Annotated in this window: 52 protein-coding genes and 2 pseudogenes (1 of these 54 running past the window's edge); 25 read left to right on the top strand and 29 right to left on the bottom strand. The window is 67.7% G+C overall.

The window, feature by feature from the left end:
- Both JX613_RS13285 and JX613_RS13280 read right to left on the bottom strand, forming a co-directional pair.
- Positions 1 to 738 carry the 5' portion of an MFS transporter gene (locus JX613_RS13285; RefSeq protein ID WP_207101940.1) on the bottom strand. Its footprint begins 648 nt before the window's first position, so the window shows 738 of its 1,386 coding nt (coding positions 1-738); it begins with the start codon at positions 736 to 738; the stop codon falls past the left edge of the window.
- Between the two features lie 138 nt (positions 739 to 876).
- Positions 877 to 2,562, bottom strand: coding sequence for an FAD-dependent oxidoreductase (locus JX613_RS13280; RefSeq protein WP_207101939.1), 1,686 nt, complete (start codon positions 2,560 to 2,562; stop codon positions 877 to 879).
- A gap of 112 nt (positions 2,563 to 2,674) precedes the next feature.
- Between JX613_RS13280 and JX613_RS13275 the strand changes: the two genes are divergently transcribed.
- The gene (locus JX613_RS13275) at positions 2,675 to 3,583 is read left to right on the top strand and encodes an NAD-dependent epimerase/dehydratase family protein (RefSeq protein WP_207101938.1); all 909 of its coding nucleotides are present in this window, start codon (positions 2,675 to 2,677) and stop codon (positions 3,581 to 3,583) included.
- Positions 3,584 to 3,650: 67 nt separating this feature from the next.
- Here the strand turns inward: JX613_RS13275 and JX613_RS13270 are convergent, their stop codons facing one another.
- From JX613_RS13270 to JX613_RS13245, 6 genes are all read right to left on the bottom strand, one after another.
- Positions 3,651 to 4,373, bottom strand: a complete 723-nt coding sequence (locus tag JX613_RS13270; protein ID WP_207101937.1) for an ABC transporter ATP-binding protein — start codon at positions 4,371 to 4,373, stop codon at positions 3,651 to 3,653.
- 3 nt (positions 4,374 to 4,376) lie between these two features.
- Positions 4,377 to 5,129: an ABC transporter ATP-binding protein gene (locus JX613_RS13265; RefSeq protein ID WP_336512304.1), complete on the bottom strand. Its 753-nt coding sequence runs from the start codon at positions 5,127 to 5,129 to the stop codon at positions 4,377 to 4,379.
- Positions 5,126 to 6,100 carry a branched-chain amino acid ABC transporter permease gene (locus JX613_RS13260; protein ID WP_207101936.1) on the bottom strand — a complete coding sequence of 325 codons (975 nt, stop codon included), beginning with the start codon at positions 6,098 to 6,100 and terminating at the stop codon, positions 5,126 to 5,128. The genes JX613_RS13265 and JX613_RS13260 overlap by 4 nt, the downstream gene beginning before the upstream one ends.
- Complete coding sequence (locus JX613_RS13255) at positions 6,097 to 6,972, bottom strand: branched-chain amino acid ABC transporter permease (protein ID WP_207101935.1); 876 nt, start codon at positions 6,970 to 6,972, stop codon at positions 6,097 to 6,099. Before JX613_RS13255 ends, JX613_RS13260 begins: the two co-directional genes overlap by 4 nt.
- A 99-nt stretch (positions 6,973 to 7,071) precedes the next feature.
- A complete protein-coding gene (locus JX613_RS13250) occupies positions 7,072 to 8,199 on the bottom strand; it encodes an ABC transporter substrate-binding protein (protein ID WP_237168559.1) in 1,128 nt (375 codons plus the stop codon).
- A 145-nt stretch (positions 8,200 to 8,344) separates the two neighbouring features.
- A complete protein-coding gene (locus JX613_RS13245) occupies positions 8,345 to 9,157 on the bottom strand; it encodes a shikimate dehydrogenase family protein (protein ID WP_237168558.1) in 813 nt (270 codons plus the stop codon).
- Between the two features lie 218 nt (positions 9,158 to 9,375).
- Here JX613_RS13245 and JX613_RS13240 point away from each other — a divergent pair, with 218 nt between their 5' ends.
- Genes JX613_RS13240 through JX613_RS13220 form a run of 5 tightly spaced genes read left to right on the top strand, consistent with a single transcriptional unit; the run spans position 9,376 to position 14,505 of the window.
- On the top strand, positions 9,376 to 10,473 hold the full coding sequence (locus JX613_RS13240) for a Gfo/Idh/MocA family protein (protein ID WP_207101934.1): 1,098 nt from the start codon (positions 9,376 to 9,378) through the stop codon (positions 10,471 to 10,473).
- Positions 10,470 to 11,303: an IclR family transcriptional regulator gene (locus tag JX613_RS13235; RefSeq protein WP_207101933.1), complete on the top strand. Its 834-nt coding sequence runs from the start codon at positions 10,470 to 10,472 to the stop codon at positions 11,301 to 11,303. Before JX613_RS13240 ends, JX613_RS13235 begins: the two co-directional genes overlap by 4 nt.
- A 34-nt stretch (positions 11,304 to 11,337) precedes the next feature.
- Complete coding sequence (locus JX613_RS13230) at positions 11,338 to 13,068, top strand: FAD-dependent oxidoreductase (RefSeq protein WP_207101932.1); 1,731 nt, start codon at positions 11,338 to 11,340, stop codon at positions 13,066 to 13,068.
- Positions 13,065 to 13,676, top strand: a complete 612-nt coding sequence (locus JX613_RS13225) for an NIPSNAP family protein (RefSeq protein WP_207101931.1) — start codon at positions 13,065 to 13,067, stop codon at positions 13,674 to 13,676. The genes JX613_RS13230 and JX613_RS13225 overlap by 4 nt, the downstream gene beginning before the upstream one ends.
- 7 nt (positions 13,677 to 13,683) lie before the next feature.
- Entirely contained in the window at positions 13,684 to 14,505 is an 822-nt protein-coding gene (locus tag JX613_RS13220) for a sugar phosphate isomerase/epimerase family protein (protein ID WP_207101930.1), read from the top strand.
- Positions 14,506 to 14,793: 288 nt separating this feature from the next.
- Here the strand turns inward: JX613_RS13220 and JX613_RS13215 are convergent, their stop codons facing one another.
- The 8 genes from JX613_RS13215 to JX613_RS13180 all read right to left on the bottom strand — a co-directional run bounded on the left by JX613_RS13215 (position 14,794) and on the right by JX613_RS13180 (position 20,973).
- On the bottom strand, positions 14,794 to 15,555 hold the full coding sequence (locus JX613_RS13215; protein WP_272874536.1) for an amino acid ABC transporter ATP-binding protein: 762 nt from the start codon (positions 15,553 to 15,555) through the stop codon (positions 14,794 to 14,796).
- 12 nt (positions 15,556 to 15,567) lie between these two features.
- Positions 15,568 to 16,212 carry an amino acid ABC transporter permease gene (locus tag JX613_RS13210; protein WP_207101929.1) on the bottom strand — a complete coding sequence of 215 codons (645 nt, stop codon included), beginning with the start codon at positions 16,210 to 16,212 and terminating at the stop codon, positions 15,568 to 15,570.
- A gap of 10 nt (positions 16,213 to 16,222) precedes the next feature.
- A complete protein-coding gene (locus JX613_RS13205; RefSeq protein WP_207101928.1) occupies positions 16,223 to 16,885 on the bottom strand; it encodes an amino acid ABC transporter permease in 663 nt (220 codons plus the stop codon).
- A 27-nt stretch (positions 16,886 to 16,912) separates the two neighbouring features.
- Positions 16,913 to 17,734: an aldo/keto reductase gene (locus tag JX613_RS13200; protein WP_207101927.1), complete on the bottom strand. Its 822-nt coding sequence runs from the start codon at positions 17,732 to 17,734 to the stop codon at positions 16,913 to 16,915.
- 1 nt (position 17,735) lies between these two features.
- A complete protein-coding gene (locus tag JX613_RS13195) occupies positions 17,736 to 18,563 on the bottom strand; it encodes a sugar phosphate isomerase/epimerase family protein (protein WP_207101926.1) in 828 nt (275 codons plus the stop codon).
- A complete protein-coding gene (locus JX613_RS13190; RefSeq protein ID WP_207101925.1) occupies positions 18,560 to 19,627 on the bottom strand; it encodes a Gfo/Idh/MocA family protein in 1,068 nt (355 codons plus the stop codon). The genes JX613_RS13195 and JX613_RS13190 overlap by 4 nt, the downstream gene beginning before the upstream one ends.
- Complete coding sequence (gene aroQ, locus JX613_RS13185) at positions 19,624 to 20,058, bottom strand: type II 3-dehydroquinate dehydratase (RefSeq protein ID WP_207101924.1); 435 nt, start codon at positions 20,056 to 20,058, stop codon at positions 19,624 to 19,626. The genes JX613_RS13190 and aroQ overlap by 4 nt, the downstream gene beginning before the upstream one ends.
- Positions 20,059 to 20,142: 84 nt before the next feature.
- Positions 20,143 to 20,973, bottom strand: coding sequence for a transporter substrate-binding domain-containing protein (locus tag JX613_RS13180; RefSeq protein ID WP_207101923.1), 831 nt, complete (start codon positions 20,971 to 20,973; stop codon positions 20,143 to 20,145).
- Positions 20,974 to 21,151: 178 nt separating this feature from the next.
- Here JX613_RS13180 and JX613_RS13175 point away from each other — a divergent pair, with 178 nt between their 5' ends.
- Entirely contained in the window at positions 21,152 to 21,814 is a 663-nt protein-coding gene (locus tag JX613_RS13175) for a TetR/AcrR family transcriptional regulator (protein WP_207101922.1), read from the top strand.
- Here JX613_RS13175 and JX613_RS13170 read toward each other — a convergent pair.
- Together JX613_RS13170 and JX613_RS13165 are read right to left on the bottom strand one after the other, a co-directional pair.
- A complete protein-coding gene (locus JX613_RS13170) occupies positions 21,777 to 22,715 on the bottom strand; it encodes an NAD-dependent epimerase/dehydratase family protein (RefSeq protein WP_207101921.1) in 939 nt (312 codons plus the stop codon). The two genes, JX613_RS13175 and JX613_RS13170, sit on opposite strands and share 38 nt — an antisense overlap.
- The gene (locus tag JX613_RS13165) at positions 22,712 to 23,410 is read right to left on the bottom strand and encodes a hypothetical protein (protein ID WP_207101920.1); all 699 of its coding nucleotides are present in this window, start codon (positions 23,408 to 23,410) and stop codon (positions 22,712 to 22,714) included. The genes JX613_RS13170 and JX613_RS13165 overlap by 4 nt, the downstream gene beginning before the upstream one ends.
- Before the next feature lie 126 nt (positions 23,411 to 23,536).
- Between JX613_RS13165 and JX613_RS13160 the strand changes: the two genes are divergently transcribed.
- Positions 23,537 to 24,277 (top strand): SDR family NAD(P)-dependent oxidoreductase, encoded by a 741-nt coding sequence (locus JX613_RS13160; RefSeq protein ID WP_207101919.1) that lies wholly within the window; start codon positions 23,537 to 23,539, stop codon positions 24,275 to 24,277.
- Between the two features lie 11 nt (positions 24,278 to 24,288).
- A complete protein-coding gene (locus JX613_RS13155; RefSeq protein ID WP_207101918.1) occupies positions 24,289 to 25,107 on the top strand; it encodes a sugar phosphate isomerase/epimerase family protein in 819 nt (272 codons plus the stop codon).
- Here the strand turns inward: JX613_RS13155 and JX613_RS13150 are convergent, their stop codons facing one another.
- Together JX613_RS13150 and JX613_RS13145 are read right to left on the bottom strand one after the other, a co-directional pair.
- Positions 25,108 to 25,812, bottom strand: coding sequence for a GntR family transcriptional regulator (locus JX613_RS13150; protein WP_207101917.1), 705 nt, complete (start codon positions 25,810 to 25,812; stop codon positions 25,108 to 25,110).
- A gap of 266 nt (positions 25,813 to 26,078) precedes the next feature.
- Positions 26,079 to 27,155 carry an ABC transporter substrate-binding protein gene (locus JX613_RS13145; RefSeq protein ID WP_207101916.1) on the bottom strand — a complete coding sequence of 359 codons (1,077 nt, stop codon included), beginning with the start codon at positions 27,153 to 27,155 and terminating at the stop codon, positions 26,079 to 26,081.
- A gap of 338 nt (positions 27,156 to 27,493) precedes the next feature.
- On the opposite strand from JX613_RS13145, the gene JX613_RS20310 reads away from it, so the two are divergent.
- Both JX613_RS20310 and gdhA read left to right on the top strand, forming a co-directional pair.
- Positions 27,494 to 27,787: an AmiS/UreI family transporter gene (locus JX613_RS20310; RefSeq protein WP_336512303.1), complete on the top strand. Its 294-nt coding sequence runs from the start codon at positions 27,494 to 27,496 to the stop codon at positions 27,785 to 27,787.
- A 98-nt stretch (positions 27,788 to 27,885) separates the two neighbouring features.
- Positions 27,886 to 29,247 carry an NADP-specific glutamate dehydrogenase gene (gene gdhA, locus JX613_RS13135; RefSeq protein ID WP_207101915.1) on the top strand — a complete coding sequence of 454 codons (1,362 nt, stop codon included), beginning with the start codon at positions 27,886 to 27,888 and terminating at the stop codon, positions 29,245 to 29,247.
- 198 nt (positions 29,248 to 29,445) lie between these two features.
- Here the strand turns inward: gdhA and JX613_RS13130 are convergent, their stop codons facing one another.
- The gene (locus JX613_RS13130; RefSeq protein ID WP_207101914.1) at positions 29,446 to 30,684 is read right to left on the bottom strand and encodes an aminopeptidase P family protein; all 1,239 of its coding nucleotides are present in this window, start codon (positions 30,682 to 30,684) and stop codon (positions 29,446 to 29,448) included.
- 105 nt (positions 30,685 to 30,789) lie between these two features.
- On the opposite strand from JX613_RS13130, the gene JX613_RS13125 reads away from it, so the two are divergent.
- Together JX613_RS13125 and JX613_RS13120 are read left to right on the top strand one after the other, a co-directional pair.
- Entirely contained in the window at positions 30,790 to 31,689 is a 900-nt protein-coding gene (locus JX613_RS13125) for a LysR family transcriptional regulator (RefSeq protein WP_207101913.1), read from the top strand.
- A gap of 639 nt (positions 31,690 to 32,328) precedes the next feature.
- Positions 32,329 to 34,998 carry a Hint domain-containing protein gene (locus JX613_RS13120; protein WP_207101912.1) on the top strand — a complete coding sequence of 890 codons (2,670 nt, stop codon included), beginning with the start codon at positions 32,329 to 32,331 and terminating at the stop codon, positions 34,996 to 34,998.
- A gap of 180 nt (positions 34,999 to 35,178) precedes the next feature.
- Here the strand turns inward: JX613_RS13120 and JX613_RS13115 are convergent, their stop codons facing one another.
- The 5 genes from JX613_RS13115 to cobU form a co-directional block, all read right to left on the bottom strand.
- Entirely contained in the window at positions 35,179 to 35,502 is a 324-nt protein-coding gene (locus JX613_RS13115; protein ID WP_237168560.1) for an META domain-containing protein, read from the bottom strand.
- Between the two features lie 109 nt (positions 35,503 to 35,611).
- Positions 35,612 to 35,905: a hypothetical protein gene (locus JX613_RS13110; RefSeq protein ID WP_207101910.1), complete on the bottom strand. Its 294-nt coding sequence runs from the start codon at positions 35,903 to 35,905 to the stop codon at positions 35,612 to 35,614.
- A 21-nt stretch (positions 35,906 to 35,926) separates the two neighbouring features.
- Complete coding sequence (locus JX613_RS13105) at positions 35,927 to 36,664, bottom strand: adenosylcobinamide-GDP ribazoletransferase (protein ID WP_207101909.1); 738 nt, start codon at positions 36,662 to 36,664, stop codon at positions 35,927 to 35,929.
- Complete coding sequence (gene cobT, locus JX613_RS13100; RefSeq protein WP_207101908.1) at positions 36,661 to 37,668, bottom strand: nicotinate-nucleotide--dimethylbenzimidazole phosphoribosyltransferase; 1,008 nt, start codon at positions 37,666 to 37,668, stop codon at positions 36,661 to 36,663. Before cobT ends, JX613_RS13105 begins: the two co-directional genes overlap by 4 nt.
- Positions 37,665 to 38,168, bottom strand: coding sequence for a bifunctional adenosylcobinamide kinase/adenosylcobinamide-phosphate guanylyltransferase (gene cobU / locus JX613_RS13095; protein ID WP_207101907.1), 504 nt, complete (start codon positions 38,166 to 38,168; stop codon positions 37,665 to 37,667). The genes cobT and cobU overlap by 4 nt, the downstream gene beginning before the upstream one ends.
- Before the next feature lie 68 nt (positions 38,169 to 38,236).
- Here cobU and JX613_RS13090 point away from each other — a divergent pair, with 68 nt between their 5' ends.
- Positions 38,237 to 38,812, top strand: coding sequence for a histidine phosphatase family protein (locus tag JX613_RS13090; protein ID WP_207101906.1), 576 nt, complete (start codon positions 38,237 to 38,239; stop codon positions 38,810 to 38,812).
- A gap of 21 nt (positions 38,813 to 38,833) precedes the next feature.
- On the opposite strand, the gene JX613_RS13085 is transcribed toward JX613_RS13090, so the two are convergent.
- Positions 38,834 to 39,658 (bottom strand): sugar phosphate isomerase/epimerase family protein, encoded by an 825-nt coding sequence (locus JX613_RS13085; RefSeq protein WP_207101905.1) that lies wholly within the window; start codon positions 39,656 to 39,658, stop codon positions 38,834 to 38,836.
- A gap of 158 nt (positions 39,659 to 39,816) precedes the next feature.
- On the opposite strand from JX613_RS13085, the gene JX613_RS13080 reads away from it, so the two are divergent.
- Entirely contained in the window at positions 39,817 to 40,893 is a 1,077-nt protein-coding gene (locus JX613_RS13080; protein WP_207101904.1) for a siderophore-interacting protein, read from the top strand.
- Positions 40,894 to 40,911: 18 nt separating this feature from the next.
- Here JX613_RS13080 and JX613_RS13075 read toward each other — a convergent pair whose 3' ends face one another.
- A complete protein-coding gene (locus JX613_RS13075; protein ID WP_207101903.1) occupies positions 40,912 to 42,138 on the bottom strand; it encodes an MFS transporter in 1,227 nt (408 codons plus the stop codon).
- Positions 42,138 to 42,998: a TonB-dependent receptor domain-containing protein gene (locus JX613_RS13070; RefSeq protein ID WP_207101902.1), complete on the bottom strand. Its 861-nt coding sequence runs from the start codon at positions 42,996 to 42,998 to the stop codon at positions 42,138 to 42,140. The genes JX613_RS13075 and JX613_RS13070 overlap by 1 nt, the downstream gene beginning before the upstream one ends.
- 147 nt (positions 42,999 to 43,145) lie before the next feature.
- Between JX613_RS13070 and JX613_RS19960 the strand changes: the two are divergent.
- From JX613_RS19960 to JX613_RS13025, 10 genes and pseudogenes are all read left to right on the top strand, one after another.
- Positions 43,146 to 43,283 (top strand): annotated as a pseudogene (locus JX613_RS19960) (IS481 family transposase); the annotation flags it as partial.
- 198 nt (positions 43,284 to 43,481) lie between these two features.
- Positions 43,482 to 44,696, top strand: a complete 1,215-nt coding sequence (locus JX613_RS13065; protein WP_207101901.1) for a PP2C family protein-serine/threonine phosphatase — start codon at positions 43,482 to 43,484, stop codon at positions 44,694 to 44,696.
- Positions 44,693 to 45,031, top strand: coding sequence for an STAS domain-containing protein (locus JX613_RS13060; protein ID WP_207101900.1), 339 nt, complete (start codon positions 44,693 to 44,695; stop codon positions 45,029 to 45,031). Before JX613_RS13065 ends, JX613_RS13060 begins: the two co-directional genes overlap by 4 nt.
- Positions 45,032 to 45,034: 3 nt before the next feature.
- A complete protein-coding gene (locus JX613_RS13055) occupies positions 45,035 to 45,448 on the top strand; it encodes an ATP-binding protein (RefSeq protein ID WP_207101899.1) in 414 nt (137 codons plus the stop codon).
- Entirely contained in the window at positions 45,448 to 48,477 is a 3,030-nt protein-coding gene (locus JX613_RS13050; protein WP_207101898.1) for a hybrid sensor histidine kinase/response regulator, read from the top strand. The genes JX613_RS13055 and JX613_RS13050 overlap by 1 nt, the downstream gene beginning before the upstream one ends.
- Before the next feature lie 10 nt (positions 48,478 to 48,487).
- Positions 48,488 to 50,185, top strand: a complete 1,698-nt coding sequence (locus tag JX613_RS13045; RefSeq protein ID WP_237168557.1) for a DUF3131 domain-containing protein — start codon at positions 48,488 to 48,490, stop codon at positions 50,183 to 50,185.
- Entirely contained in the window at positions 50,185 to 51,333 is a 1,149-nt protein-coding gene (locus JX613_RS13040; protein ID WP_207101897.1) for an acyltransferase, read from the top strand. The genes JX613_RS13045 and JX613_RS13040 overlap by 1 nt, the downstream gene beginning before the upstream one ends.
- 3 nt (positions 51,334 to 51,336) lie before the next feature.
- Entirely contained in the window at positions 51,337 to 53,166 is a 1,830-nt protein-coding gene (locus JX613_RS13035; RefSeq protein WP_207101896.1) for a glycosyltransferase family 2 protein, read from the top strand.
- Complete coding sequence (locus tag JX613_RS13030; RefSeq protein WP_207101895.1) at positions 53,163 to 54,479, top strand: DUF3131 domain-containing protein; 1,317 nt, start codon at positions 53,163 to 53,165, stop codon at positions 54,477 to 54,479. The genes JX613_RS13035 and JX613_RS13030 overlap by 4 nt, the downstream gene beginning before the upstream one ends.
- Positions 54,476 to 55,856: pseudogene (locus JX613_RS13025) on the top strand (hypothetical protein); the annotation flags it as partial. The gene JX613_RS13030 and the pseudogene JX613_RS13025, both read left to right, overlap by 4 nt.

The following is a 55,856-nucleotide window of genomic DNA, read 5'->3' as shown; positions in this document are numbered from 1 at the left end:
GCGGATCATGTCGGGCAGGTTGTTCTGGAAGGCCTCGACCACGGGGGACTTGGGCTTGCTGTGCTGGATTTCCTCTTGCCGGAAGGCGGGAGTTTCCTCGACCTCGCGGCGGATGATCCAGCCCGCGATGATGACGACGAAGCTCAGCAGGAAGGGGATGCGCCAGCCCCAGCTGTTGAAGGCCTCCTCGGGCATGAAATGGGCCAGTGGCAGGAACACGGCGGCGGCCAGGATCTGGCCCGCCTGCACGCCTTGCAGGGTGAAGCTGGCGAAAAAGCCGCGCCGGCCCATGGGGGCGTGTTCGATCACCATGGAACTGGCGCCCGAAATCTCGCCCGCCACCGCAAAGCCCTGGATCAGGCGCAGGATGACCAGCAGGATGGGGGCCAGGATACCGACCTGGGAATAGGTCGGCAGCAGCCCCACCAGCAGGGTCGAGATGCCGATCAGGAACATGCACAGGATCAGCACGTTCTTGCGCCCGTGGGTGTCGCCCCAATGGCCCAGCACGAAGGCGCCGATGGGGCGCGCCACATAGCCCACGCCATAGGTCGCAAGCGAGGCGATGATGGCCACACGGGGGTTTTCCGACGGAAAGAAGATCTGCGGAAAGACCAGGGCGGCCGCGGTCGCATAGATGAAGAAGTCGTAATATTCCAGCGCCGAGCCGATCCAGGCGCTGGCCGCGGCCTTGCTGGACTGGCTCTTGCCGGCCAGGACATTGGGGGTGGGGGGCATGGGTTTCCTCCGGGTAAGGCCGCGCAAGCTCCTCCGCGCGGTTCGTGACGTTGGTTCGCAAATCAGCGGCGTGATGGCAAAGACCGGTTTTGCGGTTTAATGAACATCATGTTCATCGACGCCGGGGCGGCGCAGACCTTATGCGGCCTGGGCAAGCCCCTTGGCGATGCGCCAGCCGAACACCATGGCGGGGCCGATGGTGGTGCCCGGCCCGGGATAGGTGCCGCGAAAGATCGAGGCCGCGTCGTTGCCGCAGGCATAAAGCCCCGCGATGGGCTGGCCCGCGCCGTCCAGCACCTGCCCGTTGCCGTCGCAGCGCAATCCGCCGCTGCCCGCCAGATCGACAGGCACCACGCGCAGGGCGTAGAAGGGCGCTTGCCGGATCGGGCCAAGGCAGGGATTGCCGGGCCGGTCCGGGTCGCCGTTGAAGCGGTTCATCACCGAACTGCCCCGGCCGAAGGCCGCATCCGTGCCGCGTTCGGCAAAGCCGTTGGCTTCCTCCACGGTTGCGGCAAATCCGGCCGGGTCGATGCCGATGCGCCGCGCCAGGTCGTCCAGGCTGGGGGCGCTGTGCAGATAGCCCTGGCGCAGCAGGCGCCGCAGTCCGCGCCCGCCCGGCAGCACCAGCCCCAGGCCATAGCGGCGGACAAAGGCGTCATCGACCACCAGCCAGGCTTCCGACAGGCCCGCGCGGATCATGCCCATGCAGAAATCGTGGTAGCTGTCGCTTTCGTTGACAAAGCGCCGCCCGTCGGGGCCCACCGCGATCAGCCCCGGCTTGGCCCGGTCCAGGATGATATGCGGCCAGACCGCCGTGGAACCGTCAGGGCGCTTCAGCACCGAACAGGGCATCCACAGCCCGGCGCTGTCGCAGCCGTCGTCCAGCGCCGCGCCGGTCCGCGCCACGGCCAGGCTGATGCCGTCGCCGGTATTGCCCTCGGGCGCTTGCGAGAAGGGGGCGATCTGGGCAGGAAACAGCCTGGCGCGCAAGTTCTTGTTCCAGCCGATGCCGCCGGTCGCCAGCACCACCCCCTTGCGCGCGCGCACCCGGCGCGGGCCTTGCGGCGTCTGGATCACCGCGCCCGCCACCCCGCCGTCCGTGCGGATCAGGTCGGACAGGGGGCTGTCGAACCAGATCGGCACCCCGCGCTGGCGCAGGCTGAAGAACAGCCGCGCGACCAGCGCATTGCCCATCAACAGCCGCGTGCCGCGCCGATGGCGCAGGCGGTCGCGGGCGTAACGCAGCACAAGCTTCAGCGTGGTTTGCAGGTTGGTCCGGCTGGACAGGGGGTTCAGCAGCGCGCCGATCTCGGCCCGGCCGACCATCATGCCGCCAAGGCCCATGAACACGTCGCGCGGCGGGCGCACGCGGTCGAAATCCGCGCCCAGCCTGCGGCCGTCGAATTCCACCGGACCCAAGGCCCGGCCGCCAAAGGCCGCGCCCGGCCCGTCCAGGTAATCGGGATGCGCCACGGCGGCGGCAAACCGAATCTCGGAATGGCGTTCCAGTTCCGCAATGGCCTCGGCCCCCGAGTCCAGGAAGGCCCTGCGTTGTTCGTCGCCGCCCCGGTTGCCGACCACATGGCGCAGGAAGGTGGCCGCATCCTCGGCGCTGTCGGGAACGCCCGCCTTGAGGCTCAGGTCCGTTCCCGGCACCCATGTGGTGCCGCCCGAGGTCGAGGTGGTGCCGCCGACCATTGCGGTCTTTTCGCAAAGCAGCACCGAAAGCCCATGGATCGCGCCGGTCAGCGCGGCTGTCATGCCGCCCGCGCCTGCGCCGATCACCAGAAGATCGACCTCCTCGTCGAAAGTCCTGTCCGTCATGTCCCCTCCTCGCCTTTCGGGCAGAACGTGCCACAAAACAGCTTATCATGGAAGATGCTTTTATTGTTGAACGCTATTCTATATATTGAATGCGATTGGAGGAGGGAAACACATGACCGGCACAGGAAAAAGCCATGGCCCGGCAAGGGTCTTGCTGGTCGGCGGCACCGGCTTCATCGGGATGCGCGTTGCGGCGGCGCTTGCGGCGCAGGGGGTGACGCCCCGGCTGTTCGACCTGGCCCCGGCGATTGCCCGCACCGCCCTGCCCCCCGGTCACGAGGCGGTCGCGGGCGACGTGACCTGCGCCGATTCGCTGGCCGAGGCGGGCCGGGGCTGCGACGGCATCGTGCACCTGGCCGGGCTGATGACCGTCGATTGCGCCCGCGATCCGGCGCAGGCGGTCCGGGTGAACGTCCTGGGATCGGTGCTGGTTTTCGACCTGGCCGCCCGGCTGGGGGTGCCGGTCGCCTATCTCAGCAGCGCGGGGGTCTTTGGTCCCGACAGCGCCGACGTGCCGCAGCCGATGACCCTGTACGGTGTCACCAAGCTGGCGGTCGAGGGCGTGGCGCGCGTCTGGGCGGCCGATCACGGCGTGCCCAGCCTGGGGCTGCGGCCTTATATCGTCTATGGCCCGGGGATCAGCAGCGGCATCGCGGCGGGACCGTCGATTGCCCTGGCGGCCTCGGTCCGGCGCGAACCGGCGGTGATCGGGTTCTCGGGCCGGGTGGGCTTTGTCCATGTCGATGACGTGGCGCGGATGCTGGCTGCGGCGATGACGCGCCCCATGTCGGGCGCGACGGTCCTGACCATGGCGGGCGATACGCGGGACATGGCCGATTTCACCGCCGAACTGGCCCGGCAAAGCGGCTGGACCGGCATCACCGTCAAAGGCCCGCCGTTGCGCATCCCCGCCGACCTCGCCTCGGACCCCGTGCCGGATTGGCTGGGACCGCAGCCCGTGACAGGGATCGCGGCGGGCATCCGCGCGACCCTGGCGGAATTGCGCGGCCAAGAGGCCTGACCACCCCGCCACCCGGACAATGCAAGGCCGCGCCTTGGCGCGGCCTTTCCGTCACTTCCCTGGGGGATCAGGCCGCGTCCTCGATATGCCCGCCCAGGAACAACTGCCCGACGCGGGGATCGGCCAGCAGGGCATCGGCCCGGTCGAACATCCGCGTCTGGCCCAGTTCCAGCACCAGGCCATGATCGGACATGGCCAGCGCCGCCTTGGCGTTCTGTTCCACCATCAGGATGGTCACGCCCTGGTCGCGCAGCCGGATCAGGGTCTGGAACACCTCTTGTACCAGGTTGGGCGACAGCCCGATCGAGGGTTCGTCGATCAGGATCAGCTTGGGATCCAGCAGCAGGGCGCGGGCGATCTCCAGCTGCTTCTGCTGGCCGCCCGACAGCTCGATCGCCTTCTGGTCCTTGCGCTGGCGCAGCATCGGGAACTGGTCCATGACCTGTTCCATCCGCTGGCGCAGCCTGGTCTGATCCTTCGCGGTGATGCCGCCCAGTTCCAGGTTGTGCAGCACCGACAGTTGCGGCACCACGTTGCGGCCCTGGGGCACATAGGTGACGCCGCGGGCGATCATCTCGGCCGGGCGCTTGCGGGTGACATCCTCGCCTTCCAGCAGGATCTGGCCGGACTGGATGTTCAGCAACCCGAAGATCGCCTTGAAGACGGTGGACTTGCCCGCCCCGTTCGGCCCGATCACCGTGGTGATCGAGGCCTTGGGGATGCTGAACGAGGTGCCGTTCAGGATGGTAATGCGCCCATAGCCGCCGGTGATGTTTCGCAGTTCCAGCATCTGTCAGCCCCCCAGATAGGCGTCGATGACCATGGGGTTCGACCGGATTTCGTCGGGCGAACCTTGGGCGATGATCTCGCCCTGTGCCAGCACGATGATGCGGGTGCACAGCGACATGACGAATTCCATGTTGTGTTCGATCACCACGAAGGTGGTGCCGTGTTCGCGGTTATAGGTCAGCAGCCGGTCCTTGAGATGGGCCAGCATCGTCAGGTTCACCCCGCCCGCAGGTTCGTCCAGCAGCACGATTTCCGGCCCGGCCATGAAGGCCATGGCGGCATCGACCAGCTTCTGCTGGCCATAGGACAGCGATCCCGCCTCGGTGTCGCGGTAAGGCGACAGGCGGAAGAACTCGATCAACTGTTCGGCCTTGGCGGTCAGGCCCGCGTCCGGCCTGCCGAACAGGCGCGACACCATGCTGCCTTCGTGTTCCTGTCCCGCCAGGATCACGTTGTCGAGGACGGTCATGCGGGGAAAGACCGACAGTTGCTGGAAAGTGCGGCCCACGCCCATCAGCGACAGGTCGGCCGGGCGCACGCCGTCGGTGGACCGGCCGTGGATGCGGCAATGCCCCTCGGTCGGCCTCAATTGGCCCAGGATGCAGTTGAACAGGGTGGACTTGCCCGATCCGTTGGGACCGATCAGGCCCAGGATCTCGCCTCTTTGCACATCGAAGCTGACGCCGTTCACGGCCTTGATGCCGCCAAACTGCTTGCTGATGTTCGTGACGGACAGGATGGGTGCGTGCGCGTTCACAGCTGGAACCCCTTCTTCATGTCGCGGCGTTCTTCCTGCTTGGGCCGGAAGCCCAGCCAGATCTTCTGGCCCAGGCCGATCAGGCCGTTGGGCGAAAACACCATCAGCACGATCACCAGAAGCGCATAGATGATGAGGTAATAGCCCTCGGTGAAGCGCAGCAGTTCCGGCAGCAGGATCACCAGGGCCGCGCCCAGCATCGGCCCGAAGAAGAAGCCCGCGCCGCCGACGACCACCATCAGCAGCAGCTTCAGCGAATGGATCAGCGCAAAGCTGCCCGGCTCGATGAACTGCACCAGCGGCGGCATCAGGGCACCCGCAAGCCCGCCAAAGGCCGATCCGATGGCAAAGGCCAGAAGCGTCTGGCGGCGGATCTTCAGGCCCAGGGATTCCGCCCGGATCGGGTTTTCCCGCAACGCCTTGAAGGCGCGGCCCCAGGGCGAGCGCAGGATCCACCACATCACGAAGGCTGCAAACAGGAAACAGGCCAGCGCGAAGTAATAGAAGTTCAGGTTGCTGTCGGTGGAAATGCCCAGGACCGAAGGGCGCGGCATCCCGACCAGGCCGAAGGAACCGCCGGTCACCTCCTCCTCGTTCCGCAGGACCAGGAACAGCAGGATGTTGAAGGCCAGCGTGACGAAGGCCAGGAAATGGTGCTGCACGCGCAGCGCCGGATAGCCCAGCAGAAGCCCCACCACGAAGCTGGCCGCGACCGACACCAGCGCGGCGGCGATCCAGGGCAGGCCCGCCAGCGTCATCAGCGCGGTGACATAGGCGCCGATGCCCATGAAGGCGGCTTGCGCCAGGCTGACCTGCCCGGCATAGCCCAAGGTCAGGTTCAGCCCCATGGCCGCGATGGAAAACAGCAGCCACGAGGTCAGCGTATAGACGATATAGTTGCCCTGCCCCAGGGGCGCGGCGACCAGCGCGGCGATGCCCAGGGCGACAAGGATGATCCGGGTGGGGGTCATACGGCGCGTCCTTCCTTGGTGCCCAGCAGCCCTTGCGGGCGCAGCAGGATGATGGCGATCAGCAAAAGCAGCGGCATGGCCTGCCGGTATTCGGCCGAGACATAGACCGCCGACAGGTTGTCGATGACCCCGACCAGCAGCCCGCCGACCAGGGCGCCGCGGATCTGGTTGAAGCCGCCCACGATGGCCGCGATGAAGGCCACCAGGCCCAGCGTTTCCCCGTTCGAGAATTTCGCCAGGTAGATGGGCGAGATCAGCACCGATGCGATGGTGGCCAGCGCGGCGTTGATCAGGAAGGTGTAAAGCACCATCCGCTTCACATCGACGCCCAGGATCTCGGCCACGCCGGGGTTCTGGGCGCTGGCCTGCATGCAGCGGCCGGTGCGGGTGCGGTTCAGGAACAGTTGCAGCCCGCCGATGGCCAGCATCGACACGATCAGGTTGCCGATGTCCTGCGCCGACACGCTGGCGCCCGCGACGTTATAGACCGTCTGCGGAAAGACCGCCGGGAACGGCTGGGCGGTGGCGCCATAGAATTCCTTGACGCTTTCCTTCATCAGAAGGCCAAGCGCGATGGTGGCGATGACCAGGGGCAGCGTGCCGTGGGGCAGCATCGGCTCGACGATCAGCTTCTTGAAGGCCGCGCCCAGCACCAGCAGCGACAGCACCAGCGCGAACAGCACCGCGGGCCACATCGGCAGGCCCAGGGCCATGCCGATCAGCACGAAGAAGCCCGGCAGCATGACGAATTCGCCCTGGGCGAAGTTGATGGTCTGGGACGCCTGCCACAGCAGGGTGAAGCCCACCGCAGCAAGGGCATAGATGGAACCGGCGGCAAGGCCGGAAATCAGGATCTGGATTAGCTCGGCCATGGGACTCTCGCATGGGGGGATCCGGGGCAGGCCGGTGCGTCGGCCTGCCTTGGCAGCGCGGCCGCGCCGGGACCGGCGCGGCAGGGTCCGGTTCGCGGATCAGTTCGCGGGCAGGATCGCCTTGACGACCTGCTTGCCGTCCTGGACCTCGACAAAGAAGCTTTCGCGCGACATCTCTCCGCTGTCGTCCCAGCTTGTGTCCATCAGCACGCCCGGGCAGTCGGCGGCCTTCAGCGTCAGCCCGTGCATCCGGTCGGCGATGGCCTGGCTGTCGGCCTTGCCCGCCAGTTCGGCCACGCACTTGATCGCATGGGCGGCGACATAGCCCTTGATCGCGTTGTGGTCGGGGGTATAGCCGAACTGCCCCTTGAAGCGGTCGACCATGGCGGTCATGGCCGGGATGTTGGCATCGGGCGTCAGGCCGACATGGCCCAGGGCGCCGTTGGCGGCCTCGCCCGCCAGTTCGATCACCTTGTGGCCGGTCAGCGTGGTGTCGCCCACCAGCGGCATCTGGACGCCCTGCTTGCGGACCTCGCGCAGGAAGCGGGCGCTTTCCTCCTCGGTCAGATAGACAAAGACCGCATCGGCCTGGATGCCCTTCAGCTTGACCACATCGGCCGAGAAATCGGTCTGGGCCTGTTCGGTCGGGATGTCGGCCACGATCTCGAAGCCAAGGCGCTCGGCCTCGTCCAGGAAGGCGGTGTGGCCGCCCTTGCCGAATTCGGTGTTGGCCCAGACCACGGCGACGGTCTTCACGCCCATCTCCTCGGCCATGTATTTCGTCAGCTTCGGGATGCCCTTCTGCGACCCGAAGGCGGTGCGGAAGATATAGGGGTTGTTCATCGACGTGATCGACGGCGCCTCGGATCCGGTGAACTGCGGGATCCCGGCCTGCCGGGCCACCAGCATGTTCACCACCGTCGAGGACGAGAAGACCGTGCCCGTGATCGCCACCACGCCGTCGTCGATGGCCTTCTGGACCATGGCGCGGCTGACCTGCGGATCGGTCTGGCTGTCGTATTCGGTGATGGCCACGGGTTCGCCCAGGACGCCGCCCGCGGCGTTGATTTCCTCGAACCCCATCTTCACGCCGTCGCGGAAGTTGGTGCCCGCGGCGGCGCCGGGACCGGACAGTTCCACGATCGAGCCGATCTTCAGTTCGGCCATCGCAGGCAGGGCCGTCAGCGCCAGCGTGGCGGCAGCGGTTCCGATCAGGTGTTTCAGCATGTTTCCTCCCATGATGCCAGGTTGTCGTTGCATGGCGGCGGCACCTGGCAGGCGCGCCACGGCCGGGACCACCTGGGCCTGTCCCGGTTGTCTGATGCGGGGGCCTCTCCCAAAGCCCGCCGCTTGTTTCCGGTGCCCGGGGCGGTCAGGGGGCGATCTTGCGCACCCCCATCAGCAGTTCGGCCAGCAGCACGGCCTGGGCGTCGAACATCCCCGAACCGGGCATGGTGCCGCAGCCTTTCGCGCGCGCGGCGGCGATCAGCGGCGGGATGGCCGGGCGGGTGACCACGTCGGCCACGAACTGCCCCGGTTCCAGCAGGTCGGTCTGCACGGGCAGGGGGTCACCCTCTCGCATTCCCAGGGGCGTGGCGTTGGCCACCAGCGCAAATCCGCGCGGATCGGTGCCGCCCACGCGGGCCTTGCCCGGAAAGCGGTCGTTCAGCCGGGCGATCAGCGCGTCGCGCCGCGCCGTGTCGATGTCGTGCAGCGCCAGTTCGGACGCGCCGCGCGCCAGGATTTCATAGGCGATGGCCGAACCGGCCCCGCCGGTCCCGACCAGCAGCGCGGGCTTGGCCGCCACATCGAATCCTTCGGCCGCGATGCCGTCCATATAGCCCTGTCCGTCGGTCGCGTCGCCGATCCAGTCCCCGCCCTCGCGGATCATGATGTTCACCGCCCCCGAGGCGCGGGCGCGGTCCGTGACCCGCGCGCAGGCGTCAAGGCAGGCGCCCTTGTGCGGCACCGTCACCACGATGCCGGGGCAGTTCTGCATGGCGCGCGCCTGCGCCAGCCAGCCGGGCAGATCCCCGGGCAGCACATGGATCGGCACCACCATGCCGTTGAAGCCGCGATCCGCCATGATCCCGCTGAGCGAGGCGGGCGATTTCACCTGCCCGATGGGGTGGCCGATGATCGGAAACACCAGGGTTTCGCCGTCGATCCGCAACATCTGTGTCATTCCCGATCCCTTCTCCCCCTTCCGGCGCCGGTTGGCGGCGCCGTCCGAAACAACCATGCGCCCGTCCGTCAGGAAATGGACGATCGGGGCGGAACATTGGACGATTCCCGGCGCAGGCCCCGTGCCATTTTCAAAGCATGAAATGGAACATCATTCAAGTTTAAAATTGACTTCATGTTTTTTGTCTGCTTTGGTTCGAACAACACAGGAGCCGAAGGATGCAGCACAGGATCGGGATCGCCGTCATCGGCGCGGGCGTCATCGGGCGCACCCATATCGACACGCTGACGCGCATGGGGGACATGCGGCTGGCCGCCCTGGTCGATCCGGCGGAAGGCGGCCGGGCGCTGGCGGAATTGCTGGGGGTGCCCTGCCTGCCGGATGTGGCCGCGCTGATCGATTCGGGACTGGCGCAGGCCGCGATCGTCGCCACGCCGAACGAAACCCATCTGCCGGTGTCCCGGGCGCTGCTGGAAGCGGGCATTCCGGTGCTGCTGGAAAAGCCCGTCGCCGAAAGCGTCGAATCGGCCCTGGGGTTGATCCGCACGGCCGACCAGGCGTCGGTGCCGCTGCTGGTGGGCCACCACCGCCGCCACAACCCGATCATCCGCGCCGCGCATGACGCGATCCGGGAGGGCATCCTGGGCGATCTGGTCATGGCGACCGTCACGGCATCCCTGGCCAAGCCTGCCGCCTATTTCGACACGCCCTGGCGCCGGACCCGGGGCGCGGGGGGTCCACTGCTGATCAACCTGGTGCATGAAATCGACCTGCTGCGCCATTTCTTCGGAGAGATCGCCAGCGTGCAGGCCATCGCCAGCCACGCCCGGCGCGGCTTCCCGGTCGAGGATACCGCCGCCGTCTGCCTGCGCCTTGCCGGGGGCGGGTTGGCGACGCTGTGCATCTCGGACGCGGCGGTGGGGCCCTGGGCGTGGGATCTGTCGGCGGGGGAAAACCCGGCGCGCTTTCCGGCCCATCCGGTCAGCGCGCATCATTATGCGGGCAGCAGGGCAGGCCTGTCGCTGCCCGACCTGACCCTGTGGCAGGCGCAGGGCAGCCCCGACTGGACGCGGGAATTGCAGCCGCAGCGGCTGGCCCATGCGCCCGCCGATCCCTACGAACAGCAGCTTGCCCATTTCGCCGCGCTGATCCGCGACGGCGGCGCGCCCCGGGTGTCGGTCCGCGACGCGACCGCGAACATGATCGTGCTGGATGCCATCGACCAGGCCGCGCGCAGCGGCCAAACGGTCGCAGTTGACCTTTCCATCCTGAACCCCGAATCTGAAACAGGATTCAATAATGGAAAAGTCGCATGAGCAGCGTTCTGGAAAAATCCCTGGCCATTGTCGAGCTTCTGGTGGACCACCCCATGGGCCTGCCGGTCACGACCATCGCGCAGGTGACCGAACAACCCGCCAGCGGCGTGCACCGCACGTTGCAGGAACTGGCGCGGCTTGGCTATGTCCGGCAGGTGCAGTCGGGCGGGGATTACGCCCTGACCATCAAGCTTCCCGCGATGGGCCTTGGCTTCATGGGCCGGGCGGGCATCACCGATGTGGCCCAGCCGGTCCTGGACCAGCTGGCCGCCGACAGCGGAGAGCTGATCCGCCTGTCGGTCATCGACGGCGACCGGCTGATCTGGGTGGCGGTGGCGCAGGGGGCGACGCGGGGCCTGCGCTATGATCCGGGCCAGGAACAGGGGGTGGTCGTCCACCTGGCCAGTTCGTCGGGCGGCAAGGCCTGGCTGTCCACCATGACCGACGACGAGGCGCTGGCCCGCGTGGGCGCCCAGGGCCTGACCCGCCAGGCCGAGGGGGCGGGACCGAACGCGCCCACCAGCATCACCCTGCTGCTTCAGCAACTGGCCGAGGCGCGGGCGCGGGGCTATGCCACCGCCGTGGACAGCTATATCGCCGGGATGGCGGCCATGGCGGTGCCCGTGCGCTATCACGGCGACGGGCCGGTCCTGGGCTGTCTGTCCATCGCCGGGCCTGCGGTGCGCATGACGGCGGCGCGGATGGCGGAACTGGCGCCCCGGCTGCAGGCCGCCGCCAGCGAACTGGGGGCCGCGGCCGCCGGAAGCACGTATTTTCAAGCAAATGTCAGGGCCTTGGGCAGCGATCTGCCCGAACGCCGGATCGCATAGCCCGTCCGGGCTGCCCTGACGGGCAAGGGAAAAGATGAACGCAACTTACCAACACGCCCTGGCGTGCGATGTTCTTGTTGTCGGCTCGGGCGCCTCGGGCCTGGCTGCGGCGGTCACGGCCGCGCATTTCGGCCTGCGCGTGGTGCTGGCCGAAAAGGCGCCGGTCTTCGGCGGCACCTCGGCCTGGTCGGGCGGCTGGCTGTGGATCCCGCACAATCCCCTGGCCCGCCAGGCCGGCATCAATGAGGCGCCCGAAGGCCCGCGCACCTACCTGCGCCACGAGCTTGGCAACCGCGCCAGCGACCCCCGGATCGAGGTCTTCCTGCAGAACGGCCCGGAAATGGTGTCGTTTTTCCAGGACCATACCGCGATGCGCTGGATCGACGGCAACAAGATCCCGGATTTCCACGAAACCCCCGGGGCGGGCAAGGGCGGGCGTTCGGTCTCGGTCCTGGCCTATGACGCGAGGGATCTGGGGTCCTGGGCGGACAAGCTGCGCCCGCCGCTGGATGTGGTCAGCCTGTGGGGCATGGGCATCGCGGGCGGCGCCGACATGGGGCATTTCTTCAACGCGACGCGCAGGCCGCGTTCGGCGCTTTATGCGGCGGGGCGGATCGCCCGGCACCTGCGCGACCTGGCGCTGCACCGGCGCGGCACAAGGCTGGTGAACGGCAATGCGCTGGTCGCGCGGCTGATGCGGTCGGCCCTGGACAAGGGCGTGACGCTGATCGACAGCGCGCCGGTCATGGACCTGCTGCGCGAGGGCGGCCGCGTCACCGGGGCGCGGCTGTCAACGCCGCAGGGCGTGGTGACGGTATCGGCCGCCCGGGGCGTGGTGCTGGCCACCGGGGGCTTTCCGCATGATCCCCAGCGTCTGGACGCGCTTGCGCCGCAGGCGGGCGGCGGGGTGGGGCATTTCTCGGCGGCGCCCGCCACCAATACCGGCGACGGGATGCGGCTGGCCGAAAGGGCCGGGGCCGGGGTCGATGGCGATCTGGCCTGCAGCGTGGCGCTGGCCCCGGTGTCGCTGGTCCCGCGCCGCGACGGTTCGGTCCGGCATTTCCCGCATCTGCTGGAACGCGCCAAGCCGGGCATCATCGCCGTGACCCCGGACGGGCACCGCTTTGCCAACGAGGCCGACAGCTATCACGATTTCATGGGGGCCATGCTAGAGGCCGTGCCGCCCGACCGGCAGTTCTGCTGGCTGATCGCCGATCACAAGGCGCAGCGCCGCTGGGGCCTTGGCTGGTCGAAGCCCTTTCCCTTTCCCCTGGGTCCGGCGATCCGCAGCGGCTATCTGAAGCGCGGCCGCACGCTGGCCGACCTGGCCCGCGCCTGCGGCATGTCCCCGGACGCGCTGTCCGACACGGTCGCGCGCTTCAACGCGGCGGCGGCGCGGGGCGAGGATCCCGACTTTCACCGCGGCGAAAGCGCCTATAACCGCGTCCAGGGCGACGCGGACCACCGCCCCAACCCCTCGCTGGCGCCGCTGGAAAGGGGTCCGTTCTATGCCGTCAGGATCGTGCCCGGGTCGCTGGGCACCTTTGCCGGGCTGCGCACGGACGGGCGCGCGCAGGTGCTGGACGCGCAGGGCCAGCCTGTCGCGGGGCTGTTCGCGGTGGGCAACGACATGGCCTCGATCATGGGGGGCCATTACCCGGCGGGCGGCATCACGCTGGGGCCGGGCATGACCTTTGGCTATATCGCCGGCCGCGCGCTTGCGGGCCAGCCGATCACCGGACTTGAACAGGAGAATCACGGATGAGCTTTTACGAACTTGCCACGCTGGACACGGTGATCTTTGGCGCCGCCAAGGCCGCCCCGGGGATCGAGGCTTGGGTGGCCGGGGGGCAGGGCCGCCTGTGCGGCGCATGGGGCACCGATATCGGCACGCTGAACCGGGTCTTCGTGCTGCGCGCCTTCGACAGCCTGGCCGAGATGTTTGAGGAACGCGAACGCGCGCTGCGGTCGGACAACCCCTTCGGCTGCACGGACCATCTGGTGGGGCTGAGCATGGAAAGTTATCGCGCGCTGGACTTCCTGCCGCCGGTCCAGCCGGGCCGCTTCGGCCCGGTCTATGAATTCCGCACCTACAAGACGCGCATCAACGGCATCATGCCGACCATGGACAAATGGCGCGACGCCGTGCCCGGGCGCGAGGCCTATTCCCGGCTGACCGTTGCCATGTACGGCCTGGACGGCGCGCCGCGCCTGACCCAGATCTGGCCTTATGAAAGCCTGGCCGCCCGCAGCGAGGCGCGGGCCAAGTCGGTTGCCGACGGCAAATGGCCGCCGAAGGGCGGGCCGGACTGGCTGTCGCCCGACATGACCAGCCAGATCGCCATGCCGCTGCCCTTTTCGCCCCTGACCTGAGGCGGCCATGACCCATCCCCTTTCGCTGGCCTTCCTGACCACCTTTGACGTGGGCCCCGCCGAGGCCGTCCGCATCGCCGCCGCCACCGGCTATCAGATGGTGGGCCTGCGCATCCTTCCCGCCGCGCCGGGGTCCGAGCCGGACTATCCGCTGCTGCATGACGACGCCGCGCTGCGCGAGGTGCGGGCCGCCCTGTCCGACACCGGCGTCACGGTCGGCGATGTGGAAATCATCCGCCTGAAGCCGGAAAACGACTGGGATCTGTTCGCCCGCTTCTGCGCGCGCTGCGAGGCGCTGTCAGCCAGGCACATCCTGGTCGCGGGCGACGATCCCGACCTGTCGCGCCTGACCGAGAGTTTCGCGCGCTTTTGCGACATCGCCGCCCCCCATGGCCTGACCGCCGACCTGGAGTTCATGCCCTGGACCGCCGTGCCCGACCTGACGGCGGCGCTGCGCATCGTCGAGGATGCGGGCCGCGCGAACGGGGGCGTGCTGGTCGATGCGCTGCATTACAACCGTTCGGCCACCACGCTGGACCAGATCGCGGCGCTGCCTGCGCATCGGGTGAACTATGTGCAGTTCTGCGACGGTCCCGACCCGTTCGACCCCAGCGACGCGGGCCTGATCCGCGTGGCCCGGGGCGAACGGCTGCTGCCCGGCCAGGGCGGCATCGACCTGGTCGGGTTGGCGAAGGCCATCCCCCCCGGCGTGCCTGTCAGCGTCGAGATCCCCAACCGTCCCCTTGCGGCCAAGGTGGACGCCCTGGGCCGCGCGGCCATGGCCCATGCCGCAACCACGGCGATCCTGCGCGCCGCGGGCCGGGGATGAGTTTGCGACAGCGTCACGATTGGGGATGCCACCCGGCAAGACCTTTTCGTGATCCTTCCTGTCGGGCGCGGCGATGTGCATCAGTGGATCGCAGTCGCCGCTGATCGACTGGCAGGCTGTGCCATCCTGCTGCAGAGCGATCCGCCTGCCGCCCCGTCCAATCCCCGCATCCACTTTTCCGTTCGTGTTGCGGGGATCGTGAATCATGTTCTGCCCCGAACATCGAAACCGGCGTTTTTCGGCAACCTGTCCAGGCGCACCGGCCCTGTGGCCGGTGCGCCGGTCGTTTCAGTGATGCGCCAGGATCTCGCCCAGGAAGGCGCGGCTGCGTTCGTGCTGGGGATTGCGGAAGAAGGTGTCGGGGTCGTTCTCCTCGACGATCTCGCCGTCCGCCATGAAGATCACCCGGTCCGCGACCTGCCGGGCAAAGCCCATCTCGTGCGTGACGCAGATCATCGTCATGCCGTCGCGGGCCAGGCCGATCATGGTATCCAGCACCTCCTTGACCATTTCCGGGTCCAGCGCCGAGGTGGGTTCGTCAAACAGCATGGCCTTGGGCTCCATGCACAGCGCGCGGGCGATGGCCACGCGCTGCTGCTGGCCGCCGGACAGTTGCGCCGGGTATTTCTCGGCCTGGTTGCCGATCCGCACCCGGTCCAGATAACGCCGCGCCGTGGCCTCGGCATCGGCGCGCGACAGCTTGCGCACCCGCATGGGGGCGAGAATGCAGTTTTCCAGCACGGTCTTGTGCGGAAACAGGTTGAACTGCTGGAAGACCATCCCCACCTCGCGCCGGACGGCATCGACGGCCTTCTGGCTGTCGTTCAGGCGATGGCCCGACACGACGATCTCGCCGTCCTGAATGGTTTCAAGGTGGTTGATACAACGGATCAGGGTGGACTTGCCCGAACCGGATGGCCCGCACAGCACGATCCTTTCGCCCTGCCTGACGGTCAGGTCCACGGATTTCAGCGCATGAAAGGCGCCATACCATTTCTCGACCTTGCGCATCTCGATCATCCGGGCGCCGCCCTGCTGAGACTGCTCCATCTGAATCCTCCCTTATTTCAAGACGCCGGCCGCCATGCGACGTTCGAGGTGACGGCCGTAAAGCGAAAGCGGCCAGCATATGGCGAAGTACATGACGCCGACGACGCCGAACACGACGAGCGGCTTGTAGATCTGGTTCGAGACGATCACCCCGGCTCGCGCCAGTTCGATGAAGCCGACGATGGCGGCCAGCGAGGTGCCCTTGAGAAGCTGGACAAGGAAACCCACGGTGGCGGGCAGCGACAGCTTGAAGGCCTGTGGCACGATCACGTCGAACATCCGGCTGCGCGAATGCAGGCCAAGCGCATTCGCCGCTTCGGTCTGGCCCTTCGGAACGGCCTGGATGGCCCCGCGCCAGATCTCGCCCAGGAAGGCCGAGGCATGGGCGGTCAGCGCAAAGCCGACCGCGGCCCAGGCCGGCACGTCGAAGCCCAGCAGCGGCAGGCCGAAATAGGCCACGAAAAGCTGCATCAGCAGCGGCGTGCCCTGGAACAGCCCGATCCAGGCGATGGCCGGATAGCGCAGCCATGGCCGCGACGATACCCGCATCAGCGCGACCACCATGCCAAAGACGATCCCGCCCAGAAAGCCCATGGCGGTCAGGATCAGCGTCCAGCCAAGACCCTGGACAAGATAGGTAAGCTCCTGCGGTCCCATGTCGTCCTCCTCAGCGGTCGGGATAGTTGAAGGCGCGCTTGCCGATGGCCGCCAGCACCCACATCGTGATGAGCGAGATCACCAGATAGATCATGGTCAGCGTGAAATAGACCTCGAAGCTGCGGAAGGTCTCGGCCTCGATGCGCTGGCCGACGGAGGTCAGCTCGTAGGCCGAGATGGATGTGCAGATCGCCGTGGTCAGCGTAAGCAGGATGAACTGGCTGGAAAGCGAGGGATAGATCGCCTTCAGCGCCGGCTTCAGCACGATCAGGCGGAAAACCTCGCCCCGGTGCAGGCCCAGGGCCAGGCCCGCCTCGGTCTGGCCCTTCGAGATGCTTTCGACGCCGCCCCGGATGATTTCGATGGCATAGGCCCCGCCGTTCAGCCCCAGGGCGAGGATCGCGGTGATCGTGGGGTTCAGGCGGATGCCCGCCAGCGGCAGGGCGAAGAAGATGAAGTAGATCTGCACAAGGAACGGGGTGTTGCGGATGATCTCGACAAAGGCGGTCACCAGAAAGCTGGGGATCCGCATCTGGGCGCGCAGGATCGCCACGCCCAGGACGCCGATGATCATGGCCAGCGCCATGCCGGATGCCGCCAGCAGCATCGTGCCCATGACCCCGGAAAGCAGGGCGGGCCAGGCATTCGCCACCACGCTGAAATCAAGTGTCATCTGCCCCTCTCCCTGCGGTCTGACGGATCACGCGTCCCATTCCGGCTCCCAGTCGAAGCGCGAGAACCTTTCCCCCCGTGCCAGCCCGTGGATGGCGCGCATGTCCTCCTCCTCCAGCTCGAAATCGAAGATCTCCAGATTGGCGCGCATGTTTTCCGGCCGGGACGATCGCGGGATCGCGCCGACATGATCCTGCTGGACCAGCCAGCGCAGCGTGACCTGTCCCGCGGATTTGCCGTATTTCGCCCCGATCGCCTTCAGCAGGTCGGACTGGAACACCTTGCCGCGCGCGATGGGCTGATAGGCGTTCAGCAGTATGTCGGCGCGGCGCATCCGGGCCAGCAGCCTTTCCTGCGACAGGTAGGGGTGGTATTCGACCTGGTTGCAGAACAGGTCGGCCCCGTGGACCTCCAGCGCCTCGTCAAGCAGGGCCACGGTGAAGTTGCTGACCCCGATCAGCCGGGTGCGGCCGCTGGCGCGCTCATCGGCAAAGGCGGCCAGTGTCTCTCCCAGCGGCACATCGCGCGTCGGCCAATGGACCAGCAGCAGGTCCACTTGTTCCAACCCCAGCCGGTCCAGGCTTTCGCCGACGCAGGCATGGACCTGATCGGGCGCGAGGTTGTCGAACCAGATCTTGGTGGTCACGAAAAGTTCGTCCCGCGCCACCCCCGAGGCGCGGATGGCCCGGCCCACCTCGCGTTCGTTGCCATAGCGGATGGCGGTGTCGATCTGGCGATAACCCATTTCGATGGCGGTGCGGATCGCCGCCTCCCCCTGGGGGCCGGTCAGTTCGAAGGTGCCCAGGCCAAGGGCGGGGATCTTTTCGCCGCGGATTGTCTTGCGGATCATCTCAGGGCTCCTTGCCCACGGGTTGCGGTTCCAGCACGTCCAGCGCCGCGCGCCGCGCGCGCCGTGCCCATGCCTCGGCTGTCATGCCCGCCGACTGCCGGTCGTTTGGCACCTCGACCGCCACCGGCAGGTCGGGCGGCAACGCCGCGAAGATCGCCGCCAGGTCGATTGCGCCTTCGCCCGGCAGCAGGCGCTCGTGCCGGGCGGCGAAATTCAGCGCCTCGCGCGTGGTGGGGATCTCGGCGGGACCATCGCAGATCTGGCCATAATGCAGCCATTCGCGCGGGATGGCGGCAATGGCCGAGGGCGTCACGCGGGCACGGGAAACATGCAGCGCATCGACGATCACGCCCTGGTTGGGCTGGTCCGCGGCGTCGAGCACCCGCAGGGCCGCGGCGAGATCCGTCAGGTCCGATTGCGGCATGAATTCCAGATCGGCCGTCAGGCCCAGGGGCGCCGCCGCCTCGCATAGCGCGACAAAGGACGCGGTCAGCCGTTCCTCGTCCGGGTCGTCCCCGGCGACAAGGATGGCGCGTGCGCCAAGATCGGCGGAAGCCTCAAGGAAGGGCAGGAAGGGGCCGGGCCGGAAATCGGGGGTCAGCCGGATCATCTCGACATCAAGGATCCCGATCCCGCAGTCCTCCATCTGCCGCCGCAGGGCGCGGCGGCGGCCGGCATCCTGCATCAGCGGAAAGGCAAGCCCGCCCGCAGCCGCGGGCAGCATCCGAAGACCCAGCAGGTCGTATCCGGTCGCGGCGGCGACGCGGACCGCCTCCTCGGGCGGGGCGCCAAGGCAGGTCAGGAAGGACAGCGACAGCGGCCGGGTCATGCCACCGCCCTTTCCGCGGCCTGCCCCAGCATTTCGTCCAGCGTGACGGTGCGGTCCTCGCGCGCGGCCGTTTCGATCGCCAATGTCGCGGCCAGCGTCGCCAGGCCGTCGCGGGCCGAGATCAAAGGCTCGACCTCGCGCCGGATCACCGCGATGAAATGGTCAAGCTGGTTGACATAGGTGCGCGATCCGTCGCCGGGGCGATGTTCGCGCAGCAGGGGATGTTGCCAGTGCTCGTCCTGCGAAGCATGGCGCCACAGATACATGTCGGATACCGACAGCGCCGCCTTGCGGCCGGCGATGAACAGGCAAGGGCCGGGCTGCGCGGGATGATACAGCGCCTGCCCCGAGCAATATTCCCAAGCCCAGGGGCTGACCGCCGCGTCCGAGATGACGAAACTGCCAAGAACGCCATTGCGGAAGCGGATGGCGATGCTGGCCGTATCCTCGACCACGAAGCCGCGCGTGGCCGATGAGGTGAAGGCGCGCACGCTCTCGATCTCTCCGATCAGATGGCGCAACGCGTCGATGTCGTGGATCAGGTTGATGAGCAGCGGTCCGCCGCCCGGCTGGCGCCTCCATTCGGCCTGGAAATAGGCGTCGGGCTTGTCGAACAGCGTCATCCCGTTCACCGCGACCAGATCGCCCAGTTCGCCCGCCGCGATGCTTTTCTTCGCCGCGCGGATATCGGGGCTGTGGCGGCGGTGATGTCCGACCAGCACCGGGACGCCGCGCGCCTCGGAGGCTTGGGCGATGCGCATGCCCGCAGCCACCGTGTCGGCCACCGGCTTTTCGACAAGGCAGGCGATGCCGCGTTCGATGCAGGCCAGGGCGGCGGGCTCGTGCAGGCGGTTCGGAAGCGCGATGATCGCGCCATCGGGCCGTGTCGCGTCCAGCGCCTTGGCGTAATCGGCGAAATGCGGCACGCCCAGAGTGTCGGCCAGGGCCTTCCCTGCGGGCGAGGGGTCGCAGATCGCGGCCAGCCCGGTCCCAGGATGTGCCTGGATCAGCGCCGCATGTTCGCGCCCGATCAGGCCCGCGCCCAGCAATGCGATGCGGATCATTGGGTCCACTCCTTCATGGCGCGCAGCGCCAGCCGATAGCCGAAGGCCCCGAAGCCCGCCATGACCGCCGTGGCCGTGCGCGAGACCAGGGATTTGTGGTAAATCTCCTCGCGCTGATGGACGTTCGAGATGTGAAGCTCGATCTTGGGTCCGTCAAAGGTCTTGAGCGCGTCGAGGATCGCGATCGAGGTGAAGGTGTATCCGGCCGGGTTGATGACGATCCCGGCAGCGTCCGTCCGCGCCTCGTGGATCCACTGGATGATCTCGCCCTCGAAATTCGACTGGCGGAAGACCACCTCCAGCCCCAGTTCGGCAGCATCGTCCTCGCACCAGCCGCGGATCTGGTCCAGGGTGATGCGGCCATAGATCTCGGGTTCGCGCTGTCCAAGCAGGTTCAGGTTCGGCCCGTTCAGGACATAGATCTTTTTCATTGCAAGCCTTCGCACATGTTCGGTCGGCAGGCAGCCGCATGGGTGCGGCTGCCATCGTCACATCGCCCGTCGCGGGCCGGCCGCCTACTGGACGGTAAAGGGCACGCCTTCGAGCGAGGCGGGGAATTGCGGCAAGGGCTCTCCCAGCCATTTCTGGCTGATCGCCTCAAGCCGGCCGTCGGCCTTGATCTTCTCGATGAAGGCGTTCAGCCATTCGTTGACCTCCTTGTCGCCGGGCCGGGTTGCGACGCCCATCCACTGTTCCTGGAAGACCACCTTCTGTTCAAAGTCGTTGCCGGGCGCGGCCTTGTCGAGATTGATCTTGTAGGTGGTGTTGCCGCCGATCGCATCGACCTGACCCGAGACTAGTGCCTGCATGGTCGAGCTGTCGTCATCGAAGCGGCGGATATTCGGCAGGTCGCCAAGCAGTTTGGTGATCGCGGTGTCCTGCGCCGCGCCGCGCGGCACGCCGATGTTCATGCTGCGCGCATCCTCGATCGTCTCGATCCTGTTCTTGGCGCTGGACAGCAGGATGATCTTGAGCCCCGCATAGGGTTGGGTGAACTGCACGACCTTGGCGCGGTCGGGATACATGCCCATCACCGCCATCTGCAGATCGACCTTGCCGGTCAGCAGGTTCGGAATGCGCGCGGCGACCGCGCCGGGCACGAATTCGACCTTGACGCCCAGTTCCTCGGCAATCAGGCGGGCCACGTCCACATCATATCCGATATTCTGCCCGCTTGCGTCGATCGAACCCCATGGCGCCTGTTCGCCCATGACGCCGATGCGGACCACGCCCGCATCCTTGATCTTTTCCAGCGTCTGAGCCTTGGCATCGGAACCAAAGCCCGCCAGCCCCATCGCGGCCACCAGACCGAGCGCGGCGGCCCGGATCGAGAACTTGAAAGACATGCTTCCTCCCAGAAGTCTTGACGATTTCGTTCGAGATCTTGCGCGGGTTTCCCTGCCCGCGGCGATGATGTCAGGCGAATCCTCCATTCGCTTCTTTGTGTTAATCAACCAGTTGGTTAAAGTCAACGGCAACGCTACAGTCATCCCGCCCCTTGCCTCAGGAAACGAGTTCCCCACCATGACGGACAGAATTGACTTGAAAGAGAAATCCAGGGTTTCCCCGGGCGAGCGCGCGCCCGAGAAGCGCCGCCGCGCGCTGCTTGATTCGGCGATCGAGGAGTTTTCCACCTTTGGGCTTGGCGGTGCCAGGGTGGACCGGATCGCGGACCGGGCGCGCACCAACAAGGCGATGGTCTACCACTACTTCGGCAGCAAGGAGGAGCTTTACCTGGCTGCCCTGCGCGCCATCTATGCCGACATCCGCAACGCAGAGGCGGCGCTGGAGCTTGACCCTGACCGGCCCGAGGAGGCCATCTCGAGGCTGGTCGAGTTCACCTTCCGCTATTACATCGAGCATCCGGCCTTTGTCCGACTGATCAATACCGAGAACCTGCACGGCGCCGCCCATCTGAAGGCGACGCAGAACATGACCGAGTTGAACCGCACGATCCTGGATCAACTGGGCGCCATCCTTGACCGGGGGGCCGAACAGGGCGTGTTCCGCCCCGGCATCGACGTGCTGGATCTGTACATCTCGATCTCCGCCCTTGGTTTCACCTATGTCTCGAACCGCCACACGCTCGAAGTGCTGTTCGGCCGCGAATTGCTTGCCAGCGACCGGGTCGAGGCGCGGCTTGCGACCATCAAGGAGATGATCCTGCGCTATCTGCGCGCGGACTGACCGCCTCCGCCGCGGCGCGGTAATGCGCGACGGTGCGGGCGATGCCCTCGGCCAGGGGCGTCCTGCGGGCCGGACCCAGAAGATGCTCGAACGAGACCGGGCGCACCTCCGGCGCCATGGGCACCTCGGGACCGGAGAAGTCGATGCGGGCATCCGGGATTTCCGATCGGATCGCCGCGACGATCTCGGGCAGGTCCACCGTGCCGCCGGTCAGCGGAAAGACATGCGCGCCCTCGTATGGGGCCAGGGCGGCCGCGGCAAAGGCCCCTGCCACATCGCCGACAAAGACCAGATCCTGCGGCCCGGAATAGCCGATCGTATAAGGCCGCCCCGCCACCGCCTCGCGGCAGGCCAGCGTCGGACCGGCCGTCAGCCCGGTTTCGCGCCCCGGTCCATAGACGACGGTGGGGCGGAAACCGATGCTGGCAATGCCCTCGTCCAGCCACCAGGCGCGGGCCGAGGCCTCGCAGGCCAGTTTGAAGGCGCCATAGTGCGTCACGGGATGCGGCACCGCGCCGTCATCGGGACCAAATACCGCGGCGCTGCTGGCATGGACCACGCGGGGAATGCCCTGCGCCTTTGCGGCGGCAAAAACGTTCAGCGTGCCGATCAGGTTGACCTGGGCGCCCAGCACGGGATTGTCCCGACAGGCAGGTGTCAGCAGGGCAGCAAGGTGGATGATGGCATCGCAGTCCCGGGCGGCCTCGCGCAGGGCTGCCGCGTCGGTGATGTCGCCCTGGACCCATTCCACAGGCTCGGCCGCGGCCCCCGCGATCTGGCGCAGGATCCGCCGGTCGGTCGAGCGGTCGAAGATGCGGATGACATGGCCTTGCCCCGCCAGTTCGCGCAGGATCCAGCCGCCCAGAAATCCGGCTCCGCCGGTGATCAGAACCCGGCTCAAGCCGCGCCTGCCATGTCTTCCGAGGTCAAGGTGAAGGCCACGTCGTAAAGATTGACCTCACCCCCTGCCAGCGCGCCGGTCGCAAGCGCCAGCCCCCGAGCGCGGTCGAGCGCAGCGCCAAGGCCGGGCCGGGACGATCCCTCGACCAGCAGCACCGCGTCGAATCCCTGCTCGGACATCGCCGCGCGAATCTCGGTCTCGCGCGTGCGGACGGCCGAAACCTCGGAACGCGCAAGGCCCAGATGCGCGGCGGCCACGCCCGGCAGGGCCAGCACGGCCTCGACCAGCGCCTGTCCGCGGCTTTCCAGCACGGCTTCGGGCGCGTCCCCCGCGAAGGCAAAGCGGATGGTCGCCATCGCGCCGCCATCGCCCCGCCCGGCATGGGCGATGCGGCGGCAGGCAATGCGCAGGAAGTTCTGGAAGCTGGGCGCAACCTCGGCCGTCCAGGGGGTCGGATTGTTCAAGCGCGCGAGATAGGCGGGCGAGCGGAACACTTCGACATCATCCCCGGCATAGATCGTGCCGAAGACATATCGCCCCGCCCCGGGATCATGCAGGCGCTTGCCGGTGCGGAAACCGGGGATGGACAGCCGCTCGGGCATGTGCTCGCGCGTGTGCCATTCGATGTAGGTCTCGTGCGCTCCTTCGGCGATGTCGTGCCAGATCGCCAGAAATGCGCCCCCCTTCAGTGCCATTCGTTCCCCTCCTCAGGTCGTGCTTGACAGACGGTTCCTTGGCACGCCACTTAGGCTACTAGGATGTTAGTAAGGCGGCTTGTCAAGGATGATGAGCCCGCGAGCAACCCGGGAGAGGGGAAAATCATGCACAGACACGAGACGCCGCGCGTCGCGATCGTGACCGGAGGAGCCGGGGGCCTTGGCCTGCCCATCGCCCGCCGCCTTGCCGGGCAGGGCCACAAGGTCGCGATTTGGGATCTGGATGCGGGGCGTGCGCAGGAAGCCGCGGCCGAACTCTCTGGCGCGCGCGGGTATGCGGTGGACGTGACCGACCGCGAGGCCGTGCAGGCCGCAACCTCCCGCGTCGTCGCCGAGATGGGCCCATTGGGGATCCTTGTCGCCAGCGCCGGCCATAACGGGCCGCTTGCGCCATTCGCCGAATATCCGGCTGACGGCTGGGATTTCGTCATCGGGCTGAACCTGACCGGGGTATTCCATTGCTGCCAGGCAGCGGTGCGCGAAATGCTGAAGACCGGCTATGGCCGGATCGTCAACATCGCCTCGATCGCGGGCAAGGAGGGCAATCCCAATGCCGTTGCCTATTCCGCCTCGAAGGCCGGGGTGATCGGGTTGACGAAATCCGTGGGCCGCGAGCTGGCGACAACCGGCATCCGCGTGAACTGCGTCGCCCCCGCCGCAATCGAAACCGAGATGATGCAGCAGTTGACGCCGGAATTCCGGGCCTATGTCACCTCCAAGATCCCGGTCGGCCGGCTTGGCCGCGCCGACGAGGTGGCGGCGCTGGTGGCGTGGCTGGCCTCGGAGGAATGTTCCTTTTCGACCGGGGCCGTCTTTGACGTCTCGGGTGGGCGCGCCACCTATTGAGGGGATCGGAGATGTTCGGAAATCATCGGCTTTCACTGGCCTACCTGACCGTGCAGGGCTGTCCGCCCCTGGACCATGTCCGTGCCGCCGCCGCAGCGGGCTATGATTCGGTGGGCTTGCGGCTGATTGCACCGCTTGGGCTGGAACTGGCCCATCCCATCGTCGGCGACCCGGCGCTTGTCGGCCGGCTCAGGGCGCTGGCGGCGGATCTGGGGGTGGATTTCCTGGATGGCGAGGTCTTTACCCTGACACCCGGGACCGATGTGCGCGAATGGACCCCGGTGATCGAGACGGCGGCGGAACTGTCCATGCCGCTGATGCAGATCACGTCCGAGGATCCCGATCGCGGCCGCGCGGCCGAGAACCTTGCCCGGATCGCCGAGACCGCGGCCGAACATGGCATCCGCATGGCGATCGAGTTCATGCGGTGGCGTTCCGCCGCCACCCTTCAGGACGCGGCCGAGCTGGCGCGGCTGGCGGGGACAGGCAATGCCGGCATTCTGCTGGACGCCCTGCATCTGTCGCGCTCGGGCGGGTCGCCCGCGCAGGTGGCCGCCCTGCCGCCGGACCTGATCCTTTATCTGCAACTCTGCGATGCGGCTTCGGCCTTGCCTGTCGACACCGATGCCTGCATCGCGGAAGCGCGGACGGGGCGCCTGCAACCGGGCACCGGCGCCTTGTGGCTGCGCGAGTTGATGCAGGTTCTGCCGGATGATGTGGCGATCAGCGTCGAAACCCCGAACAGCGCCGATCAGGGGCTGGATTTCTTCCAGAAGGCGCAAAAGGGGATGGATTTCACCCGGCGCTTCCTGTCCGCATCCGCCGCGTGATCAATCCTCCAGCGGCCCGATGCGATCCAGCACCGGGCCGCGACCGGGGCGCCGCTCGGTGGGAAGCTCTTCCTTGAAGCGGTCCGCCATCTTCAGGATGTGTTCGCCCAGAAGGTCGCTGGCCCCGGACAGGTCGCCGCGCTCGAGCATCTCGATGATCTGGAAATGCTCGGCGCTGGCGCGGAGTTGATCAGGCGATACCGCGCGATGCGAACGCAACGCGGCGACCTTGCCCGCCACCATGCGATAGGCCGCCATGAGGTAGGAGTTATCGCAATTCTCGATCATTGCGTCGTGAAACGCCATGTCGGCCCGCGCCGCGGCCACCGCATCGCCTGATTCCAGTGCATGATGCATGGTCTGCGCCGCATGCTTCATCGCTGCCAGGGTGGCGCCGCGCTTGTCGCGAAAGGCAAGGCGCAGCATTTCGACCTCGATCAGCCGACGGAACTGCGCAAGGTCGTCGATATCCCGCGCCGTCGGCCGGAAAACGAAGCTGCCGCGCTGCGGCCTGACCACGATCAGGCCCTGCTGCTCCAATGCGGCGAAGGCCTTGCGCACGGGGCTGCGGCTGACACCCAGGCTGAGTGCGAGCTTGTCCTCGGACAGAAGCTCGCCCAATTGCAACTCGCCTTCCATGATGGCACTGCGCAGGCGCTCGATGATCCGCTCGGTCAAAAAGCCACGTGGATGGGGGTCGGCCATAGGGTTCTTTCGTTTCCAGCGCGCGCTGGATGCTAGTATGCCATTCCTGTCCCGGCAAGTAGCGCGACATTTCTGGCCAGGCGCACGGCAGTTGAGACGCATTCAGCCCTGCTTTTCCAAGCTCCGAGGGCGAGCCCGATCCGGCGGCTGCACGGTGCTGAGCGGCATCATCCACGTCAAACGGTATGGGCTTCGGGGACAGGATGCTGAGGGCCAGCCCGCCACCACCGGATCAAGGGATGGCCCGAACGCGGTCTGCCTGGCTGTCAGCCAGCCGAAAGCCAGGCGTTGAAACGTTCCGTCAACTCGGCCTCGTGATCCACCCAGAAGTCATAGGACGACCCGAGCGCGTTCTTCATGTTGTCAGGGTTCGTCGGCATGTTGGGCGCCATATCGGTCTTTCCGTCCTGATAAAGGCCTACCAGGGGCGCCGACGACTTGCGGGCCGGACCATAGCTGATCCACTTCGCCTGATCGGCCAGCCGCTGCGTGCCGGTTGCAAAGGCGATGTACTTCAGCGCCGCGTCCTTGTTGGGCGCGCCCTTCGGAATGGCGAACAGGTTGTATTCATAGACCTGTCCGTCCCAGACGATCTCGAACGGGCGGCCTTCGGACACGGCGGCATTGAAAATCCGGCCATTATAGGCGGTGGACAGAACCACTTCTCCGTCGGCGAGAAGCTGCGGCGCCTGTGCTCCGGTTTCCCACCAGACCACGTCCTTCTTGATCGTGTCCAGCTTGGCGAATGCGCGATCTACGCCTTCGGGGGTGGACAGCACGTCATAGACCCGATCGGCCGGGACGCCGTCCCCCATCAGCGCCATTTCCAGCAGCGCCTTGGGCGCCTTCTTCAGGCCGCGCTTGCCGGGAAACCTTGCCGTGTCGAAGAAGTCGGCGATGGTCGTGGGCGGGTTGTCTGGAAAGCGGGTGCGGTCATAGGCATAGACGGTCGAGAAGACAATCGACCCCACCGCGCAGTCGCTGAGACCCTGCGGCAGGAAATCCTGGGTCGCGGGGGTGCCATCCGGGGCAGGGGGCAGGATGGCGGGGTCGATCTCCTCCAGCAGGCCTTCGTCGCACAGGCGGATGGCGTCGGCATATTCGATGTCCACCACATCGGTGGTGACATTTTCCGCCTCGACCTGGGCTTTGACAGGAATGGCGGGGTTGTCGCTGTCGACCGATCTGACGGTGATGCCGGTCTCGGCCGTAAAGGGCTTCTGATATGCCTCGACCTGGCTCTGGCTGTAGGTGCCGCCCCAAGACATGACGGTGATTTCTTCCGCCCTGCTCGCGGTCGCGATCAGGACAAGGGCAGTGCCGAGGATAAGAGATGTCTTCATCGTGGGATCCCGTGCTGGATGTGGAGATGATCAGCCTGTCCATGTCCACATGGTTGGCTGCCTTTTTCCTCAAGCGGAGCGTCCAAACAGCCCTCGTGTCAAAGGACCTTTCCTCATGTCTTGATGAGAAAGGCTCATGCACGGCCCGGTTTTGCGCCATTGGCCCGTTCCGCGCCGCCTGGCGAACGAAACGGCCTGCCCACCACAGGAAAAAATAATTCGGAAGGCCACGGTTTGCCGGTTTTTCGTGCAGACACCGCGAAGACGGCACCGTCGAAATCCCCCTTCTTGAAAGACATTGCAGATGGCACAAGCGGCAGAGGCAGCCAGGCGGGCGGGTGCCCCGGATATCGTTCCTCAACATCGCGGTGGCGGTCATTACCGGAACGGTGATGGGCATGGCCCAGGCAAGCACGCCTGCCACGGTCAAGGCTGCGGCGCTGACCCTGCTGTTCACGATGACGGTCTGGCTGGGCCTGTGCTGGATCTGCTGGGCGGGGCTGTGGTTCTTGTATTTCCTGGTCCTGGCCATCCGGCGGCCGATGGAACGCGCAACGGCAATCGTTACCCTGTCTGGCGGTATCCTGACAGCTTGGCTGCCGGCCCTTGCAATGCTTTATGGCGGTGCATGACCGGCCGGGATCTGATTATTGCACATGACGACAGCATTACATTCTTGATGTGCCTGCGCCGCAGGCTATCAATGCCACAAAATTAGCGGAGAGCAGAAATGGGACAGATCGACAACAAGCTTGAGGGCATTTTCAACGAGGTGATCCGGCGCAACGCCGGAGAGGCCGAGTTTCACCAGGCCGTCCGCGAGGTTCTGGAAAGTCTGGGCCGGGTGGTCGCCAAGCATCCCGAATACCTCGACAAGGCGCTGATCGAGCGGATCTGCGAACCCGAGCGCCAGATCATCTTCCGCGTGCCGTGGACGGACGACAGCAACCAGGTCCGGATCAACCGCGGCTTCCGCGTCCAGTTCAACTCGGCCATGGGCCCCTACAAGGGCGGGCTGCGGTTCCACCCGTCCGTGAATGTCGGGATCATCAAGTTCCTGGGCTTCGAGCAGACCTTCAAGAACGCGCTGACCGGACTGCCCATCGGCGGCGGCAAGGGCGGCTCGGACTTCGATCCGAAAGGCCGCTCGGACGCCGAGGTCATGCGCTTCTGCCAGAGCTTCATGACCGAACTGTATCGCCACCTGGGCGAATACACCGACGTGCCCGCAGGCGACATCGGCGTGGGTGCGCGCGAGATCGGCTATATGTTCGGCCAGTACAAGCGCCTGACCAACCGCTATGAGGCCGGCGTGCTGACCGGCAAGGGCCTGTTCTATGGCGGCTCGCTGGCCCGCAAGGAAGCCACCGGCTATGGCAACACCTACTTCACGCGCGCCATGTTGCAAACCAGTGGCGATGATTTCGACGGAAAGACGGTCGTCGTGTCGGGCTCGGGCAATGTCGCGATCTATACCATCGAGAAGGTCCAGTCCTATGGCGGCAAGGTTGTCGCCTGTTCCGACAGCAGCGGCTATATCGTGGACGAGAACGGTCTTGATCTGGCGCTCGTGAAAGAGATCAAGGAAGTCCGGCGGGGCCGGATTTCGGAATACCTGCGCCTGAAAGGCGAAGGCGGCGGCGTTTATTTCGTCAAGGCGGGCGATGGCTCGATCTGGGATGTTCCCTGTCATGTCGCCATGCCCTCGGCCACGCAGAATGAACTGACCGGCAAGGATGCCAAGCGGCTCATCGAGAACGGCGTGATGGCCGTGGGCGAGGGCGCGAACATGCCCTGCACCCCCGAAGCGATCCGGTCCTTCCATCAGGCGGGCGTCAAGTTCGGCCCCGGCAAGGCGGCCAATGCAGGCGGCGTCGCGACCTCGGCGCTCGAAATGCAGCAGAACGCCTCGCGCGACCGCTGGACCTTTGAAAAGACCGAAAGCCGGCTGGCGGAAATCATGCGCGACATTCATGACAGCTGCTTCGAGACAGCCGAGGAATACGGCGTCCCGGGGGATTACGTGACGGGTGCCAATATCGCAGGCTTCATCCGCGTGGCCGAGCCGATGCTGGCCTTCGGGGTGATCTGATCGTCGGCCCACCGCGATCACACTGAAAAAGCGGCCCTCGGGCCGCTTTTTGCGCTCATCCAGCGGCGCTTCAGTCCTCAGGCGGCCTGCCTGCGGTTTCGCGGCAGGACAGCATGGATGTGGCCCCCGCATATTCGCCAGACGCGGAAAAGCCCTGCACCAGCGGAACCGGCGGGGTTGTCCCGCCGGTTGCTTGTGTCAGGCGGCCTGGGCCTTGCCTGCGTTCCTGACGATCAGGTGGTCCGGTCCATAGGGGAAGCCGGTGATGTTGCGGTTGCCGTTTTCCTCGATCACCAGGATGTCGTGTTCGCGGTATCCGCCCGCGCCGGGCCGGCCCTCGGGGATGGTGATCATCGGCTCCATGCTGACGACCATGCCGGGCTCCAGGACCGTTTCGCAATCCTCGCGCAGTTCCAGGCCAGCCTCGCGGCCATAGTAATGCGACAGGACGCCGAAGCTGTGGCCATAGCCGAAGCTGCGGTATTGCAACAGGTTCTCGGCCGCATACATCTCGTTCAGTTCGGCGGCGATGTCCGCGCATTTCGCGCCGGGCACCAGCAGTTCCTTGCCGCGGTCATGGACCTTACAGTTGAACTCCCACAGGCGGATGTGTTCGTCGCTGGCTTCCTCGGCAAACAGGGTGCGTTCCAGGGCGACGTAATAGCCCGCGACCATCGGGAAGCAGTTCAAGGACAGGATGTCGCCGCGTTCGATCCTGCGCGAGGTGACGGGGTTGTGGGCGCCGTCGGTGTTGATCCCGGACTGGAACCAGGTCCAGGTGTCCAGCAACTCGGCCTCGGGCCAGGTCCGGGCGATCTCGCGCACCATGGTGGCGGTCGAATGCAGCGCCACCTCGTGTTCGGGGACGCCCACGGCGGCAGCCTCGACGCAGGCCGCGCCGCCGACATCGGCGATGCGGGCCATCTCGGTGATATGGGCGATCTCCTCGGCCGACTTGATCATGCGCAGGCGCATGGCAGGCGCGGCGATGTCCACGAACGCGACGCCCGGGAATTCAGCCTTCAGCAGGGCCAGCAGGTCGATGGTGACGTGGTCGAACTCGACCCCGATGCGCTTGGCCTTGCCGATGATCTGGCGGATGGCATGAAAGTAGTTATCCTTCTGCCAGTCGGTATAGGTCAGGTTCCTGCCCCCGAAGGTGCGCCGCCAAGGTTGGCCGCCGTCAATGCCCGCGCTGATCGAGGTGGCATGGTCCTGATCGACAAAGAAGCCATAGCGCCGCCCGAACTGGCAATACATGAAGTCGGCGTAATAGTTGATGTTGTGATAGGACGTGAACAGCGCCGCATCGACACCCGTGTCGGCCATGTGCTTGCGGATCGCGCGCAACCGGCGTTGCATCTCGGCATCCGAAAAGGTGCCCTTGGCCTTTTCGCCGTTTCCGACAAAGTTCTGAAGTCTTTCGCGTTGCGTCATGGAGCCCTCTTGGCATGATCTTTCCTGAAGGATGACGCGGGACTTTGCAGCAATCAAACGAGCATTTATAACGTTTCGATTAGCTTTGCTCATGTTGTGCGCGCCATGCCCCAGCCACCCCTGAATGCCCTGCGCGTCTTCGAGGCGGTCGCCCGGACCGGCAGCTTCCGTGCGGCAGCCGAAAGCCTGTGCGTCACGCAATCCGCGGTCAGCCACCAGATCAAGCATCTGGAGGATTGGCTTGGCTTGCCCCTGTTCGACCGCGGCGGGCGGGCACCCCGGCTGCTGCCGCGCGGCACCGCCCTGGCGCGTGACCTGACCACGGCCTTCGACGGCATCGACGCGGCCTGCCGCCGCGCCGGGCCTGCCTCACCGGATGGCGTGGTCGTGGTGGCGGCGATCCCGTCGGTGGCGGTCTGCTGGCTGATCCCGCGCCTGCCCCGGTTCCGCGCGTTGCACCCCGAGATCCAGTTGCGGGTCATCTATGCCCATCACGGCCACGAGATCGACTTCGCCACGACCGACGTGGCCTTCACCTTTGCCGACGCCCGTCCCCAGGGCGACGGCATCCTGTCCAAGCCGTTCCTGTCCGGCCGCAGCGTGCCGGTGGGCAGCCCGGCGCTGATCGGCACGCGTCCGGCCGAACCGTCTGCCGAATGGCTGGTCAAGACCGGGCTGCTGCATGACACCGATTTGTCGGGCTGGAAGACCTGGCTGGTCCGGGCGGGCCAGGCGGTGCCAGACCGTCTGCCCGGCGCCATCTTCGAGGATTTCAACCTGCTGCGCGCTGCCGCCCTGGCCGGGCAGGGGGTGGCCTTGTGTTCGCTGGCGATGATCGGGCCAGACCTTGCGGAAGGGCGCCTCGTGCAGCTGTCAGAGGTATCGGTTCTGGAGGAGTTCGACTATTACCTGACCCAATCCAGCCTGACGCCGCGCGACAGCGGCCGCCGCAAGGCGCGGCAGGCGTTCCTGTCCTGGATCGAGCAGGAGCGGGGGGCCGGATAGGGCAAGGGGCCGGCGCAGGTTGCCGGACCCACGGCGGCGGCTTCACCGCCGGGGCATGTCTCAAGCGTGGGGCCTCACGCGGGATGGCAGAGGTGGTGATAGGGATTGCCAGGCCAGACGGTCGCTGCAGGCTCCATTCTGAATGCCCCAGTCCTGCGGCTTTGCGACCATCCGTTCCGTAACCGACGTCATGGCAAGGTGCCGGAGAAGGCGGCGGATCAGCCGGGCTTGTGCGGCTGATGGGCCAGTCCCGGGCAAGCAGGAAGTCGCAGAAGACCGGCAAATCGGTCAAACGGATCCTTGACGGCACGGCGCCGTGCTGGCAACCCTGCGTTGAATACATTGCGTGCAGCTAGCGATTCGGGCTTTTTTGCGGGCCTGGCAGTCTGATGAAGATGCATGAGAGATCCTGGCTTGTCTCTGCGCCCTGCGGGGCGATCGTTGTCTGCGTGCAGAACCCTGGATCCACGGCAGGACGACAAGCATGCACCCCCCTCTTCCAGGCAGGACTGGCGCCCTGATCCTGACAGTCGGTCCAGCCTGATCGGCTTGCCCTTGCGCCCTCATCTTCAGTCAGCCTTCGGCTAAAGGCCTCAGGGCTTTTCCAGATCCGAACGCATTCACCGGAAAGAATTTGCCATGCCCACAGGATACTTGGTCACCCTTGGCGCCGACAACGCCTTGTGGTTCGGCGACGGCGTCGCAACCAGCGGCACCAGCTTCACCACATCCAGCACCATCGGCGCGGGCACGATCCGGGCGAGCGGTTCGCAGGCGGGCGAGGCGTTCACCAACCGCGACCTGGACGGGACCTTCCAGACCGGCAGCGACAACCGGCTTTACTTCGTGCCCACCTCGTCGGACGTGACGATCACCGGGGCAACCGTGGTGGTCTCGCCCGGCTACAACACGAACCTGACGAACGGGACGGGGGGGGCCGATAGCCTGGGCGGCAATGCCGCGCCCCAGACGATCGACGGTCTTGCCGGCGATGACACCATCACCGGCGGGAGCACAAGCAACGCGAGCGTGCTTGCCGGAGGAGAGGCCGACATCGACGTTCTCAAGGGCGGCGCGGGCAATGATTCGCTTTATGGCCAGGGTGGCTGGGACCGCCTGCAGGGCGGCGCGGGCAACGATTACCTGGTGGGCGGCGCGGGCACCGACATCGCCGACCTTTCCGATGGAACGGCGGGCGTCAATGTTCAACTGGCAGGCGGGCGCTACAGCGTCAACCTGAACGGGGCGGGTCTCGGCACGGACAGCTTCGAGGGGGTCGACGGGGTGATCGGCACCACCTTCAACGACACGCTGGTCGGCACGGACGGCGATGGCGAGGACCAGGACGGGTCGGTCTATACCAACTATCTCGACGGGGGTGCCGGCAATGACTCGCTCGACGGTCGGACCGGCTCGGACCTCTTGTTCGGCGGCACCGGCAACGACACGCTGATCGGCGGCCTCTGGGACGGGGACGAGGGGATCCAGTTCCAGGCAGGCGGCCAGAGCAGGCCCTTCGGCACCATCGACGACCGCCTTCATGGCGGGACGGGCAACGATGTCATCCATGGCGATGACAGCCTGGGCACCAGCACGCAGGGCGGCAACGACTCCATCGACGGCGGCGACGGCGACGACACCATCGTGGCAGGGGCGGGGGACGACACCGTCTTTGGCGGCGCGGGCATCGACACGATCACGGGCGGCGCGGGTGCCGACAGCATCTTCGGCGGGACGGGCCGCGACACCATCGACGCGGGCGCGGGCAACGACACCGTCTCGGGCGGGGCGGATGCCGACACGATCCAGCTGAACGGCGCCTTCGGCACCGACAGCATCATCGGCGGCGAGACCACCACGGCGGGCGGCGCCGATTTCGACACGCTGGACGCGGGAAGCATCTCCACCCCGGTCAACGTGACCTTCACCAACGAGGCCGGCACGCTTGCCAGCGGCGGCAACACCGCCACCTTCAGCGAGATCGAGAACGTCACCACCGGCGCGGGCGCCGACACGGTCAACGCCAGCGCAAACACCGGCGCCGCGACCTTCACCACCGGCGCGGGCGCCGACACCATCACCGGCGGCACCGGGTCCGAGACGATCAGCGCGGGCACGGGCGACGACGTGGTCAATGCCGGGGGCGGCGCGGACCGCGTGGACGCGGGCGAGGGCAACGACACGGTCGCGGGGGGCGCGGGCGCGGATACGATCGCGGGCGGCGAGGGCGCCGACACGCTGGACGGGGGCGCGGACAACGACTCGCTTCTGGGCGGCGAGGGCAATGACAGCCTTCTTGGCGGCGACGGCCTGGATACGCTGTCGGGCGGCACGGGCGACGATATCCTGGATGGGGGCGCGGGGGCCGACACGCTGACCGGCGGCCTGGGCCGCGACACCCTTGTCGCGGGCGACGGCGACCTGGTCACCGACTTCAACACCGGCGCGGATCAGGCCAACCGCGATTTCATCGACCTGTCGGGCTTTTACAACGACAGGAACCTGGCCATCTGGAACGCCGCCAATCCCGGCCAGCACTATGCCACGGCGCTTGGCTGGCTGCGCGCCGACCAGGCGGACGGGCGGCTGGATTTCCTGAGCGGCCAGAACGGCCTGCCCAAGCTGGACATGGTCCTGCAGAACGCGGGCGGGGCGGTGGACGCAAGCGCCCTGGACCAATCGAACACGGGCGTGGTCTGCTTCGGGGCGGATGCGCTGATCCTGACCGACCGCGGCCCGGTCGCGGCGGGCAGCCTTCAGGTGGGCGATCTGGTGATGACCCGCGACGCGGGCCTGCAGCCGATCCGCTGGATCGGCAGGCGCGTCCTGGACCGGGCGGGCCTTGAGGCCGCGCCGAACCTGCGCCCGATCCGCATCGCCGCGGGGGCCCTGGGCAAGGGCGTCCCCGAGGCCGACCTGATCGTCTCGCCCCAGCACCGCGTCCTGATCCGCTCGCGCATCGCGCAAAAGATGTTCGGCGCAGGCGAGGTGCTGGTCGCGGCCAGGCAGCTTCTGCTGGTCGAGGGGATCGACATCGCCACGGATCTGGAGGCGGTCACCTATGTCCATTTCCTGTTCGACGATCACCAGGTGGTCTGGTCCAACGGCGCCGAGACCGAGTCGCTGCATCCGGGCCGGCAGGCGCTGAGCATGGTGGGCCAGGCCGCGCGCGAGGAGATCTTCGCGCTGTTCCCCGACCTGCGCGACGCGGACAGCGCCCGCCCCGGCGCAAGGCCCATGGCCTCGGGCCGCATGGGCCGCAAGCTGGCCATGCGCCACGCCCAGAACAGCAAGCCCCTGGTGGCGTGACAGGGCGGCAACGGCGAAAAGGAAAAGGACCGGCTCAAGGGCCGGTCTTTTCGGACCGATGCAGGCAATCGACCGTGCATCAACCGGACCAATTGGCGGGTGGCGCAGGCCTTGGTCCCACAGGCGAAAGTGCTGGTGGGCCCAAGCGCAGGCTCAGGGAAGCGGATTACCCGTCAGGCGTCAGCGGCGCGCGATGATCTGTTTTCCGGCTTCGCGGCCAAGAACAAGCGCGCCGCTTTCGTCGATGCGATATGTATCGACGGCTTGCAGAAGACCCATCATCTTCTGCTCCTGCTCCATCAACTCGGGCGGGCACATCATCATTGTCGTTCCGCCCGGGGTGATGCTGATTTCGCTGCCCCGCACGGTATAGCTTGCGACCAAACGGTTGCAGCTTGCATTGCCAGAGACTTGACCATCTTCGCTGAACAGCAAGGTCGCAGGCGATCCTGTAACAACGTTCTGGCCGCCAAGACTCACGACCTTCCATTCTCCTTCCTGCAGCCGAGCTTTGGATGCCCTTCGCCAAGTGGTTCGGACTCATCTGCAAGGCAGCCGGCAAGCAGAAAGGAGGAGGCCATGGCAAAGACGGAAATCGAGCGATACATATCTGTTATTCCTTGTGCATTTCCGGCGATCTGGATGGGTGCCAGGACTTGAGAACACAAGTCAAATTACAGGGAGCCCGTTTCTCATCCACCTGGCAAAGGTGTTTTGAACTTGCTGTCCGAATCAGCGGCAGGGCAGGCTGCAGTTCGCGGGCGGCTCGTCGTCCTGGCGCATGGGCCTCGTGTTCCTTCACCAGCTTCCGCTGGCGGGTGCGCTCGGCCCGGTCCGCCTTCTGCCGCTCCTCTTTCCGCAGATTTCCGACGGGGATCTGGTTGATGGCGAAGGCTGCCGGGGCCACGGCCCTCCTTTTGCGGCAAGCTCAGCGGCCTGCGCCAAGCGTCAGCAGCAGGCCGATCTCGGCAGCCTGCTGGCCCGCGCCCAGCACGTCGCCGGTCTGCCCGCCGATCTTCTGGCGGGCGACAAGCGCCAGGGCGGTGACGGCAAGGGCTGCGAAGACCAGCGCGGCCGCGCCCTGCGGCACGACCAGCATCGGCAACCCTCCGATCAGAGCCGCCAGCAGGACGGCCCTTATTCCCACGGTCCCGCCTTGCGCGCCCAGGCCATCGGCACGGGCGGCCGGCAACCCCGCCATCAGGACGACCGGCGCCACACGGCTTGCCATGGCGACGGCGACCACGGCGGCCACGGCCTGCGCCTCGGCCAAGGCGGCCAGTCCCAGCCAGCGCAGGCCCAGCGTCAGGACCAGCCCGACCGTGCCATAGCTGCCGATCCGGCTGTCGCGCATGATCTGAAGCCGCCGTTCGCGCGTGGCCCCGCCCCAGAAGCCGTCGCAGATGTCGGCAAGCCCGTCCTCGTGCAGGGCGCCCGTCGCCATCACCTGCGCGCCAAGGGCCAGCCCGCCCGCGATCAGGGGCGACAGACCCGCCGCCAGCGCGGCCCACATCACCGCGCCCGCGATCAGGCCGACCGGCAGCCCGGCCAGCGGAAAGGCCCAGGCTGCCGCGCCAAGCGGCGGAACGGGATCGCGCAGGCGCCCAAAGGGCACCCGCGTCAGAAGGATGACCGCCAGCCGCGCCTCGGCAAGCCGCCGCCTCATGCCCCGGCGACCCCGGCATCGGCAAAGGTCGCCATGCCGTTGTGGCAGGCAAGCGCCGCGCGCACGATCCCGAGCGCCAGCGCCGCCCCCGAGCCTTCCCCCAGACGCATGTCGAAATCGAGGATGGCGGTCCTGCCCATGGCCGCAAGCAGCTTGCGGTGGCCTGGCTCGAGCGACAGGTGGCCGACAAGGCAGTGGTCAAGCAGGCGCGGATCCGCCGCGAACAGGGGCGCCACGGCGGCGGTGCAGATGAAGCCGTCAAGGATCACCGGGATGCGCGCCGCGCGCGCCGCAAGGACCGCGCCGCAGATCGCGGCCTGCTCGCGCCCGCCCAGGGCGGCAAGGGTTTCCAGCGGCGGACGGCCCCGGTGACGCGCAAGGCCGCGCGTGATCGCGTCGATCTTGCGCTGCAGGCCCGCATCGTCCGAGCCGGTGCCCCGGCCAACCCAATCCGCGACCTCGCCCCCGAACAGCGCGGCGCAAAGGGCCGCCGAGACGGTCGAGTTGCCGATGCCCATCTCGCCCAGGGTCAGGATGTCGGCCTGCGGATCGACGGCCGCAGAGCCACGGTTCATGGCCTCCAGCACCTCGGGCCCGGTCATCGCCGGGCCGGTGGTGAAGTCGGCGGTCGGGCGGTCAAGGTCCAGCGCGATCACCGACAGGGCGGCGCCGTTCACGCGGCAAAGCTGGTTGATCGCAGCACCCCCGGCCCGGAAGTTCGCCACCATCTGCGCCGTCACCTCTTGCGGGAAGGGGTTCACGCCCTGCGCGCAGAGCCCGTGGTTGCCCGCAAAGACCAGGGCCTGCGCCCGCTCGGCCCGGGGCCGCTCGGTCCCCTGCCATGCGGCCATGAACAGCGCGATTTCTTCCAGCCGGCCGAGCGAGCCGGGCGGCTTTGTCAGGCTGTCCTGCCGGCGCGCGGCGGCGGCGCGGGCGGCCTTGTCGGCGACGGGCAGGGTATCGGCCAGGGCGGCGACTTGGGACAGGGATTCAAGGCGCATCATTTCACTTTCACGGGAAGGCCGCAGACGGCCAGGATGACTTCGTCCGCCCTTTGCGCGACCTGCTGGTTCAGCAGGCCCGCCGCATCGCGGAACAGCCGGGCAAGCCGGTTCTCGGGCACGATCCCGGCGCCGACCTCGTTCGTCACCAGCACCACGGGCGAGGCCTGCGCGCCAAGCGTCCCGATCAGCCGCGCGGCCTCGGCCTGCCAGTCGCGTTCGGCCAGGATCAGGTTCGTCAGCCACAAGGTCAGGCAGTCCACCAGCCGCGGCGTTCCGTCGGTCAGCCCAAGCGCCCCGCACAGGTCGAGCGGCTCGGCATGGGTCTGCCACGCGGTCCCGCGCCGGGCCCGGTGACGCGCGATCCGTTCCTCCATCTCGGCGTCGAGGGCTTGCGCGGTCGCGATATAGACGGCAGGGCTGCCGAGCGAGAGCGTCCGGCTTTCCGCGATGGCGCTTTTTCCAGACCGCGCCCCGCCCGTTACAAGGATGATCGAACCCATGGAGATCCTGTCTTTGCCTGACCGGCATCTAATCACGGCGCGGCCGCTGACTGAAGGGGCGACGCGGGATGGCTGAGGGACAGGGCGCGGACATCATCCTGATCCGCCACGCGCCCGTCGCCGGAAAGGGGCAGCTTGCGGGCCGCCTCGACCTGCCGGCGGATGTGTCGGATGCGGCAAGGATCGCGGCCGTTGCCGCACGCCTGCCCGGGACTGCGCGGCTGATCAGCTCTCCGGCGCGGCGCTGCCTGATGACGGCAGACGCCCTGTTTTCCGGCCCGACGGCAAGGCTGGACGACAGGCTGTGGGAACAGCACTTCGGAGATTGGGAGGGACTGAGCCATGCGGACCTTCCCGATCTGGGCCTTCTCGATCCCGAGGCGCTGGCCGACCATCGCCCGCCGAACGGCGAAAGCTTTCGGGAAGCTTGCGCCCGCACTGTTCCCGCCCTGCTGGACCTGGCGGCCCGGCCGGGGGTCCATGTCGTGACCGCCCATGCGGGCACGGTCCGCGCGGCGCTTGCCCATGCCACGGGATCGGTGGCCGGGGCCTTGTCCTTCCAGGTCGCGCCCTTGTCGCTGTCGCGTTTCCACATCGGCCCCCAGGGGCACTGGTCCGTGGCCGAGGTCAACTGGCAACCCTGAACGCGAACCCCGGGGCCGCGCCTATCGGGCCAGCCCCAGGTCCCGCAGCCGGGCGATCGAGGCGGGAACGCCCGCCTTGTCGCTCAGTTCAAGGATCAGGCGCGGCATCCGGGGCGCTTCGGACAGCGCCCGGAACACGGCCGCCCAGGGGATCGAGCCGTCGCCCACGCGCCAATGCCGGTCCGCATTGCCGTCGCCGTCATGCAGATGCACGTGCTGCAGCAGGTCGCCCGCGCGGCGGATGAAGAAATCCACCGGAGGCGCCTGGCCCACCCCGTTCATGAAATGGGCGTGCCCCGTATCGACCGACAGGGCCACGGCCCTGGATTCGAAGCTGCGCACCAGGTCGGCGCGGATGTCGGGATCCTTGTCCTGCACATTCTCGATCACCACCGTCACGCCCAGGGCCTCGGCGCGCGCGACCGCCGGGCGCAGGCAGGCATGGCAGTTCGCGATGATCCACTCATGGGCCGAGCGCCAGGCGAAATGATCCAGGTTGTGGTGGTCCCACAGCGTATAGGGCGAATGGATGACCATCTGCGACGCCCCGAGGAAGGCGCAGACATCCAGCGCCTGGTCCATGCGGCGGGCCACGATGGCCTGCACGTCGGGGTCGGGGTTCGAGATGTCGAGGCCCCAGAACGGCCCGTGGATGCCAAGACGCCCCCCATGCCCGCGCAGCACGGCGCGCGCTTCCCGGGCCAGGGGCCTCCAGTCCCCTCCAAGCACATCGGCCATGAAGAAATCATGCAGCTCGATGTCGCGCGGCGCATCGTGCAGCAGCGCGGGATTGGCCTTCAGGTCGGAAACCTGCGCCGCCAGGCCGAGAAGGGGAAGCTCCGACATTCATGCTCCGTCATCCGCTTTGCCGTTCCATAGTCGATGGCGCAGGGCTTGGACAGGTTGCAAGCAGCCCGGAAAGTCTGGCTGCCGGCGTTGTCCTGGGTTACACAAGCCCCAGCCACGCCTTGCGCAGCCAGAAACCCTCTGCACCCGAGATCCCGATGCTGCACGCGAAGACCCGGCTTGACCATCCTCAAGGCGCCACCGCCATGTTCCGCTTCGCGGCGGATCACCCGGAATACATCACGGGAACCGAGGCGGGCCCCTGGCGGATGCAGCTTCCCCTGGGCGGTTTCGACGTGCGCCGGGACGGTGCGGCGCTTCTTGTCGAGGCGACAGGGGTCAACCCCATCGGCCTCAGCTACATGAAGCTGATCTTCGTGGATCACATCCGCGAATATCTGGCCGAGGAGGTGGAGCTTCACTGGCAGGGCGACGGCCAGTCCCATGGCGTTCCGCCCTTCTTCCGCGAGGTCCGCGTCACGGCCACGCGCCGCCTGACGCCGTCGATGCAGCGGGTGACCTTCGCTGTCCCCGACCTGCATGACCTGCCCCTGGACGAGCTTCACGTCCGCCTGCTTCTGCCCCCCACGGATCGCCCGGCGAACCTGCCGCCGGTATGGCCGATGCTGACGGCCAGCGGCGCATTAAGCTTTCCGACCGGAGCCGATGCCTTGCTGGTGCGCGTCTATACCATCCGCCATGTCGATCCGGCGCGCGGCGAGGTCGAAATCGACTTCGTGCTTCATCCGACCGCCGAGAGATCTGCCGGTGGCTGGGCCGCGACCTGCCGTCCGGGCGATGTCGCGGGTCTGCTGGGTCCGGGCGGCGGGGCGATCCCGCAGGCGCCACGGGTGCTGTTGCTGGGCGACGAGACGGCGCTGCCGGCCATCGCCCGGATGCTGGAGGCCGCCTTGCCCGGCACCCTCTGCGAGGCGATCATCGAGGTGGACGGTCCCGGGGACGAACAAGATCTGGCCGGCCCGGTCGAATGGCTGCATCGGCGCGGCGCCGCGCCCGGCACCACGCGGCTTCTGGTCGAGGCGCTGGCCCGGCGGCAGCCGTCCGACGACCTTTACGTCTGGGCCGGATGCGAGTTCGACGCGTTCCGCGACATCCGCCGCCACATCCGTTCGGTCTGGAAGCTGCCGCGCGACCGGCACATGGCCGCAGCCTATTGGCGGCGCGGCGTGGCGGGCGAGATGGCGGAAGAGCCGCACCACACATCGGCCGCCTGAAGGCAGGCGGCACCGTTCTTACGCCGCCCTTGCCGGGGGCTGCGTCTTCACCAGCCATTGCAGCATCAGGACTGCCAGAACGGGCAGGACGGCGGCAAGACCGAAGAAGACGCCATAGCCCCCCTGCTGCGCCACGATCCCTGCGACAAGCCCCAGGGCCATGCTGAGCGCGCCATCGAGGCACTGGAACAGGGTGAAGTCCACGCCGCCCTGTCCTGGATCCGACCACCGCATGAACTGGGCATAAAGCGCGGTGAAGCCGATGGCCGACAGCGCCGATCCCGACAACAGCGCGGCCGCGACCGGCAGGGCGGGCGGCAGCGCCACCCCGGCCCCGCTCAGCGCCAGGCACAGCATCAGGATGGCCTGGGACACCAGCGCGCCGATCATGGTGGTCCGCACCCCCCACCGCTGGACCGCCGCCCCGCCCAGCAGCGCCCCCAAAAGCCCCAGAACCAGGCTGCCGAAGCCGTTGAGCAGGCCCACCGCCGCCAAGGGAATGCCCCTGTCGATCAGGAACGGCCCCAGCATGCCCAGGGACAGCTTCTGGGCGACGACAAAGATGGCCGTCAGCATCAGGCCCTTCCGGATGTCGCGCCGGGCCAGCGCGCGGCGCAGGCTGGGACGCGCACCTGCTGCCGGAGATAAGGCGGACCCCCGCGCCGTCAGGGCGAACCAGACAAGCAGGACAGCCACCAGTCCGGCCATGAACCAGACAGCCCCCGTCCAGCCGATCCGCGCGACCACCACAAGAAGAAGCCCCGCGCCGATGGCCGATCCGACATAGGCGCCGCCGACCTGCGCGGCATTGCCCCAGCCGTGCCCGCTGCGGGCAAGGGCGCCGACCGCATGGCCGTCAACGACGATATCGGCGGTTGCCGTGGCGAAGGCCACCGCCATCAGGCAGGCCAGCGCAGGCAGCAACGGCACCAGGCCGACGGCCCCGGCGGACAGCAGGCCCAGAACGGCGACCAGGCCGAACGGCAGCACCAGCATGGCGCTGCGGGGCGGGCGGCCGGGCGGCAACCGCCACCGTTCGATCACCGGCGACCACAGCACCTTCAGCGCCCAGGGCGCAATCAGCAGGGACAGAAGGCCGATCCGGTCCAGGGGCAGGCCCTGGTCGCGCAGCACGGCGGGCAGCCCGCCCCAGGTCAGGCCGCCGATCACGCTTTGCGCGACATAGGCGGCCCACAGGCCGGACAGGATCGCCGCCTGTCCTGGCTGCCCCGCACCCTGCGCCATCAGAAGCGGCGGCTCAGGCTTGCCGTCCAGGTGCGGCCCTCGTCGCGATAGCAGTATCCGGCGGTGCAGGTCTGCTTTTGCTGGTCGAACAGGTTCTTGATGTTCACCTGCATCTCGACCCCCGGCAGCCCTGCCGGCTGGTAGCTGACGCCAAGGTCCACGAAGACGCGATCGTCGTTGGTGATGGCATTGGCATCGTCGCCATGGCTTTCGCCCACATAGCGCAGGCCCGCCGCCAGCCCGAGGCCCGCCGCCGGACCCGACTGGATGTCATGCTTGCCCCAAAGCGAAAGCGTGTCGTTCGGAACGCCCGACAGCTCGTTGCCCACGGTTCCCGCCGCGCCCTTCTCGATCCTGACGCGCTGGTGGGCATAGCTGGCGATCACCCCCCAGCCATTGTCCCAGTTCGCCTGCGCCTCCAGTTCAAAGCCCCGGCTGTTCAGGTCCAGCTGGCGCTGCCGGTTCTCGCCGGTCGAGACATCCAGCACGGTGCCATCGCGCTGATCGATGTCGAAGACGGCGGCGGACAGCAGCAGGTTCGTGCCTTCGGGGGCGTATTTCAGGCCGATCTCGCGCTGCGTGGACTGCGTGGGGCGCGCTGCCCGCTGCGTGCTGTCGTCGGCCGGATCGTCATAAACGAAGCCGATGTTGGGCGCGAACGAGGTCGAAACGCTGCCATAGACCATGACGCCGTTGCTCCAGTCATGGCTCAGCGCCAGGCGCCCGGAACGGCCGGTGTCGTCCTGGGTGCCTGTCGAACGGTCGGCAGCCGTCGTGGTCGTCTCGACCCTGTCCCAGCGGGCACTGGCGAAGGCCTGCCAGTTGCCCCACTGCATCTGGTCATGCAGGTAGATGCCCAAGTGTCACATCCCGGATGATCGCATGGACCCCTCGCCGGTCTGCATTGTTCATGGCACGATTGATCCTGCGCGATGTTCGTGAGGGGGTGGGAGCATGCTGATCTCTCTGCACAAGCAGGCCACCACGACACCGAAGCTGGGGGCAGCTACGGGATCTCCGAACAGACGGTCTGGAAGTGGCGGGGTCGCGACGACGTCCACGACCGGAGCCATACGCCGCATCGCTTGCAGACGACGTTGACCCCGGCGCAGAAGGCGGTCGTCACCTACGGCCGCGCGCCCCTACGCCGAAGGCGCCGCGCGCGGCCTTCTGAAGGGCGGCACCCAAGCCGCAGCCGTTGGCGGCCAAAGCCCAACCCCCACCCCTGCGACAACTGAACCGTTTCTTTCGTCTCGACAGGAACCACCCAAGATTGTTAATGTTCGTTAACAATAAACCTGAAGGTGTAATTCCCTCTCTCGCCCCCGAAGACGTCACGCATCATGCCTCTTGATCAAGAACCCGCCCGGCAGAGGCATCTGTCCGACAAGGTCGTCATCGCCGATGACGACGCGACGCAACGCATCTTCGCCTCGACCGTGGTCAGCCGCATCGGCTTCACCCCCGTGCTGGCGCGCGACGGCCTGGAGGCGCTGGAGATGATCGAGCGGAGCGGCGCCTCGATCCTGGTCTGCGATCTCGACATGCCGGGCATCGACGGGCACGAGGTCACGCGCCGGATCCGGGCCACCGACCTGGGGCGCTATATCCATGTCGTGATGCTGACGGCGGCGGGCCAGGCCGAGCAGCGGCGCCTGGCGCTGGAGGCGGGGGTGGACGACTTCATGACCAAGCCCCTGGACGCGGCGATGCTGACGGTGCGGATCCGGGCCGCCGCGCGGCTGGTCGATCACGAACAGGCCTTGTCCGCAAAGCACCGCGCGCTGCAGCTGGCGAAACGGCGGATCGAGCATGACCTGAACGTCGCGGCCGAGGCGCAGCGGCGGCTTCTTCCCAGCCGGACGCGCGACATCCGGGGCTGCCGGTTCGGGACGGCCTTCCAGCCCTCGGCCTATGTGTCGGGCGACATGTTCGGCTATTACCAGCTGCCGGGGGACAAGCTGGGCTTTTATGCCGTCGATGTGGCGGGCCACGGCGTCCATGCGGCGCTGCTGTCGGTGGCCATCGGCCATCTGGTGACGGCCCAGTATTTCGCCGACAAGGTGGGGTCCGATCCCGGCGCGGCGGATCCGGCGGCGATGGTGCAGGATCTGAACGACCGCTTCTTTCACGAGGACGGCACCGAATACTTCACCATGTTCTGCGGCGTGCTGGACCAGCACAGCGGGCGGCTGTTCTTTTGCCAGGCGGGCTATCCCAGTCCGATCCTGGCGCGAGGCGACGGCACGACCGAACTGGTGGGCGACGGCGGCTTTCCGGTGGGCCTGCTGGCGACCGCCGATTACCACAACGGCGTCATCGACCTGGGCGCGGGGGAAACCCTGATCCTGTGTTCGGACGGCGCCATCGAGGCCGAGGCCCCCGATGGCACCGCCTTTGGCGAGGACCGGCTGCGCGGCCTGGTCGCCGAACATGCCCGCAAGGATGTCGAGGCCCTGCCGGGCGCCGTGGTGGCCGCGCTGGCGGCATGGCGGGGCGGGCGGCCCCTGGAAGACGACCTGACGGTCCTTGCTCTGGAAAGGAGCTTTTCTGCATGATCCATTCGCATGTCCAATCCAACGGCCTTTGCGTCATCCGCCCCGAAGGGGACCGGCTGACCGCGCTTGGCGCCAACGCCTTCCGGCAGGAAGCGTCCGCGCTGATCGACGCGGGCAGCAACAGGGTCGTCATCGACCTGTCCGCCGTGCGCTTTGTCGATTCCTCGGGCCTTGGGGCCATCGTCGGGCTTCTGAAGAAGGTCGGCAACCGGGGCGAGGTGGTGGTCTGCGGCCTGGGCGACGCGGTGCGGCAGATGTTCCGCGTCACCCGGATGGAGCGGGTCTTCCAGATCTATCCCGACGCCGACGCGGCGGTGGCCGCGCTGGACGCATAAGGGATGGACAGCCGCGATTTCCCGGTCAAGGGCAGGCTTGACGCGGTCGATGCGGCGATGGCGTCCGTCTGCGCCTTCGTGGGCGACGCGCTGCCCGCCGAAGACCTGATCCGGCTGGAAATCGCGCTGACCGAGGCGCTGACCAACATCGTCCTGCATGGCGGCCTGCCGCCCGGCGCGGGGATCGGCGTGAGCGTCCGCAAGGACGCGCCCGGGATCACCGTCGAGATCCGCGACCCCGGCCGGCCCGTCCCGGTCGCGCTGTTCCGCGCGGCGCGCGATCCCGCCGCCATCGACCCGCTGGAGGAAAGCGGCCGGGGCATCCCCCTGATCGTCGCGCTGTCGGACACGCTGGACTATGACAGCCGGGACGGCGTGAACCGCCTGGTGCTGCGCTTTGCGGGGCAGGGGTCGTGATGAAGGGCGGGCGCGTGGTGCCGGTCTGGCAGCAGCGGTTGCTGCATGTCTGCCTGACGCTGATCGTGGTGGCGGTCTTTTCGGCGCTGGCGCTGGCGCCCTTCGTGCTGTCGCGCAACATGGAGACGGCGGACACGACCTCGATGCGCAACGAGATGTTCGAGCTGCACCTGGGCATCGACGCGCTGCATGGCGCGCTGCTGGACTGGCAGGGGGCCCGCGCATCGGGGCGCGATCCCGGCGAAAGCCTGGGGTTGCAGCTGGACGAGCGCACGCAGCTTCTGGTCCACCGGATCGGCGTGGTGCTGGCCTATCCGGGCGCGCGGGCGGTGCTGCCGGAAAACGCCGAAACGCTGGGACGCATCCGCGACCGCGTGGCGACCCTGGTGGCGCAGCTTGACAGGGCGGCGGGGAACGGGGCCGCGGGTGAGGGGGTCAAGGGCGACGCGACGGCCGTGCGGGACCGGGTGGCGGATCTGCTGGCGCCCGACCTGGTGCAGCTTGACCGCTATCTGACCGACGCCTTCCGCAGGCTGGGCAAGATCAACGCCAACGACCGCTGGCAGCTGACCCGGATCGGGCTGATCGCGCAGCGGCTGGCGTCCTTCCTGCTGCTGGTGGGGGTGCTGACGCTGATCGTCCTGTGGATGCAGCACCGCGTCCTGCGCCGGGCCGAAACCTCGCTGACCGCCGTCATGGGCGACCTGGCCGAGGCGCAGCGCATCGCCCATATCGGCAACCTGCGCCGCGACTACGCGCGCGACACCGTCACTTGGTCCCCGGAATTCGCGCGCATCTGCGGCCTCGACCCCGAGGGGCAGATGACCGGCGCCCAGTTCGAGGCCCTGCTGCTGCCCGCGGACACCGAAAAGGTGCTGGACAGCGAACGCAAGGCCTTTGCCCGCTCGGCCGAGACGCGGACGCCGGTGCGCCGCGACCTGACCTTCCGCGTGCAGCGCGGCGACGGCGAGGTGATCGAACTGGAGGTCCAGTCGGAACTGACCGCCAATCCCGACGGCACCCCGCACAGCATGATGTCCACCGTCCGCGATATCACCGTCGAGGCGCGCGCCCGGCGCGCTCTGCGGGAAAGCGAACGCAGCCTGGCCGCCGCGCAGCGCATCGCCCGCCTTGGCAGCTTTCGCCACAACTACGGCACCGGGCGGACCCATTGGTCGTCGGAACTGTATGTGGTGCTGGGCTGCGATCCGGCGGACGGGCCGCTGCCCCTGCGCCAGATCGTTCACCCCGAGGATTTCGGCGGGGTCGAGGCCCTGTTCGCCGAACTGCTGCGCAGCGGTCCCCCCGGCGGGCAGCGGCAGGCCAGCTTCGACTGCCGCGTCCTGCACCCGGACGGGGCCGAACACTTCATCCGCGGCACCGCCGAGATGAACTATGACGAGGCGGGCGCGCCCGACATGCTGACCGGATCCCTGCAGGACGTGACCACCGACATCGAGCAGGAGCGCGCCCTGCGCGACGCCCTGGCCGAGGCCGAGCGCGCCAACACCGCCAAGTCCGAGTTCCTGGCCGTGATGAGCCACGAATTGCGCACCCCCATGAACGGTGTCCTGGGGATGCTGGGCGCGGTCGAGGCCACCCCCCTGGACGACCGCCAGCGCGAACAGATCCACGTCGCCCGCACCAGCGCCGAGGCGCTGCTGGCGATCCTGAACGACGTGCTGGACATGTCCAAGATCGAGGCGGGCCGGATGGAGCTTGAGGAACAGCCCTTCGCGCTGCGCCCGCTGGTGTCGGGCGTGGTGGATCTGTATTGCGAATCCGCGCGCGCCAAGGGCGTGGCCCTGTCCGCCCGTGTGGGCGACGACCTTCCCGCCTGGATCACCGGCGACCCGCTGCGCATCCGCCAGATCCTGTCCAACCTGGTCAGCAACGCCGTCAAGTTCACCCATGCGGGCCAGGTCACGCTGGACGTGGACCGCGCGCCCCACGGGGCCGCGCGGGACGGCAGGCTGTGGCTGCGCTTTTGCGTGACGGACAGCGGCATCGGCATCCCCGTGGACCGGCAGCAGCATGTCTTCGGCCGCTTCAACCAGCTTGACACATCCTACACCCGGCGCTTCGGCGGCAGCGGCCTGGGGCTGGCGATCAGCCGGTCGCTGGCGGACCTGATGGGCGGGCGGATCGGCTTTGCCAGCATGGCGGGGCAGGGCTCGTCCTTCTGGCTTGACCTGGAAGCCGCCCCCGCCGGTCCCGCCCCCGACACCCATGCCGCCCATCCCGAAACCGACTTGCCCCGCCTGTCGGTCCTGGTGGCCGAGGATAATGCCACCAACCGCCTGGTCGCCCGCTCGATGCTGGAACGGCTGGGGCAGGGGGTGGCCTTTGCCGAAGACGGCCTGGCCGCGCTGGAGGCCGTGGGGCGCGGGGGCTTCGACCTGGTGCTGATGGACATTTCCATGCCCGGGATGGACGGGATCGAGGCGACCCGCCGCATCCGCCGCATGGCCGGGCCCGCCTCCACCGTGCCGGTCCTGGCGCTGACCGCCCATGCGGGGGGTGCCGAACGGACCGCCTGCCTGGAGGCGGGCTGCAACGAGGTGCTGACCAAGCCGCTGGATCTGGACACGCTGCGCCGCGCCCTGACGCGCTGGCTGCCCCGCCCCCCGCAGGCCGAGGCCCCGACAACCGGGCAAGACGAAGGGGGCCTGGAGCAACAGCTTGCCGCCCTGGCCCGTCAGCTTGGGCCCGAGGCGATGCCCCTGCTGCTGGGCGCGAGCCTTGAGGATCTGGCCCGCCACCGCGCCACCCTGGAACGGGCGGCAGGGGGGCAGGCGGTCGATGGGGCGATCCTGGTCCGGGCCTGCCATTCGCTGGTGGGGATCGCCGCCACCCTGGGCCTGCCGGACACCGCCGATGCCGCGCGCCGCGCCGAGGCCGCCCTGAAGGACGCCCCCGCAGGGCCCGGGGATCTTGCCCCATTGCTGGACCTGGTCCGGGAAACCGAGGCCGCGCTGTCCCGGGCGGCCCCCGCCTTCGGCCCGGTCGCGGAAACGGCAGCGCCATGACGGAGAAACGATGACCCCTTCCCGCACGCTTTCGATCGCCCTGGGCGCGGTGGCCGTGGTCCTGCTGATGGGGCAGGGGGCGACAGCCCCCGCCAATCCCCCCGAACCGGGCCTGTTCCAGCGCCTGTTCGGGACCGGCCCGGCCACGCCCGCTGCCGCCCGGACGGATGCGGCCCCCGCCCCGGCGGAACCCGCGCCCGCCCCGGCGGGCGATCCCGCCTTCGCCAAGCCCTTCGGCCGCCACGGCCCCCTGACCCCGCGCGAACGCAAGATGGCCGAAACCGCCTGGGCCTATTTCGAACAAAGGCTCCAGCCCGAAACGGGCCTGGTCAATGCGGTGGGCGCCTATCCTTCGACCACGATGTGGGACACGGCCTCCTATGTCAGCGGGCTGGTCGCGGCCCATGAACTGGGCATCATCGACAAGCGCACCTTCGATCTGCGCGTGAACCAGCTGATCGGCACGCTGCGCAACCTGGACCTGTTCGGGGGCGAGTTGCCGAACAAGGTCTACAACACCAAGACCGGCGAAAAGGTGAACTATGCCAACAAGCCGGGCGAGGTGGGCTTTTCGGTCCTCGACATCGGGCGGATGCTGGTCTGGCTGAAGATCCTCAAGGAACGCTATCCCTATCTGGCCCCGGGCATCGACAACACGGTGCTGCGCTGGAACTTCTGCAACGCCATCACCGAAGACGGGCGGATGCGCGGGTCGGTCGTCACCGCCAAGGGCGAGACGCGCTATGTCCAGGAAGGCCGCCTGGGATACGAGGAATACGCGGCCAAGGGTTTCGCCCTGTGGGATTTCGACGTGGCGGGCGCGCTGTCGCCCGAACCCGTGACCTATACCGAGATCTATGGCGTGCGCGTCCCCGTTGACGCCCGCGACCCGCGCGTCTTCCAGAACATGAACTATGTCCTGACCGAAAGCTATCTGCTGGACGGTCTGGAACTGGGATGGAAGCTGCCCACCGACCGGCAGGGGGACCGCCCCGGCCTGGCGACCCAGGGCTGGCGGGCGGAATTCGCCAACCGCATCTACCTGGTCCAGCAGCGCCGGTTCGAGCAGACCGGCATCATGACCGCCAAGTCCGAACACCAGGTCGAGGGCGCCCCCTTCTTCGTTTATGACGCGATCTGGGCCAACGGTTTCGCCTGGCACACGCTGGATCCCAGCGACGTGTATCAGCCCGACCGCGCCGCCATCGCCGCCAAGGCCGCCGTGGGCATGTGGGCGCTGTGGGACACGCCCTATACCGATCTTCTGCTGGACTCGGTCGCGGATCTGTCCACCGACGAGGGCGGCTTCTACGAAGGCCTTTACGAAAACGGCAACGGCTTCATCCCGGTCCAGAGCGCCAACAACAACGGCATCATCCTGGCCGCGCTGCTTTACAAGGTGCAGGGGCCGATCCTGCAACGGCTGAACGGCAACACGCAGCTGTGGGACACGGCCTTCGCCCACCAGGAAACCCGCGCCAACCGCTGCCTGCCGCAACCGCGCCCGGAACCCGTCTGCTGCAACTGCCAGTCCTTGCCGGACGACCCCCCGGTGCCCGTGACCGAGTTCCAGTATTGCCGCCCCGTGCCGCAGCCCGACGGCACCATCGCCGCCGCCGATTGCAGCCTTGAGAAGCACGGCCTGCCGCTGCCGCAGCCGATCTCGGCCCAGCAGGTCAACCAATGCCCCATGCCGAAGGAACCATGATGGACAAGCAAGCAAAGCCGCGTCTGGTCTGGTTCGACGCCAACCGGGTCTGCGCCGCGATGGGGGTGGTGCTGATCCATTGCACCACGGATTTCTCGGGCGGGGTCTTTCCCAAGGCCGACGCGGCCGACCGCATCGTGCCGGTCTTCCTGCGGTCGGTCGCGGAATTTTCCGGCTCCGAGATGTTCTTCTTCTTCTCGCTGTTCCTGATGGCGATGCGCATCGACCGGCGCAGCCCGCCTTACGGGCAGGCGATGCGCGACCAGGCCCGCCGCCTGCTGGTGCCCTTTGCCTTCTGGACGGTGTTCTATGCCTTCTTCCGCCTGCTCAAGGCCGATGTCGCGGGATACGCGCCCCAGATCTGGGCGCAGCTTGGCGATCCGGGGGCGTGGCTGGGCTTCTTCCTGCTGGGCAAGTCGCAATACCACATGCACTTCCTACCCACGCTGTTCCTGCTGTTCCTGTTCTATCCGGTCATGCGGCTGGCGCTGCGCTTTCCCATCCTGGGGATCGCGCTGTTCGCCACGCTGGGGGCCATGCACCACATCCAGGATTACATCTGGTCCCTGGGACTTGACCCTTCCGTCCGCGATTACCTGATCCGCGCCACCAAGGTGATGGGCTATGTGGGTTACGGCCTTGCGGCCTTCGCGCTTTATGGGTTGTGGCGCGACGGCATCCCGCGCGGGGAATCCCGGCTGATCCGCAAGGGGGCGCTGTATTTCGCGGCCATGGCCTATGTGGCGACGCTGCCCTTTTTCGGCGCGGCGCTGTTTTCGGGGTCCTGGGGCGTGCGGCAGGACTGGTCCTTCTATGGCCACTTCCTGATGCCGCTGATGATGTTCGCGCTGTTCATGGGCGCGCAATACGGGGACTGGTCCCCGCGCTGGAGCTGGCTGGCCCAATTCACCTTCGGCGTCTATCTGGTCCATCCGCTGGTGATCGACCTTTACGACGTGGCGGTGATCGGCGCGGGACTTGCCCCCCACATGGCGCCCTGGCTGGTCGTCACCAGCCGCTTCGCGGTCGTGCTGCCCGCCTCGCTGTTGCTGGCCGTCGGGCTGTCGCGCTGGCGCCCGCTGGCCTGGACCATCGGCCTTGGCCCCGCCCCTTGGGAATGGCGGCAGAAACAGGTCCAGCGGGGCTGACGAATGGACGATTACTTCCGCCGTTTCGAACACCGCCGCCCGCCCGCGCCGCTGCCCTATTCCGCCGGGCGCGAGGCGGTCTGGCAGGCCCTGGCGACGCTCGCTGCGCTGCTGGGGGGATGGTATCTGTGGTGGCGCTGGACGCAGTCGCTGAACCCCGACGCCCTGTGGTTCGCGGTCCCGCTGGTGATGGCCGAAAGCTGCGCCTATGTCGGGTTGCTTCTGTTCATCTACAACCTGTGGAAGGACCAGCCGGTCGCCATCCCCACGCCCGCCGCCACGCTGCACGACACGCTGACCCCTGGCAGCGACGCGCCCGACCGCCCCATCGCGGTGGACCTGTTCTTCGCGACCTACAACGAGGATCCCGAGCTGGTCCGGCTGGGCATCATCGACGCCAAGGCCATCACCTATCCGCACCCCATCGACATCCGCATCCATGTCTGCGACGACGGCCGCCGCCCGGAAATGCGCGCGGTCTGCGACGCCGAAGGCGTGAACTACATCACCCGCGCCACCAACGAGGGCTTCAAGGCCGGCAACCTGCGCCACGCGATGGAACGGACGGGGGGCGATTTCATCGTCATCCTTGACGCCGACACCCGGCCCTTTCCGACGATCCTGGAACACACGCTGGGCCATTTCCGCGATCCGAAGATGGCTTGGGTCCAGACCCCGCAATGGTTCTATGACCTGCCCGAAGGCGTGACGCTGACCGACCGGCTGTCGCGCAGGCTGGGCCGCGCGGGCCGCCTGATCGGGCGGGCGGTCGAGGGCACCCTGGGCGAAATCCGCATCGGCCGCGACCCCTTCGTGAACGACGCCGAGATGTTCTATCAGGTCATCCTGCGCCGCCGGAACCGCGCCAACGCGGCCTTCTGCTGCGGCGCGGGATCGGTCCACCGGCGCGAGGCCGTGATGGAGGCCGCCCTGCGCAGCTTTGCCGCCAGCGTGGACCGCCGCGTGATCGCCGCCGAGGAGGAGATCACCCTGACCAGCCGCGAACCCATGGTCGATGCCGGGCTTCTGTCCGCCATCCGAACCGAGGCCGTGGTGGCCGAGGTGCTGGCCCCCTATCGCTTCCATGTGTCGGAAGACATCTATACCTCGATCCTGCTGCATTCCGACCGGGAACGCGGCTGGAAATCGGTGCTGCACCCGACCTATGAATCACGGATGCTGTCGCCGCAGGATCTGCTCAGCTGGTCGGTGCAGCGGTTCAAGTATGCGGGCGGCAGCCTGGACATCCTGGTGAACGACAACCCGCTGTTCCGGCGCGGCCTGACCCTGCCGCAGCGGCTGATGTATGCCACGACCTTCTGGTCCTATCTCGCCCCCTTGTGGAACGTCGTCTTCCTGGCCGCGCCGGTCGTCTATCTGGCGACGGGGATCGCGCCCGTGTCGGCCTATACGCTGCCCTTCTTCCTGCACGCCATGGCCTTCCTGGTCGCGCTGGAACTGGCGATGATGGCGGGCACCTGGGGGATCGCGGGCTATGCCAGCAAGTCCAGCTACCTGTCCTTCTTCCCCCTGGGGCTGCGCGCCATCGGCACGGTGCTGTCGGGGCGCAGGATTTCCTTTCCGGTCACGCCCAAGGACCGCCAGCATGGCCGCCACCTGCGCCTGGTGCGGCCGCAGATCGCGGTGGTGGCGCTGACGCTTGCCTCGCTGCTGTGGGGCAGCGGGGCGCTGGTCTGGGGCGACACCGGCCACAGCGTCACCGGCGTCGTGACCAATGCCCTTTGGGGCCTCAACAACTGCCTCGCCATGTCGGGGATCATCAGGGCGGCGATGTGGACGCCCGAACCCGAACTGACCGGAGAATCCGAATGAGCCTGCCGACCAACCTGACACGCGCGCGCAGCCACATCATCTTCATCGCGGCCCTTCTTCTGGGGGTGACGCTCATCTTCTATCTGGAAAGGGCGGGACACATGCCCGACAGCAAACCCGACGCGCTTGCCGCCTTTGACGAGGTCGTGCCCCTGCCGCTGGCCGACGGGCTTGGCCGCGCCCAGCAGTCCGACGATTACGCCCGCATCGCCTGGACCTATTTCCGCAACAACACCGATCCCGATACCGGGCTGGTAGGGTCGGTGGACAAGTATCCGTCCACGACCATGTGGGAAACCGCGTCCTATCTGGTCGCCATCGTCTCGGCCCAGCGGCTTGGCATCATCCCGCAAGCCGAGGCCGAGGAGCGCGCGGCCAAGGTGGTAAACGCCCTGTCGCGGCTGGTGCTGTTCGAGGACAGCCTGCCCAACAAGGCCTATGACACGCGGACCTTGCAGATGGTGGACTATGCCAACCGCCCGACCTCGGTGGGGCTTGGCTGGTCGGCGCTGGACATGGGCCGGCTGATGACGGCGCTGAAGATGGTCCAGCTTCACTACCCCGATCAGGCCGACGAGGTCGAGGAGCTGGTGGCCGGATGGGATCTGGACCGCGTGACCCGCGAAGGCCGCCTGAACGGCGCGACCGTGGTGGACGGGTCCGTGCGCGAGAACCAGGAAGGCCGCATCGGTTACGAACGCTATGCCGCCAAGGGGTTGATGCTGTGGGGCGCGGACGCCACCCTGGCCCTGGATGTCGCGCCCACCCTTCAGGTCGTCCGGGTCGAGGGCGTGCCGATCCCGGTGGACACGCGCCTGAACCGCAACCAGACGCCTGCCCTGACCACCAGCGAGCCTTACCTGTTCGACGGGCTGGAATTCGGCTTTGACGCGCTGACCCATGTCTTCGCCACCGTGGTCTATCGCGCGCAGGAAATGCGCTATCGCAACACCGGCCTGCTGACCGGCGTCAGCGAGGGGCACCTGTCGCAGGAACCCCATTTCGCCTATGCCTCGGTCTGGGGCGGGGGCTCGCCCTGGGCGGTGCTGACCTTTGGCGGCGACCGGATCGACAGCCGCCGGACGCTGTCCACCAAGGCGGCCTTCGGGTGGGACGCGCTGTTTTCCACCGAATACACGCAGGAAATGGTGGCCGCCGTGGTGCCCTTCGCCGATCCCGCGCGCGGCTGGCCCGAGGGCATCTACGAGGCCGACGGCACCGTCAACGGATCCTTCACGGCCAACACCAACGCCACGGTCCTTGCGGCGCAGGCGTTCCGGGCCACGGGACCGCTGATGCATGTGCCGCGGTGAGACGGGCCGCCCTCAGCGCCGCTTTGCTGCTGGCCGTTCCAGCCGCGGCGCTGAGCGCGCAATCCTGCCCCGGTCCCGACCTGTCCGTCCCGCCCGCCGGCGCGACATCGGTCGAGGTGCGTCAGGCCGACGTGCCGAACGCCCGCTTTCCGGGGCAATGGCAGCAGGGCCGCCTGGGGGATCTGTCCTATCGCCTTTATCCCGGCGGCTTCGGCACGATCGGCCCTGCCCCGCACATGGAGGCCTGGCGGATCGAGATTTCCTGCAATTCCGACAACCGCACCTGCACCTACCGGCCCTTCGGCGAAGTGCCCGAGGGGATGCAGCCCCGCGCCCGTCACCTGGCAAGCTGCCTGTCGGACCCCGAGCCGCGCAAGACGCCCGCCCCTGCGCCCAAGGAAAGCCCCCCGCCCGCCGCCGAACCCAAGACGCCCGCCAGCCAGCCCGCCCCCGCCGCGCCGAAGGCGGCCGAGGCGCCCAAGCCTGCGGCCCCGGAACCCGCCGCGCCAGGAACGCTGGCGCGAGAACCGTCGCCCGCCGCCCCGGAAGCCGCCTCACAACCTGCCCGCACGGCCCGCGAAACGGCCCCGGCCCCTGCGGCACCAAGGGCGCTGACCCGAGAGCCCGCCCCCGCCGCCCCGCAAGCCGCAGCGGGGCCAATCGCCCGGGAACCGGCCCAAGCCCCAGCGGCGCCGAGGACGCTCACCCGTGAACCGGCGCCTTCCGCGCCGACGCCTGCGGCGCGCGAACCGGCAGCGCCGCCTGTGCAACCAAGGCCGATAACGCGCCAACCCGCGCTCGCCCCGCCCCTTGAAGGGCCGAGGGCGTTCCTGTGCTGGACCGTCCCCGAGGTGGAAGGAACCGGCACGCCCGGGTCCGAGGTGCTTGTCTGCCGCCCGGCCCCGGTGCCGCCGGACGTTCCAGCGGTTCCATCCCGGGAAACGGCTGTTCCACCGCCGGTTCCGCACACTCCCGCCCCGGCAGGGCCGGACGGCGGTCCCGGGGCCGCGCGCCCGTCCGCCGGTCCCGCCGGTTCGCAACGCCAGCCAGAGCCTGCCCCTCAAGGTCCATCCGGCGGCCCCGATGACCGGCCCGACCCGGCAGGGGACCGGGCGGATGCCACCCCCCGGCAGGCCGATGGAGCCGCCGTCCCGGACGGCGGCGTTGCGGCTGCGCCCCAAGTTCCCCGGAGCGCCCCGCCGCCGCCGCGTCCCGCTGACGCAACCGCATCCTCCCGGGCATCCCGCATCGGCACGCCCGACCGGATCAACCTCTTGCCGCTGTCCCGGCCCCGGCGCGACCAGGACCGCCGCCCGCCAGCGCCCGCCCTGACGGCCAGCCCCGCGACACCCGCCCGCCTGGCCCCCCGGGCGCCGA

This window comes from Paracoccus shandongensis, from assembly GCF_017315735.1.
GTDB lineage: Bacteria > Pseudomonadota > Alphaproteobacteria > Rhodobacterales > Rhodobacteraceae > Paracoccus > Paracoccus shandongensis.
This window is presented reverse-complemented; position numbering and strand designations above follow the sequence as displayed.

What these genes read in the sequence shown, in the direction of transcription:
- JX613_RS13050 (WP_207101898.1), top strand. Translation starts at nt 45,448, where the DNA reads ATGAAGGGCGGGCGCGTGGTGCCGGTCTGGCAGCAGCGGTTGCTGCAT.
- JX613_RS13235 (WP_207101933.1), top strand. Translation starts at nt 10,470, where the DNA reads ATGAGCAGCGTTCTGGAAAAATCCCTGGCCATTGTCGAGCTTCTGGTG.
- JX613_RS13040 (WP_207101897.1), top strand. Translation starts at nt 50,185, where the DNA reads ATGGACAAGCAAGCAAAGCCGCGTCTGGTCTGGTTCGACGCCAACCGG.
- JX613_RS13200 (WP_207101927.1), bottom strand. Translation starts at nt 17,734, where the DNA reads ATGATCCGCAAGACAATCCGCGGCGAAAAGATCCCCGCCCTTGGCCTG.
- JX613_RS13230 (WP_207101932.1), top strand. Translation starts at nt 11,338, where the DNA reads ATGAACGCAACTTACCAACACGCCCTGGCGTGCGATGTTCTTGTTGTC.
- JX613_RS13275 (WP_207101938.1), top strand. Translation starts at nt 2,675, where the DNA reads ATGACCGGCACAGGAAAAAGCCATGGCCCGGCAAGGGTCTTGCTGGTC.
- JX613_RS13085 (WP_207101905.1), bottom strand. Translation starts at nt 39,658, where the DNA reads ATGTCGGAGCTTCCCCTTCTCGGCCTGGCGGCGCAGGTTTCCGACCTG.
- JX613_RS13030 (WP_207101895.1), top strand. Translation starts at nt 53,163, where the DNA reads ATGAGCCTGCCGACCAACCTGACACGCGCGCGCAGCCACATCATCTTC.
- JX613_RS13270 (WP_207101937.1), bottom strand. Translation starts at nt 4,373, where the DNA reads ATGCTGGAACTGCGAAACATCACCGGCGGCTATGGGCGCATTACCATC.
- JX613_RS13225 (WP_207101931.1), top strand. Translation starts at nt 13,065, where the DNA reads ATGAGCTTTTACGAACTTGCCACGCTGGACACGGTGATCTTTGGCGCC.
- JX613_RS13060 (WP_207101900.1), top strand. Translation starts at nt 44,693, where the DNA reads ATGATCCATTCGCATGTCCAATCCAACGGCCTTTGCGTCATCCGCCCC.
- JX613_RS13250 (WP_237168559.1), bottom strand. Translation starts at nt 8,199, where the DNA reads ATGCTGAAACACCTGATCGGAACCGCTGCCGCCACGCTGGCGCTGACG.
- JX613_RS13150 (WP_207101917.1), bottom strand. Translation starts at nt 25,812, where the DNA reads ATGGCCGACCCCCATCCACGTGGCTTTTTGACCGAGCGGATCATCGAG.
- JX613_RS13240 (WP_207101934.1), top strand. Translation starts at nt 9,376, where the DNA reads ATGCAGCACAGGATCGGGATCGCCGTCATCGGCGCGGGCGTCATCGGG.
- JX613_RS13105 (WP_207101909.1), bottom strand. Translation starts at nt 36,664, where the DNA reads ATGAGGCGGCGGCTTGCCGAGGCGCGGCTGGCGGTCATCCTTCTGACG.
- JX613_RS13260 (WP_207101936.1), bottom strand. Translation starts at nt 6,100, where the DNA reads ATGACCCCCACCCGGATCATCCTTGTCGCCCTGGGCATCGCCGCGCTG.
- JX613_RS13215 (WP_272874536.1), bottom strand. Translation starts at nt 15,555, where the DNA reads ATGGAGCAGTCTCAGCAGGGCGGCGCCCGGATGATCGAGATGCGCAAG.
- JX613_RS13210 (WP_207101929.1), bottom strand. Translation starts at nt 16,212, where the DNA reads ATGGGACCGCAGGAGCTTACCTATCTTGTCCAGGGTCTTGGCTGGACG.
- JX613_RS13055 (WP_207101899.1), top strand. Translation starts at nt 45,035, where the DNA reads ATGGACAGCCGCGATTTCCCGGTCAAGGGCAGGCTTGACGCGGTCGAT.
- JX613_RS13145 (WP_207101916.1), bottom strand. Translation starts at nt 27,155, where the DNA reads ATGAAGACATCTCTTATCCTCGGCACTGCCCTTGTCCTGATCGCGACC.
- JX613_RS13205 (WP_207101928.1), bottom strand. Translation starts at nt 16,885, where the DNA reads ATGACACTTGATTTCAGCGTGGTGGCGAATGCCTGGCCCGCCCTGCTT.
- JX613_RS13080 (WP_207101904.1), top strand. Translation starts at nt 39,817, where the DNA reads ATGCTGCACGCGAAGACCCGGCTTGACCATCCTCAAGGCGCCACCGCC.
- JX613_RS13255 (WP_207101935.1), bottom strand. Translation starts at nt 6,972, where the DNA reads ATGGCCGAGCTAATCCAGATCCTGATTTCCGGCCTTGCCGCCGGTTCC.
- JX613_RS13180 (WP_207101923.1), bottom strand. Translation starts at nt 20,973, where the DNA reads ATGTCTTTCAAGTTCTCGATCCGGGCCGCCGCGCTCGGTCTGGTGGCC.
- JX613_RS13155 (WP_207101918.1), top strand. Translation starts at nt 24,289, where the DNA reads ATGTTCGGAAATCATCGGCTTTCACTGGCCTACCTGACCGTGCAGGGC.
- JX613_RS13045 (WP_237168557.1), top strand. Translation starts at nt 48,488, where the DNA reads ATGACCCCTTCCCGCACGCTTTCGATCGCCCTGGGCGCGGTGGCCGTG.
- JX613_RS13190 (WP_207101925.1), bottom strand. Translation starts at nt 19,627, where the DNA reads ATGATCCGCATCGCATTGCTGGGCGCGGGCCTGATCGGGCGCGAACAT.
- JX613_RS13175 (WP_207101922.1), top strand. Translation starts at nt 21,152, where the DNA reads ATGACGGACAGAATTGACTTGAAAGAGAAATCCAGGGTTTCCCCGGGC.
- JX613_RS13280 (WP_207101939.1), bottom strand. Translation starts at nt 2,562, where the DNA reads ATGACGGACAGGACTTTCGACGAGGAGGTCGATCTTCTGGTGATCGGC.
- JX613_RS13075 (WP_207101903.1), bottom strand. Translation starts at nt 42,138, where the DNA reads ATGGCGCAGGGTGCGGGGCAGCCAGGACAGGCGGCGATCCTGTCCGGC.
- aroQ (WP_207101924.1), bottom strand. Translation starts at nt 20,058, where the DNA reads ATGAAAAAGATCTATGTCCTGAACGGGCCGAACCTGAACCTGCTTGGA.
- cobT (WP_207101908.1), bottom strand. Translation starts at nt 37,668, where the DNA reads ATGATGCGCCTTGAATCCCTGTCCCAAGTCGCCGCCCTGGCCGATACC.
- JX613_RS13165 (WP_207101920.1), bottom strand. Translation starts at nt 23,410, where the DNA reads ATGGCACTGAAGGGGGGCGCATTTCTGGCGATCTGGCACGACATCGCC.
- JX613_RS13065 (WP_207101901.1), top strand. Translation starts at nt 43,482, where the DNA reads ATGCCTCTTGATCAAGAACCCGCCCGGCAGAGGCATCTGTCCGACAAG.
- JX613_RS13130 (WP_207101914.1), bottom strand. Translation starts at nt 30,684, where the DNA reads ATGACGCAACGCGAAAGACTTCAGAACTTTGTCGGAAACGGCGAAAAG.
- JX613_RS13160 (WP_207101919.1), top strand. Translation starts at nt 23,537, where the DNA reads ATGCACAGACACGAGACGCCGCGCGTCGCGATCGTGACCGGAGGAGCC.
- gdhA (WP_207101915.1), top strand. Translation starts at nt 27,886, where the DNA reads ATGGGACAGATCGACAACAAGCTTGAGGGCATTTTCAACGAGGTGATC.
- JX613_RS13120 (WP_207101912.1), top strand. Translation starts at nt 32,329, where the DNA reads ATGCCCACAGGATACTTGGTCACCCTTGGCGCCGACAACGCCTTGTGG.
- JX613_RS13090 (WP_207101906.1), top strand. Translation starts at nt 38,237, where the DNA reads ATGGCTGAGGGACAGGGCGCGGACATCATCCTGATCCGCCACGCGCCC.
- JX613_RS13035 (WP_207101896.1), top strand. Translation starts at nt 51,337, where the DNA reads ATGGACGATTACTTCCGCCGTTTCGAACACCGCCGCCCGCCCGCGCCG.
- cobU (WP_207101907.1), bottom strand. Translation starts at nt 38,168, where the DNA reads ATGGGTTCGATCATCCTTGTAACGGGCGGGGCGCGGTCTGGAAAAAGC.
- JX613_RS13195 (WP_207101926.1), bottom strand. Translation starts at nt 18,563, where the DNA reads ATGACCCGGCCGCTGTCGCTGTCCTTCCTGACCTGCCTTGGCGCCCCG.
- JX613_RS13125 (WP_207101913.1), top strand. Translation starts at nt 30,790, where the DNA reads ATGCCCCAGCCACCCCTGAATGCCCTGCGCGTCTTCGAGGCGGTCGCC.
- JX613_RS13220 (WP_207101930.1), top strand. Translation starts at nt 13,684, where the DNA reads ATGACCCATCCCCTTTCGCTGGCCTTCCTGACCACCTTTGACGTGGGC.
- JX613_RS13245 (WP_237168558.1), bottom strand. Translation starts at nt 9,157, where the DNA reads ATGACACAGATGTTGCGGATCGACGGCGAAACCCTGGTGTTTCCGATC.